Below are 57,671 nucleotides of genomic sequence, written 5' to 3'. Positions count from 1 at the left end.
GGCCTTCACTTTTATTTAAGTCAGTAATCAACTCCATGATTTCTAATTGATGAGCAATATCTAAGAAAGTCGTCGGTTCATCTAATACCAGTAAATCAGGTTTCTGCGCAAGTGCCATAGCAATCCAGGCTCTTTGTCTTTCACCACCAGATAAAGTCGATATCTTCCTGTCGGTTAAAGATTCTAAACCCGCCTTAGAAATGCATTCGCTTATGATCATTGAATCTTCACTGTTCTTACCTTTATACCATTCTTTATGCGAGAATCTCCCATAACCCACCAACTCTTTTACGGTTACATCATTCATCCCCGAATGCGTTTGAGTGAGTACTGCCATGGTTTGTGCAACTTTTTTTGAACTCATTTTATTGATCAAGTGATTATGCAATAACACTTGACCAGAGGATACTTTAACATTTCGCGTTAAGGCTCTTAACAGCGTTGTTTTACCAGAACCATTAGGACCTATAATCGCGTAAATTTTGCCTTCATTAATCTCTAAACTAACATCAGAAAGGATTTTATTAGTTCTTATCCTTACATCTATATTCTTTGCAACCAACATTAGACACTATCCCTTCTTAACAAATACAAGAAAAATGGTGCACCAAGTACCGCCATTACAACACCTACTGGAATCTCTGTCGGAGAAAAAGCCATTCTGGCAAAAGTATCTGACACCATAACAACAGTAGCACCTAAAAAAACCGATCCTGGAAACAAGTACTTATGATTATTGCCTATGATCAATCTAACTGAATGCGGTATTATTAACCCTACAAAACCGAGTAGACCAACTACTGAAACCGCACTTGCTGCCAGTAGCGCAGCTAAAGCTGTCAAACCTAGGCGTGTCACCTCAACATTAAGGCCTAGCCCCCTTGCAGTATCATCACCTAATACCAGAATATTGAGTCTTTCAGAAAAAATTAAGACACAGACAATACCAATAAGCGTATATGGCAAAATAGTAAATACTTCTGGCCATGACCGTGTAGACAATGAACCGTTCATAAATGTTAGGGCACCATGAACCCTATCAGAATAAAAGACCATCAACGCAGAAATGCCTGCGCCTAAAAAAGCTGAAACAGCTACGCCTGCTAGTATCACCCTAATAGGTTGTATACCGCCCTTCCAAGCCAATACATAAATAAGTATTGCAGCTCCCATAGCGCCAACAAAAGCACCGATTGGCACTAAAAATTGATATTGAGGAAATAAAATCAATATGACGATCCCTACTAAACCAGCACCACTTGAAATACCAATGATACCTGGATCAGCAAGCGGGTTTCCCATTACACCTTGAAGAATACAACCTGCTAAGGCTAAGTTGATACCAACCAGAGCAGCTGTTAACATCCGTGGTAAACGGATGTTCATAATGACTTTGGCTGCAGTTGAATCAGCTTGATTAAATATCGCATCTACAATAGTGTTCAGATCAACATTCATACTACCAATTAAAACACCTATAATGAATGCTGCTAGAGCCGCTAGAAAAAAGCAAAAGATAATGATTCGCTTAAAAGTCTTATTGTCTCTATTCATCTAGCTCACCATATATTTGAGGGTAGACCCCTTTTGCCATATACTCTATTGCATCTACATACTTATGACCCGCATTGTATAAGAAATACTCTTGTGGTAAATATAAGACACGATTTTCCTGTACTGCATCTATAGTTTGCCATACTGGGTTAGAATCAAATTGTTCTTGCATGGTCTTTTTTGCAGCTTCATTGGAAGAGATCATTGAAGTAACCAAGATCATGTCAGGATTCTTTTCTGCAATATACTCAACATCAAGAGGTGTGGTTTCACTTCCAATCGTATCTGGCATCAGGTCAGATGCAATATTCTTCATTTCAAGTATAGCTGCAACATCACCTGCTATGGAATTGTCTAGCTTTACTGATAAAGACGCTGAAGTAACATATAAAATGACGACACTCTTTGGTGTATCCGGTAATTTACTCGTAATAACTTCTTTTTTACTATCCATTTCACTTATAATTTTTTCTGCTTCTTCTTGGTTATCAAGTATTTTCCCAAAAGCTCTTATATGGTCTATAACATCACTGTAGCTTCTCATATGAAAAAGAGCAGTTTCCTTTTCAATTTTCTCTAAGCCACTTGCAAGTCCACTTTGAACACCCATCTGAGCTATTACAAAATCTGGATCAATTTCTGCAACTTTTTCGACATTGGTATTGTATACAGCACCAGCTGAAGGGAGGGACAAAATTTCATCACGATAAGCTTCATCCAACATAGCAGAATCTACATCCGTCGAACAGACGCTTTTTCCACCTAATCGATACCACAAATTTAGAAATGTTCCAGACATAACAGCATAGTTTTCGGGCTTTTCCTTGATAGTAAACTCATGATTCATATAATCCGTCAAAAGAAAAGGATATGAATCACCTTCCACCAATAAATTATGTTCTTCTTTTTCCCTCGTCTCCTTAACAGAAGCATTTACCATTCCACCCATTTTGGCCTGTCCGCTACCACAAGACCATAAGAGGCATGATAAAGTTAAACAAATTGTTATCAGCTTTTTCATCTCTACTCCTAACTCAGTTGTTGTATTGTTTTTAAGAGATCATCTTCTCTTAAGTCATCTAGTTTCATATAAACTGCATTTAAATTTTCAGCCATTTCTTTAGCCAGTCCTAAACTGATAAAACCTGACTCAGAATCAACAACTACAAAATTTATCTCTTCACTTTCAGCCTTTTTAGAAACCTCCATAATTTCTTCTATGAATTTTTTTTCAGAATAACTTACATTCCCTCTACCATCAGAGATTACAATCACTATTGGGACAAGATTGCAATACTTTGATCTCTGAGCTTTCAGGAAGTCAACCACATTTTTGACACCTAAACTCAAAGGCGTTTTACCACCTGTTTTTATATTTGTAAGCTTCTTGTAGGCCAAATCAATACTTCTCGTAGGATTCAGTACCAGTTCTGTCTTGTCTCCTCTAAAAGTCATTAAACCTACAGTATCTCTCTTTTGATATGCATCCTTTAACAAGGCGTAAATAGCACCCTTTGCAGTAGACATACGCTTGTTAACACCCATGGAACCACTTGCATCAACAAGAAACATGATTAAGTTTCCAACTCTGTCTTCCCTTATTTTTACACGTATATCTTCTTTGTGTATATTAACAAACAAACCATCTTTTTCTCTATACTTTTGATAAGGTGCAGCTTGCCTTAATGTAGCATCTAAGGCAATATCATTTAAGTTACCTTTTGGAAAACGAGATTTAATGTATCGACCCCTACTGGCATTTATGCGTGTTTTATGACGTCTGCCTGGCCCCATGACTTTAAGCCTTGTGTCAATATCCTTAAGAATTTCTTTTGCATTAAAAGTCTCATCAATTTCAAAGCATTCCTCATTTATTTGTTCTTTCATGGCCACTTGCGATACATCAACTTGTGTATGAGTTTGTTTGTTGTCTTCAGATTGATTGCCTGATTGCTCTTTGTTAGGTGGTATTTCTTGGTCACTTTTTTCTCTTAATCTGTGCCCCAAAACATAGTTGATGACCGCCTCGACATCACTTTTATCCACTGACCTTTTTCCCATGTATGCAGCGTGAGCTTTAGAAGCCAAAACCGTGACCAAATCTGCACGATGACCTGATACTAATGAAGTCAAACACAATTTACCAATCCAAGTGATGATCTCTTCAGATATAATGACCGACTTGTATCTTTCCTGAGCTTTAGTAATTGAAGTCTTCAAAGCCAATAAATCCTTCTTGAATGGTCTTAAAAATTCATCTGGATTTTCATCATATGCTAGACATCTTTTTATGATTTCCACTCTTTCATTAAGCATATCTGTACCTTCAACATGTACAAAAAAGCCAAATCGATCCATAAAATGTTGTTTTATTTGTCCTTCTTCTGGATTCATTGAACCAATTAAAATAAAGTTATTTTCATATGCTGAAGCTTCAATAATTAAATTTGTCAAGTTATCAGACAACAAGTTAATTTCATCTACATAAAGAATTTGATTTTTTGCAGATTCTAAAAGACCTACCTCATTTTTTATTTCACCCGTACTTAAAACATGTTCGATGTCTACAGAACCTACTAATCTATCCTCAGTCACATTTAATGGCACATTAACTACCCTTTTATCAGATAATGATTCAATTGATCTTACCAAAGTAGATTTTGCTGTGCCCTTTTGTCCAGAAAATAGAATGCCACCAATTGCAGGTTCTATTAAGTTTAAGATGAGCGCTTTCTTCACATGCTCAAGCCCGACTACTGCAGTGAAAGGATACAAATTACGCATCTTCTACACCATTCATGAAATCTTTTAAGACTTCAACGTTTAAACCGCTCTCATCAAATGGGTTCCGTCTCATTCTATGCGGTAACACGAGTTCTGCAGCTTCAAATATATCATCTCGTATGACATGATTTCTGCCATTATAGGCTGCTAAAGTTTTAGCTGTTTTTAGCATTGTTATATCTGCCCTATGACCATCAACACCTAACGACAATGCTATATGGGCAGTTAAAACAATTAAATCATCTTCCACTTCAACTTGACTAAGTAATTTCTGTGCTTCTTCTATACGACATGCTAGTGCTTGATTCTTTTCTTCATAACGACTTGCAAAACCTTCTTTGTTTTCATCAAACATCAAACGTCTTTTAATAACTTCTACACGATTGTCTAAAGCGACTTCACCTTTTACATCCACTGTTAAACCAAAACGATCTAAAAGTTGCGGACGTAAATCTCCTTCTTCTGGGTTCATGGTACCAATCAAAACAAATCGCGAAGGATGTGTATATGATACGCCTTCTCTTTCGATGATGTTTTCACCCATGGCTGCAGCATCTAGTAAAATATCTACAATATGGTCATCCAATAAGTTGATTTCATCAACATATAATAAGTTCCTATTGGCAGATGCCAAAATACCAGGCTCAAATTTCTTTTCACCATATTTAATGGCATGTTCAATATCTAATGTACCAACAACTCTGTCTTCTGTAGCCCCTATTGGTAAGTCAACTACCGTCATTTTCTTTCTTGTCATTTCTTTATCGTTATTATTTGAACATTCTGAACAAAGTGACTTTGATCTTGGTGAACAGTTGAATCGGCAGGACTGATAAACTTCTCTTTCAGGAAGTAAATTAACAAGAGATCTTACAGCCGTTGACTTTGCTGTACCTTTTTCACCACGAATCAGTACACCACCAATACTCGGATTAATGATATTCAATACAATGGATTTTTTCATTTTTTCTTGCCCTACTATAGCTGTAAATGGATATACAAATTTACACATCTTTAACCCCTATTCTCATTTCATTGATTCTATTTATAAAGAGCCGACCAATTGCTTCATTTTCACCTAGACCTTCAAGTAAGCATTTTACTTCAATACCTTCACCTTCTAGAATAGATTTATAAGACTCATCATCTTCACCAGCCATATCATTCATAGCGTGATCACCAGCTACAATCATTAATGGCATAAGTGAAACTTTTTCATATCTCTTCACCTTAAGCAAAATATGATCTATTTCAGGGTATCCCTCAACATTTGCAATAAACATATCATTTCTATTATCATTCAGTTTGGCCTGTAACATACTGTAACATGCATTTGCATGATGTTCAGTACCATGGCCCATTAAAACATAGGCATGATTGTCTTTACTTTTAAGACGCTTATCTAAAATATCAACCATCTGATCATAATGACCTTCTTCACATAATAGTGGCTTTCCAAGAGTAATATGAACTTGAGAATGATGATTGTACTTCTTTACGGCACTTTTAACTTTTTCATACTCATAGCCTGGAATTACATGAAGTGGTTGTACATGAATATCATGAATTCCCTCATCAACCATCCTAGAAATGGCCTCAGATGGGGTATCAATTATCAAACCATCTCTTTGTCTTAATTTCTTAATGATCATATTAGAAGTAAATGCTCTTCTTACTTCATACTTATCAAATGCTTCTGAGATCATATTTTCAATATGTTCTATCGATCTCTTTCTAACCTCAGTAAAACTTGTCCCAAAACTTGCAACTATAATCCCTTTCTTCATCTCTTACTCCTTATAATCATGTACCTATTATATGAACAAAAAAAATCTAAGCATAAGCTTAGATTATATCAACAGAAAAAAATCCTATTCTTATACTCTCCAAGCACCCGTGGAGTTTTAGCATCTTAAAAATAGGCAGGTCTTCTGACTCAAGCATCATCACACTTTTATCCTTCCCGTTTAAAACAGTGGTTATAAAAAGCATTCCTCTTTTACAGCGGCGGGCCCGTGTAGGATTTTCACCTAACTTCCCTCTTAGAATTTACAAAAGTAAATTAACCTATTCTAGTTATTTAATTCTCATAGGTATCGTACACTATCACATCTTTCGAGTCAACAGTATAAATAACTTTTATAATTATATTTTTATATTTCCAATCAAGCATATGCCATTTTACTTCTTATCAAATACTTCTAAAAGTTCCATGGCAGCTCTTGTAGGTGACACTTGTCCATTAGCCAATGATGTCTTCAGCTTAGGAATCATTCTTTTAACACCATCATGGTTATAAAATCTAGACGTCAACTGATGAATCACTGTATTAAAAACCCATTCAAGTGTTTGGGCCTGTCTTCTAGACTCGAAAACACCATTTTCTTTGGTGATGACTAAGAATTCCTGAATCATATCCCATATATCTGAAACACCTTCATTATACAATGCTGAGCATATTAGGACTCTCGATTGCCAGCCATCAGTAGCAGGTCTAAGATAAGTCAGGATTGTTTTAAACTCCCCTTGTGCTGCTTTAGCTCTGACAAGATTATCGCCGTCAGCTTTGTTGACAAGAATGGCATCACAAATTTCCATAACACCTTTTTTCATACCTTGTAGATCATCACCGCCACCGGTGATTAATACCAGCAAGAAAAAATCAACCATAGACCTTACAGTGACTTCATTTTGGCCTACACCGACTGTTTCAACCAAAATAACATCGTAACCTGCTGCTTCACAAAGTAATATTGTCTCTTTGCTTTTTCTTGTCACACCACCTAATGTACCGCCAGAAGGAGAAGGTCTTATAAAAGCGTTGTCATGACGAGAAAGTTGTTCCATTCTGGTTTTATCACCTAAAATGGATCCTCCTGTAATACTAGAACTCGGATCAACTGCCAATACTGCTACCTTTAAGCCTAAGTTACATAAGTACAATCCAAATGCTTCTATCAACGTACTTTTACCCGCTCCAGGCACACCAGATATGCCAATTCTAATGGCCTTGCCAGTATGGGGTAAGAGCTGTTGAAGTAAGGTCTGAGACATGTCAAAATGTCTCAGAGCATTACTTTCAATCAATGTTATTGATCTGGCAAGAATCATTCTATTACCTTCTAAAATTCCTGAATAATAATCATCAATAGATAATTCTTTTCTTTTTCTAACAAGTCGTTTCTTAGAGGTATGTCCTTTTTCTACCCCGTCCATTACCTTGGTTGCAAACTCACCATCAGCATGTTCTGGTACCCACTTTGGTTTTTTACTTGTCATAGCCTAGGTTCTCATTTAAAACATAGATGATTTTTCTAGCACAATCAGTTATGATAGATCCAGGACCAAAGATCAATGATGCACCATGTTCATAAAGAAAGTCATAATCTTGAGCTGGTATAACACCACCTGCAAAGACCATGATATCATCTCTACCAAGATCCTCTAGTGCTTTTACCAATTGCGGCAATAGAGTTTTATGACCTGCCGCTAAAGAACTCATCCCCACAGCATGTACATCATTTTCTACTGCATCTTTTGCAACTTCCTCTGGTGTTTGGAATAAAGGACCTACGTCAACATCAAATCCTAAATCTGCATACCCTGTTGCAACTACTTTTGCACCACGATCATGCCCATCTTGTCCCATTTTGGCAATATAGATTCTAGGTCGTCTACCATCATTTTCTTCAAACTCATCTGTCAATTCTTTAATTTCTTTAATATCATCTTTTTTAGCGTATTCAGAAGAATATACACCTGAGATTGATCTGATCACTGCCTTATGTCTTCCTTTCACTTTTTCTACAGCATAAGATATTTCACCGAGAGTCGCTCTGACTCTCGCTGCAGCAACAGCTAGTTCTAGTAAGTTTCCTTGACCTGTACGTGTCGCTTCCGTCAATTCTTCTAGTGCTTTTTTTACTTTATCGTTGTCTCTTTCGGCTTTTAGTTTCTCAAGTCTTTTAATCTGGGCCACCCTAACAGCTGAGTTGTCAATTTCTAATATTTCAATTGGATCTTCATGTTCTAAACGGTACTTGTTAACACCGATTATTGCCTCGTTTGCAGAATCGATTCTAGCTTGTCTTCTAGCAGCACCTTCTTCTATTCTCATCTTAGGTATACCTGTTTCTATAGCCTTGGCCATCCCCCCTAGAGATTCAATTTCTTGAATATGCCCCCAAGCTTTTCTTGCAATCTCATGTGTTAATCGTTCAACGTAATAAGAACCCGCCCAAGGATCAATGACTTTGCATATACTGGTCTCATCCTGCAAATACAATTGTGTGTTTCTAGCAATACGAGCTGAGAAATCTGTTGGTAGGGCAATGGCTTCGTCAAGGGCATTGGTATGTAGTGATTGCGTATGTCCTAAAGAAGCAGCCATAGCTTCAATAAGTGTCCTAGTTACATTGTTAAAAGGATCTTGCTCAGTCAAAGACCAACCTGAAGTCTGAGAATGTGTTCTAAGTGCTGTAGACTTTGGATTCTTTGGATCAAAGTCTTTTACAATTTTTGCCCATAACATTCTTCCAGCCCTCATTTTAGCAACTTCCATAAAATAGTTGGTCCCTTGTGCCCAGAAGAAAGAAAGTCTAGGCGCAAAAGCATCTATATCAATACCTGCTTTTACCCCTGCTCGTAAATACTCTAGGCCATCTGCAAGTGTGTAGGCAAGTTCTATATCATTTGTTGCACCAGCTTCTTGCATATGATAACCCGAAATAGAAATTGAGTTAAACTTAGGCATGTATTTAGATGTATATTCAAAAATATCAGCAATAATCTTCATAGAAATTTCAGGTGGATAAACATAGGTATTTCTAACCATATATTCCTTAAGAATATCATTCTGAATGGTACCAGCAAGTTGCTCCTTAGGTACGCCTTGTTCTTCTCCAGCCACAATATAAAAGGCTAGCACAGGTAAAACAGCACCGTTCATAGTCATAGATACTGACATTTTGTCTAGTGGAATACCATCAAACAAGATATTCATATCAAGCATCGAGTCTACAGCAACACCAGCTTTACCCACATCACCGACAACACGTTCATGATCGGAATCATACCCTCTATGTGTTGCCAAGTCAAAGGCAATTGAAAGTCCCTTTTGACCTGCTGCTAAGTTTCTTTTATAGAAGGCATTAGATTCTTCTGCTGTAGAAAAACCAGCGTACTGCCTTACTGTCCATGGTCTTGTAACGTACATGGTTGCATAAGGGCCTCTTAAATAAGGTTCTATACCAGCGGTAAAACCTAAGTGCTCAAAGTCGTCATATCCTTTACTGGTATAAAGAGGTCCTACCTCAATTTGCTCATTGGTCATCCAAGAAAAGTCTTCAATTTTCTTTGAAGTTTGGCTATATAACGACTGAATCCATTCTTCTTTATTCAGGTCAGGCTTATTTGTCCCTAAACTTATAGACGAAAAATCTGGGTTATGCATTTTCGACCTCCTTTTGTAATTCAGTTAAAAGCTCATAGCAATCTGCCCCCATATAAATAAAGTGATTGATACCAGCTTCTTTGTATATCTCTATCAGTTCCTTAGTTGGCCTGCCTGCTACAATAAGAATCATCTTAGAACCTTTAGTTCTAATCGACTTGGCAATAGCAGGTACAATTTCAGGATAAACATGATCTGTGGAACAAATAACACCAATTTGTGCACCTGATTCTAAACCAGCTTTAACAGCCTTTTCTGTATCTAAAAAACCGTCATTCGTTAATATTTCAAAACCACCGACTTCAAAGAAACCTCTTGAAAAATCTGCTCGAGGTTTATGCTTTGGAATTTTTCCATAATTAAACAAGAATACTTTCGGACATTTTCCTCCTGCTTTCATAAGTTTCGTTTTGTCTCTTAATGCCTCAAATCTTTCAGCTCCTCTTTCTAAAGAAACAGGTTCAATAGAAGCCTCTTCTTCTGTGCTTAAAAGCTCAGTTATAAGACCTAAACTTACTCCCTTTTGAAGCGCTTTTACAACTAGTGGCATAGAAATCTTATTATTTATATTTATATAGTCCCCTAACTCACTTAATGCATTTTCTACTTCAAACATATCATTACTTAAGTGATATGATTGTACTGCTTCAATACGTTCATCAACCATCTTATTGACGTCTTTTTCATGTTCTGCAAGTTTTTCTTCAGACATATTAGCATACATGTTTGTTCCAACCCAAACATGTTTACGTTTGGCCATATTCTTAAATTTTTCTTCATACTTATCTTTAACCTCAGCTTGGACTTCATGAGAAGTTAGTACTTCTTTCATACCACCTTTTTTCTCGATTGTCTGGAACTTTTTCCATGCATTTTCTGCAATTTCATGGGTCAATGACTCAATATACCAGGAACCACCTGCAGGATCTATAGGTTGTGTGAATCTACATTCATCTTGCAAAATTGACTGAACATTTCTAGAGACTCGTCTTGAAAAATCATCTGCTTCACGAATTGGTTCATCAAATGGCAATATCTCTAATGAATCTACACCACCAACGGCTCCAGAAAATGCTTCAGATGCATTTCTTAACATATTTACATATGGATCATATACCGTTTTAGTCCATGAAGAAGTCTTACCATGAATGTATATTTTTTGAGAATCCAGATTACCACCAAAAGATTCAACAATTTTTGACCACATCACTCTTGCTGCTCTAACTTTAGATAGCTCCATAAAGAAATTAGAACCTAGTGATAATGAAAATGCCATATGTGGCGCTATATCATCTACATGAACGCCACGTTTGATCATCTCCCTTAAGTATTCAGTGCCAGTAGCCATGGCATAAGAAAGCTCGGATACAGCATCTGCACCACCATTATGATACACATGACTTTCAACAAGTATGGTTCTTAAGTCAGAACCTAACATTAGAATGTGATTTAATACATCTCGCATACAATCGTAAGATTTTACAATACTTGATGTTGTGTAACCATATTTTGCAAACATACCAAGTGGGTCATAGCCCAAAACACCTTTTAAGTCTCTAGGATTTTGATTCGAGTTTTCAAGATAAGCATAAAACATACCTGTCATGCCTACAGGATTCATCCCTACATTGATATGTATCGGTAAAACACTAAAAACCAAATCATGAAGTGCTATGGTAAGGTCTTGAAGGGTAGATACTGAAACACCTCTATAACCTATGCCTGACACCTCTGGCGAATCAGCATCCAAACCTAGCAGTGTTGGCATATCAAGTGTCATGTTCATTGATGTCTGCCCCTTGTACAAGGCATCAATTAAAGCCTTATTGAAATCGGCTGGTTTTGCAGCGTAAATCTCCTGTGAAATTTTCCATGGCTCTACTAAATGACCTTCTGCTTTTGTCCCTCGCAAGTAAGGGTACTGACCTGGTAGTGTATTAGCGTAAGGTACTTGATCTAAATCTTCTTGATTATAAATAGGCTTTAGGGTAATAGCCTCTGGCGTATTAGTAAACATGGCCTTATTAAAATCTTTTCCCTTAAGAAGCTTTACGGCAGCTTCTTGCCATTCACTGTAACTTGGTTTCTTAAAATCTGAAAACAGCTTATCATCAGATGCTAAGTTATGATTACGGTTCTTCTTCTCCATCTTTTTCTCCTTTGTTAGTTTTACAGTCCTTGAAAAACCTTATCACAACAAAAAACACCTTATTCTACGAATAAGATGTCAAGATTAGAAACTTTTTCACCACCTATTCATCGTAGGGATCATGTGACTTATTTAAAGGCGGATGTCTGACTTACAGCTTGTGCTGATTCACAGTGGCGGGACCGTTCCGAACTTACATCGGATTCTCCATTAAAACTATTCGCTTAACAAATAGTTACCTAAAAACGGTTATTCAATTAACTTCAGTATATAGTTTTATATTTATCATGACAATAGTATCAAGATGACTTTATCAAATATACCAATACAAGTGTATACGATTATGGAATCTTAAGAGTGACTGCCCTTCACAACTTGAAATCCTTTATCCTCTAAAGTCAATTTTATCTCGTCATATCTATGACACTCAACTTCAATACATCTAGCCATATGAAGCGTATCGACCCCACTTCGTTTGAGTTGTTCAAACTTATAATCCATGCCTTCAAACAAAGGTTTGTTACAACCATTACAATGGAAAAAAGCAAGCAATTTAGCATCTTGATAGATCGAAAATGCATCTCTTCTATCTTCAAATGCCTTAAAGCATCCAATGCCTGTACAGTCGTAAGTCATCTTATTACACACAAGTACACCTATTTTCATGACACTACCTCCTTAAAGACTATGGCCGTTTCACCATCTTGCTTGATTACCTTAGCTTTAACGTCAAATATATCTGCTATTACAGCATCATTTATAATGTCTTGCGGTGGTCCATGATATTTAACTTTTCCCTGGCTCATAACATAAACATAATCACAATAATTCATGGCAATATTTAAATCATGTATAGCAGCCACAACAGAAACATCTAAAGATTTCACAACCTTTAACATCATCAATTGATGTTTCACATCTAAATGATTGGTTGGTTCATCAAGTATCAGACATTCTGGTTCTTGACATAAGGCTCTCGCCAATATGATTCTTTGCATTTCTCCACCGGATAAAGTAGAAAAGAGACGTTTTTTATAATCAAGCATATCTACAGCATTTAAAGACTTGTCTAATATGGTAAAATCGTCTTGATTATAGCCTTCCATAGTCTTTTTATAAGGACTTCTGCCCATTAGAACCATATCTTCTACGACAAAATCAAAGTGACTATGGTTATGCTGAGCGACCACAGACATAGATTTTGCACTTTCCTTAACCGATAAGTCCATTAAGCTTGTTCCATTAAGATAGACTGTCCCTAATTCAGGTTCAAGTACCCTGTAAATACACTTTAAAAGCGTGCTCTTACCACTGCCATTTGGTCCAATAATGCCAACAAACTTACCTTTTTTACAATGAATTGAGACATCATTTAATACTCTAAAATCTCCATAAGAAAAAGTTAAATTATTTGCTTTTATCATGAATGACCTCCAAAACCGTAATTTCGCTTAATTAAGAGCCACACAAAACATGGTGCACCAATTGCAGATATTAAAATACCAATCGGTAATTCCGAATGTGGAAGTATGGTTCTTGAAAAAATATCTGCCCATAAGATAAATACTGCTCCTAAAAGTGCTGAAGCAGGAATGAGTTTTTTATGGTCTGTTCCTAAAATCATCCTGCATATATGAGGTATGATCAAACCCACGAAACCAATCATACCAGAGGAATAAACAACAAGTCCCATCATAAGTGATGTGATTACAAGATAAAGCGTTCTGGAATGATCCAATTGTTTACCAAGTGTAATAGCGACATCATCACCTAATAACATTAAGTTCAAAGTACGGTATTGAGTCATAAAAAAAATAAATCCTATTATGATAACTGGAAACATCCACATGAGTTGAGACCATTTTGCACCTGCTAAAGATCCCATCAGCCAATATGTAATAGATTGAATACCATCTTTATCATGTGCTAGATAAATGATTAAACTAGATAAAGAGGAACATACAGCAGATAGGGCCATACCTGCTAGAAGTAATCTAATAGAATTTGACTTACCGTTTATATTAGAAATCATCATGACGCCGATGGATACTGAAAAAGCACCAAGAAAGGCCATGACACCAACAAAGTTACCTCCAAAAATAGCACCAATGCCTAGTAAAATGGCAAGAGTTGCTCCTAGAGAAGCACCTGATGAAATACCCAGGATATAGGGATCAGCGAGCGGATTTTTTACAATGGCTTGCATGACAACACCAACAACTGCAAGTGTTATTCCAACCATAATCGCTAGAAAAATTCTAGGCATTCTAATTAGAAATATAACATCATCCAATACACTTGGGCTATACGATTGACTCATTCTATTAGCGATTGTATCAATAACATCTTCAATCGGTATATCAACTGTACCAATTGTTATGGAAAAAATGGCTGTTAGTACAACAGCCACAAGTAGTACAGTTATTAAAAGTCCATAACTGATTTTATTCATAAATCCCCTTCGCAAATCTTTCGATTCCATCTATTGTTCTGATACCACTGGCATACATCTCACCTAATGGGATGGCAAACACTTTATTGTTCTTGACAGCATCCAGATTAGCAAACTTTGGATTATCTAATACATTAGCCATAGCTTGTGTCTCAGCTTCGATGTCTGTTTTATCACCACCGTTGTAATATACTACAAATATGGCATCAGGGTTATATGAAAGAACATCTTCAGCACCTAAGTCGTTGCCTTCTGGACTTAATAGTTCAGCACCTAACTTAATGACCATATCACCACCTAGAGATGTTTCACCGTAAGACCAGATTGTATCCTTTGAAAACTCAATAATGAGTGCTGACTTTTGCTCTTCTTCTTTAGCTTTTTCAGCCACTTCTTCAACACGAGTCTTAATTTGATCTACAATAGCTTCTGCCTTATCTTGTACATTAAAAATCTTGCCTAAGTTTAAAATATCATCACATTCATTTTGTAATGTTCTTGGTGATACCGGACCAGAGTTAAGTGCCATGTATGTACCAATCTTTCTATCATGGTAATAAGCTACATCTCCAATTCTTTTATCAGAGAAGTAAGAATACCAAGATAAGATAAAGTCAGGATTCTCCATAACAACCGTTTCTTTTGTAGGTTGCCATGCATCTAAGTACTTTACTTTTGAGAAAGCATCTTCTAACTCAGGTTTTACCTTATGGTCTAGACCTGCAGCTGCAACTATCTTATCTTCTAATCCAAGTGCTAAAAGCGTTTCAATAGAGTTTTGATAAACTGCAACAACACTTTCAGGCTCTTTTTCAATTGTTACCTCTACAGGCTCTTTTGCGTAATTGTAAGTTGTATAAGTAACTGGATAATAGGCATCTTCAGCTTCCTCTGTTTCATTTACTTGATCTGTAGTTACAACTTCCTCTTTTACTTCTTGTCCGGTGTTGCCACCGCCTGTTTCTTCTGATTGACATGCAATCATTAGCATTGATAAGGTTAATATCACCAACCAAACCGATAACTTCTTCATTTTTTCATCCTCCAATTCTCATTTTTTACATAAACTGATATTTTTGGACACAAAAATAACACCTTGAGAATATCGCTTTTTAACCCGAAAAGCCTCATGATAGTTTAATCCTAGTCGGTCTCCTGACTTATGTATCATCATAATCTTTCGCCTTCCCAAGTTACCTCAGTGGCATGATAAAAGATTACTCCTCAAATACAGTAGCGGTACTGTGCAAGATTCTCACTTGCTTCCCAATATTCCTAGCATCATTCAAATGTGTCGGAGTAATTGTATCATTTAGATAAATGAGAGTCAATATAACTTTCATAATGATTTATTAAACTTTTCTCAATAGACAAAAATAAATAGACTTGCACGCAAGTCTATTTTCTGTCTTATTCACTATAACTTGTTGTCACTGTCCACTCTCCATCTAAATACTTTAAAGAAGATGGATAAGACTCGTCTGCCTCTATTATAAATTCGATCAAGTTATCATCGATTACATCAAGAGATGAAATTGAAGCTGTTTCACTCTCATAAACAAAGACTTCTGAAAGTTCATTTCCTTCAATGTCATATAACTCTAATTTGAAATACGAGCCACCATAAGACCATTTCTCAAACAAGAGTTTATCTCCAGCTGGGAAAGAATGAATCACTGTATCACTAAAATCTTTAATGATTTCACCACTTTTTCTTGATAGAACTTGCGTATACGAACCTTCATAAGACGAGGTCACAGCATAGGCGTTCATAAGCACGAATGTATCAGTTAAGTCTCTTACCAAATAAAAATCATCATATGCACCTTCAAACTTAACAGTATCGCCATTTTCTAGTTTTAAATAAAAGTCTTTGGTGATTAAAATTGATTCTCTTTCATAAGCCCATCTTGGTCTATATGCATAGGCATAACCACCATCTGGAATGTAGACCTTGAACCACATAACAAGCTCGTTATCAATAATATCGTAGATATCAGTAGATTCAATTTTTACTACTTGTGATGGTTTGTAAGATCTTATGAAATTATCCTTGCTCATATCTGAATACAGATCAAATGGCTTATCTTCTTTAATGATTGGCGTAGAAATAACAGATAATTGCCAATTCCCATCTACATTGACCACATCTACTATTTCATGAGAAATAGCATGATTTGTAGAATACCAAGTATCATTAGAAATACGGCCACTTCTATAAGTACCATCTTCAAGTACTTCTAAATATGCAAATGAATCGTCGGTCTCATATAAGAGCTCAAATGCTTCACTTGACAGTTCGTAAAGCTTAAAAGACTCTGTTTCTTGTTTATTAACCTGATGGAAATGAAATGGCAACATATATAAAAGCAGTTGATTTTGATTTTTAAACTCATAAGCATAAGGCCAATCAACAATTTCACCACTCGGTATATGAATAAAAGTATGACCACCAAATCCGTTTTCTAAGTGTAAACAGTTTTCATTACCATCTGTTTGGAGTATATAGTCTTCTTGTAAAACTTTTTCAGCATCAGCAACAACCACTTCTGTAACTTCTGTAAGCGGATACAAGCCATGCTCAGGCTTTATATAGCCCTTGTATAATAATGATTCACATTCATACCAAATACCATCATAAACAATGATACTACCTGTAAACTCAAGTTCATCTAGTTTGACAACTCTGTCTTCAGCTACATCTTTTGTATAGTCCTTATAGATTCTGAATGTTAAATTATCAACGACTTGTATATGAATTTTTTCAGACTCAGTTGTTCTACCCAACTTATCTGAATACTGCAATTTGGCTTCGTACATGCCTGCTTCTGTAAAGACAAAGTTTTCATCAATAACTGCATCATTTAAAACAATTGCCATGCTTTCATCTTCAGGCAGGTCTAAAGGATCACCTACATTATAAAAATCTTTAAAATCATAAGATAAATCTTTTACTAAAAAATCTTTAGGTGTTTCCTCTGTTGAAACAGTATACCAACCGGCAATCCAACCGACTTCATCACCAACTTTTACAAGGTACCAGATTTCAGTTTTATCACCTTTTTCAACTTCTTTGGTCTTTAAAACCTCATAAACACAACCCTGATATACCTCACCTAGCTTATCAGAATCAGCTGAAGGCTGGCTTCTAAAATTCAATATCTCTATATCAACCTTAACTTTTTCTAATGCTTCTTCTACTTCTTCCTCTACAATAAGCTCTTCAACAACATTTTCTTCATTTACAGCTTCATTCACGCTTTCATTTACACCAGCATCATTACTCTCGCAAGCGACTAAGCTAAGAAATATGAAACATACTATCCAAATCTTTTTCATCAAAACCCCTCTTTGTTCTCTTTAAATACTAAAAACAGTATACTACAAATATGAATATGACTCCTTCAAAAAATAAAACTTTAATATAAAAAGATATACAGTTTAATTAAACTGTACATCTTTATCTGCAAACCTAAGTATTTCTATATTCTTAAGTGTATCTACACCATCACGACCTCTTAAGTCTTTTACCTGATTGTCAGAAATCTCGTATTCAAAACTTGAGCCTGAAAACTGAACGATATCCACGCCATCTTTGCCATCTATTACATTGTTGCCCTTATTCCCCATTAGGATGTTGTCCCTATCATTAGCAGACAAGTTTGAGTTCTTTTCACCAGTCAGGCGGGCCTTGTTCATGTACTGAGATTTAAAAGTATAGGCCAACTCTTCTTTGTAGGACATTTCAAAAGTCCCCTCGAAATCTGGTGAAATCCTGTCCATATAAGTTAAGTATTCAGGTAAAAATGATTCTAATGCCTCTAAGCCCATTGGATCTTTTTCTTTGATTTCATTTCTATCCTTGGCAATATAAATGCCCCACATGCCACCTTTTTCCTCAAAGGCAGACCATAAGCCATAATAAGAATCCAACACCGAAACAATGTACTCTTGTTCTAGAGACCCTTCTTTACTTAACTCTAGCAACCAATCTTTTGAGCCATAACCCCATAGACCTTTTTTGCCCCAATCAGACTTTGATTTTGGTAAGGCGTTTTCCATAGCACCTTTAATTGTGCTTGTAAGCTCAGGAAGTTTACCAGGATTAGATGATGTACCGATACCGTTATCATGAACCATATGAAGAATCTCTTCATAAGATGCATCCCTATGTTCATAATCATTATTGATGTACCACTTATCCCCTGTTACGGGTGTTTCTAATTGATAAAGTGGCTGACCGTACATAATGGACTCTTTGATGTTGGAATCACCATCGGCTCCGTTAGGCATCATTAAGATTGCTTGAGAATCTGCCATAGCATTGGCTACCCCAGTCATGTCATAGCCTTTATGACTGGTTAAATAAAAAGACAGAACATTGTATGCTTTGAGCACCTGCTCATCTGTTACTTGGTCCTGGGCTATGATTGTAATAGTCTTACCATTAGGTGCTTTATACTGAACATACTTAGAAAAAATACCCTTAAACTTCTTATTAATGCTTTCCACATCCGTCTTTATATCAGATGTATCAATATAATCTACATAGTTTTCATTTTCATAGACAATGACTTTTTCTACTGGTTCAGCTTCAGCCTGTTTTATTTTCGTATTCTGGCTGCAGCCCATTAATAAACCTAAAATTAATATACCGATTGTTATTTTTTTCATTGTGATCTCCCTTCTTGATACTTATATCATAAGGGCCTCTTGTATCCTCCATATATCCAAAGAAAAAAACTCTCAAAAGAGAGTTAATTTTTTTTAAGATCAAAGAAAAATACAACGGCATTTTCTTCGTTATAAACGCCATATTGGCTATGATGTGCCTGTAAAATGTTCTTTACAATAGCAAGGCCTATACCATTACCACCAAAAGCCTTGTTTCTTGATTTTTCTAATCTGTAATACTTATCCCAAATCTTATCAATCTCGGTTTCATCAATGGTAGTCCCCATATTTTTAACACTGATTCTAACATTATCCTTTAGGTCTTTTGTCCTAATAATAATGTCTTGATTTGGGTTTGAATACTTGATGGCATTAGACATAAAATTGTCCATGACTGTTTGAATTTTACTTATGTTACAAAGCAGTTCATAATCCTCTACATAAAGTATTAGATTAAGAGACTTGTCTTTCAACTGATTTTCAAACTTAGATACATCCAGTATATCCTTAGTAGCATGTACATCAAGTTGTAAATCACTGTAGTTTTCACTCTCACATAAGAGAAGGGTTTCTTTTGTTAAGTCGTTAAGTTTATCGATTTCATCGTTGATGGTTTCAATATAGTAAGTCTTATTATCATCACTGGATTCAAGCATTTCAACAAAACCCGATATGATACCTAAAGGTGTTTTATATTCATGAGAAAGATTGGCTAAAAGCTCTCTCATATTTTGTTCGCTTTCAGCTTTTTTTCTGGCATCCTCTTCAAGCTTGCTCATGTTATAAATCATACTTTCTGAAATACTTTTCAAACTTTTAGACAGTTCTTCTAACTCATCACCTGTATGAATATCACTTCGAAAGTTAAAATCTAAATCAGCAATATGTTTTGCCTCTTCATTAAGTGTCTTAAGAGGCTTTGTCAACCATTTAGTATATACAATAGAGATTCCCAGTAAAACAAGCACTTGAAAAATAAAAAGATAAATATAATAAGTATTTAAAACAGTAAAAGTATTGGATAAGTCTTCAATAGTATACATGGCTACGGCATAATAACCATCTATTTTTTGAATAACAAGATTTATAATAAGGCCTGTCTCAGACTCCATAAAAGCCACGTTTTCTTCTCTAAGCTGATGCTCATCAACAAGTATCCCCGCCTCTCTTATGAGTTTTTCTGGCTGGTAACCTAAAACGCCTTGATCTCTTTCAATGTAATGGGTATCTATAATGGTGCCCTCTAATACATCAATGCTTTCGAATAAAGGATTCGACAAATGGGCATCTAATACCAAAACATCTCTGTTGATAAGCTTGCCGCCTGTAAACTTAGTATGATTGCCGACTATAAGATCTTTGAAGCCATCCAAAAGAAGTCCACGTTCATCCACTCGTTCACCTAAAATCACCTTAAAAATACCTTTATCTGTTTCTAGTGAAAGATAAGAAAACAAATCAAAAAACGCATCATTCACGATATGTCCTTGATTATCGATTATAACCATAGGGATTTGATTATCCTCATAAAGGTCTAGGGTCATCTTATTATAATCACCAGAATTTTCTTCGATTGTTTCATCTAACTGTCTTGCCACTTCTACTCGTTTAAAGAATTCATAAACATGACCTATAAAGAACATTTGAAAGATCAGTTGAATTAAGAGGGTCACAAGAAGCAAGGACATGATGGATATGAATACTTTTTTTACAATACTTTTTCTCATCTTATACCTCTAACTTATAACCATGGCCGATAACGGTTTTGATCTTATCAGAAAATGGCTGCAATTTGTTTCTTAACTTCTTGATATGATTATCAACCACTCTTGTACCACCTTCAAAGTCAAAACCCCAGACACGGTCTAAAATCTGATCTCTTGTCAGGACTATGTTCTTATTTGAAATCAGATAATACAAAAGATCAAACTCTTTTGGCGCAAGTTCTATCATTTGATCTAAAACCATGACCTCCATAGAAGATGGATTGATTTTTAATGAATCATACTGTTCAAACCCCTGTAAGGATTTACCCAGTATTCTATTGATCTTTGCCATAAGTATCTTCATCTTAAAAGGTTTGGTAATGTAATCGTCCACACCCACATCATAGCCCCTTATATGGTCATTTTCTCCTTCTACTGCCGTCAACATGATAACAGGGATACTTGAAAACTTTCTTAACTCAAGACATGTTTCAAAACCATTCATAATAGGCATCATCAAGTCTAGAATGACCAAATCAAAGTTTTCATTTTTCATCAAGTCCAATGCTTCAGAACCGTTACTGGCTTCTACAGTTTCATAACCTTCTTTATTTAGAAAAAAGCATATAAACTCTCTTATCTTATTTTCATCATCTACAACTAATATTTTTCTCATAAAGCCTCCACTAGTCTATTATGTATCCAATATTTACACACTTCAAGCATATCTTTCAATTCTTTGGGTATCAATATAACGAGGTGATCCTATGGAGAAAAAAGATAAAAAGAAAGAACTTACAGAAAAAGAACAGCAATACAGAGATTACTGTGAAATGATTGAAGCCAAGCTTAGAAAAGCTGAAAGAAGAACCTGGATGATTAAAGACTATGATTATTTAGACTAACTCGGTCATTGGCCGAGTTAATATTTGCCATCCGGTAGTTTAGTCGGTAACTTATACTCAGTATCAGTAAGAAGCTTATAGATACCTGGATCGCTTGCCATGACCTTTTCTTTGGTGTTAAGCCTCCATTCGCCTGCTATACGCTCATATCTGCCTTCAAAGTCCTGACCGCCTAAAATTGAGGTCAAGGCCCAGTAAAAATACTCCGTTACCATGGTGCCGTAATCAGCAGTCTTATCATAATAAGTATACCAAGCTGTTTCAGGGTACTTTTTAGGTACTTGAATAAACTGTCCACCTCGTGCAATATCCATAAGCTTAGAAATATCTGTACCTGTTTTTTCACCAAAGACCTCTGGGTATGCTCCTGCATAACCAACATGAGTAATCACATGAAGAATCTCCTCTAGAGAACCATCAAACTCGCCATCATTTATATGAATTTCTGATGCATACAACTCTTGAGACTTGCTTGTTATATGACCTACACCTCTATTCAATAAAAGAATTTTCATCGAATCCATTTGATTTTTTGCGATCATAATGCTTGCTTTTTCTTTTCTTAAAACTTCAACAACCTTTGGGTTATCAGGGAAACCATCTTCATCATTGTCTAGATATTCACTTAAGATAGCCTTGGCATGTTTCATCTTTTCATCACTCACTGATTTTGTTCCATAGATCTTTACACCAAAGGCTTCTTCTTGCTTTGGAAATACAGAATCTACACCTCTGACCAGTTCATAACCTATAAAAATCATACCTATGAGTAATATAACAACAATTAATTTTTTCATAAAAAAACCTCCTACAATATATAGTAGAAGGTCTGTGTATCCATGATGTATCCTTATTAGATATTTAATGCAAAGGTTTCAATATCACCTAAATTGTCTTCAGGCATACCTGAGATTTTAAGTGGTTCTGTTACAAGATTAGCACCTACAGATTCTAACTTTTCAGTAATGATATTAACAGCTTCACAAAATACATCTGCAAAACCATCTGCATCACCGCAACCGAATACTGCTACATTTTTATCTCTATAAGTAGCCTCATCAATTTGATCCATATAATCTGCAAAATCATCTTGTAACTCACCATAACCCCAAGTTGAAGAACCTAATAAAATTGTATCAGCAGCTTTTACATCATCAGCCTTTAGATTTGAAATGTTCATAACCTGTGTTTCATGATTTAAGTGGTTTTTGATGATGCCTGCAACATTTTCAGTAGTACCTGTTGTTGATCCGTATGCAATTAAAACTTTCATATAGCCTCCTTTAAGTCAAAAGTCATTCTCATAACCTCGCTTGGTAAATAACCAGAATCAACGAATGATAGCAAATAAGTTCTTCTTTCATCATACCTATCAAAAGTCTCTAAAGCGACTTCTAAGTTTGAAAACACCTTCCAGTAACCGACAGCCAAACATTTTTTCGGTGAACAATCTGCAAAACATTTAACATCATGAAGTGGATATCCCAGAAAAATTCCAACCTCATGAGGGCATACTTCTTTAAAGCGTTTCTTTAAAAGTTCTAGGGCATAGCCAGTCTCAAAAGACTTATAGCCAAAGCGACTTAAAAAGTTACGATTCTTTTTACAAGCTAACACTGACGATAACATATCTTTATTATAGAAGAGTACTAGAGTTCTATTTCTCTCTACTTTTAGTTCTATGTAGTCCAAATGTATCTTATCCTTATATTCATGCCATAAGGTATGTAAAGGCTCTACATCATCTTTAAGATTTACCAGAGAAGCCGTCTTCTCTTTTGTCAGCGTTGGTGCTGTATAATAGATTAACTTATAGAAAAGATTCTCTTGATTCATTTTACCTCCTGAGAATGATTATCAAATACGAGTACAGTATAATCTAATTGAGAACGATTGTCAATAAAATAACAAAAAAATAAGTGATTAAAATCACCTATTCAATATCTTCAGATAAATGTTTCACTTCCTAGAACTTAGAGAATGTCTCGTATTTTTTAAAGTATCCTGTATTTCTTCTACTCTTTCTCTTGTTAAGGAATATTTCCTATAAGAGTTAAATGCCAAGATAAAGCTTAGCAAACTACCAACTGACAATACATAACCCAACTGAGATGCAGTAGACGACTTCTGAAATGTTAGAAGAGGATCAAACTTGATGATGTCAAGTAAGAAGCCAAGTAAAAGAATTGCAATGGATTGAGAAATCTTATAACCGAAGTTTAAGAGTCCAAAGAAAACACCTTCTCTTCTTGAGTCTGTTAACATTTCTTGATAGTCGACAGTATCCACAACCATAGATAATGGGATTGAAAATAGACCACTTGTACCAAAACCAATGGTTACTGCATATATAAAAAGTACCCTATACTCTAAGATGGCAAACCTTCTAAAAACAACAAATAGGAACAAAAGCATACAGCCAATGATAGAAATGAACAAGCCTATTAAAACAGTTTGTTTCTTTTCAATTTTCTTGGCAACTTTTAACCATATGAACTGTGACAAAACACATACGGTAAATTGGATACCAAATACCCAACTAATCTTAATATTGTTCATCTCAAAAGTATAAGTAAAAGTATGCAGACCTACCACACTAATGATTGCAGATGCAATATTGGTAAAAAGATAACCTAGAAACACTGAACGAAATTCTGTATTTTTTAAGCTGTCACTAATAGATAAGAAGAAATCTTTTAAGCCTGTGGAACTTGTTACTGTATTTAACTTGTATTTCTGTGTAGAAAAATAAGCCCAGAGTCCTGTGATGATTAAAACGAGTGATGCCGTATAGGCCATATTGATGTAGCCTTTTGGATTCATTTGACCGAGTGGGTATTCCGGTGTTGAGTTAAAAAAGACCAACATAGAAACAGCTGTAACAATCATCAGAGACAGTAGAAAGAATACGGTTTTACTCCCCTGAATGGAATTTCTTTCATCATAATCATCTGATAGTTCAGCACCTAAAGCGGCGTAAGGGGTAACAAAGACAGTAACACTTGTCTTAAATAGAAATACACTTGTAAATATCAATAGATAGAGAAGGCTTTTACTTAACTCATATTCTCGCCATATGAATAAATTAATTAGAGATGTTAAAACAACACCTATTAAGATATAAACATGTCTCTTTCCCAATTTAGACCTTGTTTGATCAGATATATATCCCATCAAAGGATCGCTAATGCCATCCCACACAATGCTCAAAGACACTACCAAACCAACAATTGAGCCAGGCATCTTGAGTATAACCGTTGCAAAAAATACAAAGTATGATGCAAACATTTGTGTCACAAAACCATAACCAAAATGTGCAGATCCATATCCAACCAGCACAGACCTTTTTAAAGGTGCTTGTTTACTTACTACTGTCATTAAGTCCTCCAAATCTATTACATCCATTTTATACCCTTTTGCAATCATATTTCACATTAATATTATGTGACAAACACCATTTGCCTATGTCCTATAGTAAACTATTTACAATAAACACCTTTAATTGTCTTAGAAGTGATTAGTTATTTTCCAACTATGGTACAATAAAAATAAGTGTAGACGAACGATTAATTTTCAGAATATTCAAATATCAATAAGGAGGGGCTATGACCAAGTACAATCTAATTGATTTATCCATCAATGAAGAAAAGAGAAACAACGCTTTAAAACGTGCCAAAGAAAGAAACATCATCATACCAACATTCGAGCAAATGAGGCATCCTGAATCCATACCTGATCAAGTGAAAGAACAACTTAATCAACTAGGCTTATGGGACATCGATCCTTTAAACTTATTTAGGATCACTTGGCATAACGAAGCCAAACTAGATGGTGGCGGTTTTTCAGGTGTGAATTACATAGAGATTCCTGAAGCCATTTCAGGCGTAAAAGCTAAGATTATTGCACTTTCTGGCAAATACTTCCCTACTGGTGCTCATAAGGTGGGCGCTGCTTTTGGATGTTTAGTACCTAGACTGGTAACTGGACAATTTGATCCAACTACTACAAAAGCTGTTTGGCCTTCTACAGGTAACTACTGCAGGGGTGGTGCTTACGATTCTACTTTACTTGCATGTGACTCCATAGCTATCTTACCTGAAGGTATGAGTAAAGAAAGATTTGAATGGCTAGAAAGTGTTGCTGGCGAGACTATAAAAACAGTTGGTACAGAATCTAACGTGAAAGAAATATTTGATAAATGTCATGAACTTAGAAATTCTGGTCAGGATTTGATGATATTTAATCAGTTTGATGAGTTTGGTAATTACCTATGGCATCATGAAGTCACAGGTCCAGCCATTGAAGAAGTTCTTAAACATGTAGACGGTAAACTTCATGGTTATATCTCCTGTACAGGTTCAGGCGGTACCATTGCCGCTGGTGACTATTTAAAGAAAAAATATCCAACAATGAAAATAGCTGCTTCAGAAGCCCTACAGTGCCCTACTATCTATCATAATGGTTTTGGTGACCACCGTATAGAAGGTATCGGTGACAAGCATATACCATGGATTCACAATGTAAAAAACACCGATGTAGCCATGGCTATTGACGACGAGGCAACTATGAACTGGATTCGCCTTCTTAACGATCCAAACGGTTTGGCACTCTTAAAAGAAAATGGTCTTGATCAAGAAACTCTAGACCGATTGGATTTAATCGGCATCTCAGGTGCTGCCAATATCATCGGAGCTATTAAGTATGCTAAATACTTTGAACTCACTGAAGACGATGTCGTTGTGACCATCTTGACAGATTCAATGGAAATGTATCAGTCTAGAGTGAAAGAACTTAATGATGAACGTGGTCCATTGAATGAGAAAACCACCTATGGTATTTACGAAAGATACTTCAAGGGACTGGACATTGATTTTATTAAAGAACTTTCTTATTATGACAGAAAGACCATCCACAACTTGAAATACTATACATGGGTAGAACAACAAGGTAAGACTTATGAAGAAATACAAGCTCAGTGGTATGATGATACCTACTGGACTTCTATACCAGATACAGTCTCAAAACTTGATGAGCTCATCAAGAAATTCAATGAAGATGTTAAAAAGCTCTAGTGGTCAAATTGACCGCTTTTTCTTATTTAAAGCAAGGTTTACAAATAGTTCAAGTGTTCTTTCACAACTCCTTCTTCTTATTTACATCTAAGAACGATTCCTGTAGAATGTTCATGGAGGTTACTTATGAAAAAAGACTTATATCTAGATTTTGATTCTACAATCGTTAATTCTGACAAATCATTTTGCAGAATTTATAACACTCATTATAAAGATTATGAAAACTTTGTACCAGCAGACTGGACAAAACACAGCAACTGGGCTTATAAAAATATCTGTCCACTGATTCACGAACATGAAGAGCATCCTATTAAGACCATTCAAGATTATTATGGATCTAAGGAGTTTTTTGATCATTTAGAGTTTTACGATCATGCTTATGATGTGCTTTCAAAACTCAAAGAGAAATACAAACTTATCATCTGTACATCTGCCTTTCCAATGAATGCCTCTAAGAAAGTTCTTTGGATTGAAGAACATATTCCCCAGGTTGATGAAATAATCATCTTAATCGATAAAAGTGGCAATGGCTATGGCAAAGCAAGAGTTGCCATGATGGAAGATGATGCAATCTTTATTGATGATCATCCTAAAAATTTACACTCAACAAATGCATCAAGAAAATACTTATTTAAGTTTAAAGAGACCGATTACAATGGTGATTGGGATGGAGAAATCGTTTCTTCATGGAAGGAAATAGAATCCTTACTACTTTAAAAGATCAAGCCGAGGCTTGATCTTCTTTTTTACTCACTTATATAAATCTTGAGATTTCTTCGACTGCCATTCTTGGTGTCTTAACTGGACTTTCGTCTGGATGGCCATAAACGATAAGTGCTGCTACCGTCTCTTCTTCTGGAAGACTAACGATCTCAGAGATCTTTTCATCATCAATCACACCCATAATGGTCGTACCAATGCCCTTTTCATGAGCTGCTAAACAGAATGTTTGACAAGCAAGTCCTGCATCAAACACTTCCCAGTCTTGGTCTTTTGAAGTGACATACTCATCTTTGTCCAGCTTTCCAGATTTACCTTTTACATATGAAAGAACCAAAACACCCTTGGCATTTTTAAGTGTATCTACATTGTATACAAAACCGTTTACACCTTCAGTTGATAATCGTTTAATTGTCGCTTCATCATCCACACATGTATACCTTGCTACTTGGAAGTTACCCCATGATGGTGCATAGCGGCTGACTGAGATGATTTCTTTCATCAATTCCCTGTCTACTTTCATGTCCTTAAACTTTCTAACACTTCTTCTTTCTTCAATCATTTTTATTGCGTCCATAATATTTTCTCCTTTTATTTTCTTACAAGATTATTATGGCATTCTTATGCATATAAAAACAGTATGTACTTTTATGTTATATACGTACAGAAAGTAGTGTATCAAGTGTTTCCAACATTTCTAGTCATAAACTTTTTCAATAAAATAGGTTCTTGACTGAAAATCACCTAGTGCATATGGCTTCATTTCCACGCCGTTAAATGACGGTTCAATCATGATACCTTGATGCATCAAAAGACTGCCACTCACGGGTTCTTCCATGCCCGTTACTCTATAGAGTGATTTTTCATCTAGTCCGCGCAGTTTAAAGTATTTAACAGGTTCATTGGGACGTGATAAAACTTGATACCATGTAACAAATGATTGATGGCCAGACTTTGAGACTACTTGCCAACCTGTGTTGTTGCCATCTCCATCAAAGGGACTTAAAAGCCTGTAGAAATCACCCTTGTGGATCAAGTCCCTTAAAGAAGTAAAAGTTTTAATTTGTTCTTTAATGGCCGCCTTATCTGCTTCGTTTAGTTTGGTAACATCCAGTTCATAACCGAATGTACCAAAGTTTGCCACATCACCTCTCATCTTTAACGAGGTCATTCTACCAACTTGATGATTTGGCACATCAGAAACATGTGAGGCCATGGTTACAAGCGGGAAAAACATAGATGTCGCATGTTGGATCTTTAATCTCTCTACACCATCTGTATTATCACTTGTCCAGCCTTGAGGTGCATAATACATCATGGCATAATCAAAACGTCCGCCACCACTCGCACACGATTCAATCATGATATTGGGGTACCTCTTTGTCAATCTTTCATACAAATCATAAACACCCAGTATATACCTATGGAACAACTCACCTTGTTTATTTTTACTTAGACCTCTGCTATAAGCTTCAGTGATGTTCTTGTTCATGTCCCACTTGATATAATCAACATGAGCGTCATCTAGAACTTTGGTCAGTTGATCAAAAATGTGATCTATAACCTCTTTTCTTGAAAAATCAAGTACGTATTGGTTTCTGCCGTGGGATATTTTCCTAGTCGGATCTCCAATTAACCAATCCGGATGTACATCATAGAGTTTGGTATTTTTATTAATCATTTCAGGCTCTATCCATAAACCGAACTTCATATCCAAATCATGAATACGTTTGGACAATCCCTTAATGCCATTAGGCAGCTTTTCCATATTGACAAACCAGTCACCTAAACCGGTTTGATCAGAGTTTCTATTACCAAACCAGCCATCATCTAAAACAAACATTTCCACACCTAATTGAGAAGCCTCTCTGGCAAGTTCTACTATTTTTTCTTCTGTAAAATCAAAGTAAGTCGCCTCCCAATTGTTTAGAACAATTGGCCTTAAAACGTTTTGCCACTTCTTAGCCACAACGTGTTTTCTGACAAAATCATGCAGTGTATGGCTTAAATATTCAAGACCATTATCTGTATAAGTCATGATCATTTCAGGCGTCTGAAATGATTCTTTCGGCTCTAAAGACCACTTAAAGTGATGTGGGCTGATGCCACCCATTATTCGAGTGATATTATTCGAGTCTACTTCACATTGAATCAAGTGGTTGCCTGAATACATAAGGGTCATGCCTATGGCTTCACCTTTTGTTTCACAAGTCTTTTTTCTTTTTAGAATAAGACTCGGATGATGATTTGAACTCGAAGCACCTCTATTACTGTATACAGATTGAATACCAGGTCTTAGAGGTGTTGTATATTGATGTCTTTCCTTGATCCAATCCCCTGAAAACTGGACCATTTGATAATCTGAATCCTTCAGGTCCAAACTGGCACTCATCAACTTTTGAATATAATGACTTTCGTCCCCTTCATTTGTTATTAAGGTATGTCTTGTAATAATATCTAAGTCTGTAAAGATTGTATAAGAAAGCATAAGCTCCAATCCAGACTCATCTTGTAAATAGACAATCAAAGTTTCAGCTTCATCATCATCCGCATAAGAAGCCGGCAAACTGATCTTGTTCTTACCTTGAATGATCTCATGTAGCTTATATTTAAAATCATAAATATGGCTGCCACCTGCATTTTCTAAATCAAACGCCGGGTCTCTAAAATCAGTTGTTCCATAAATGGGATACTCCAGTCTTTCATTGTTTAACGAAAAACTAGGATTACCATCAAAGACGTTTGAAGTCAGGCCTTTATTTTGCGGCGTCCTAAACATCTCCTGCTTCAAAGGACCATAAAGTTTTTTACCAAAATAAAAATGACCAAGGTGTCCATTTGTTAGGACACCTATTATATAAGATATGCGATTGTTGTTTAAATGAAATATGCCTTGTTCTTGGTCAAAATGTATCATAATTATCCTTTCACGCCACCTGCCATTGTAAGTGCTTTTTCTACTTGGTTACTAAATAAGATATAAACAAATACTGTTGGTATACTTGCTATTACCATTGTAGCACCCATGGCACCCCAATCGGTCGTAAATTGCCCTTGGAAGAACAAAATACCTAATGGTAATGTTTTTAAAGTTTCATCCACTACCAGCACATTGGCTAAGATGAACTCATTCCATGCATTTAAGAATGTAAAGACAGCAAGTGTAGCCGTCACAGGTTTTACACACGGCACAATGATTCTAAAGAATGCCTGAAAAATGTTGGCACCATCTATACAAGCTGCTTCTTCTAGCTCTACTGGAAGACTTAAGAAGAAACCGTAAAAGACCATTGTGGAAAAGGCCAAGTTAAAGGCGGAATATGGGAGTATCAATGCCCAGTGACTGCCAGTTAAATGAAGTCCTTGAACGACCTTTGCAACAGGAATTAATACAGCCTGTACTGGAATAAACATCCCCAGTGCCACATAGGTTCTTAAAAAACCTTTACCCTTAAATCTCATTCTTGATGTGGCATATGAAAACATAAGCGCTAGTGCAATTGTGATAACTACGGTTGCCGATGCCACAATCAGTGAATTTAAGAAATATGAAGGCACATTGTATTGAGACCATGCCTTGATATAGTTTTCTACTCTAAGAACTCTTGGTAGGCCAAATGGATTGGAAACAAAGATCTCATCGTTATTTTTAAATGAATACATCAACATCCAAATAAGTGGATACAGTGATATGACTGCATAGCCCCATAGAAAGAATCTAAAGAAAATATCTGATGCTGATAACTTTTTTGTTTTTTTCATACTTAATTTTCTCATTTTAAATCACCTGCAACTTTCTCTGACTTAAAGATAAAGTTGATAACCAAGATAGCCGCTAGACATTCTAGAACTAAGACTGCTGCAGCTGCTAAACCATAGCCGAACTCATTTGCTCTAAATGCCGCAGAATACATCACATATGTCAGTGTATAAGAAGATGTACCTGGACCACCTGCAGTCATGATAAACATCTCAGTAAAGGCTTTGATACCACCCGTTACCGATATAACCAAACAGAACTTGTATGTTTCTTTCAAAAGAGGAATGGTTACTTTAGTATGGGCTTTCATCGGTGTACATCCATCAATTTGAGCTGCCTCATAGTAGGATTGCGGTATTGATTTAATACCTGCTAATATAAGAGCAAACTGATAGCCCATCCACTGCCATGCGTTTACAAAGGCAATGGCATAAATAGCTTTACCGCTATCTGTTAACCAATTCTGACGATAATCTATACCAATTGCTTCAAAGAATTTATTCAAGAGTCCTGTATCGGCATTATAGATCGATAGCCACAATTGACATACCACCGTTACAGATAATACGACCGGAATAAAATAAGCAATTCTGAAGAAGTTACGTCCCTTAATTCTTGCATTTGATACTGCAAGTGCTAAAATAGTTGCCATTGTCATTTGAAAGATTGTGATTAAAGCTGCAAATTTTAAACCATTAATATTGGCAGTTTTAAATACTGTATCATCAAATAATCGAATAAAGTTATCAAATCCTATAAATATACCGTCACTTAGTCCGTTCCAGTTGAAGAAGCTCTTATAAAAAACTTGGACAATTGGGTAAAATACCATCACAGAGAAAAGGACTAATGCTGGTAATGTAAACATAGCTATGGCCCATTTATTGCCAAAATACTTTTTCACGTGCTACCTTCCTTCCTAAAAAATAGGAGCAATCTATGACTAGATTGCCCGTTTGTTTTATACTTATTGACCCATTCTCTCAATTACCTTGTTTAATTCCTCAACAAATTGTTCAGGCGTGTAATCAGGTGTCATTAAAAATTGTGATTGATCCTCTATGGCTACCTTAAATTGTGGATTTGTAAGGCCCCATGCAAATTTAGTAGTTGATGTAATGTTTTGCATTTCAGAAGCAAGTTTGTCCATCATAGCTGGGAATGGCTTTTCAGGCTGAATAGACTCATCCACTTGTAAAGCTAGGATAGGGTTAGATCTCTTCATATACTTAGCTTCACAGTACTTCATTGACATAAATGCAGCAACTTCTGCAGCTAAATCTTTGTGCTCTGAATTAGGATTAACAGCATAACCACCTGGCGCACCACCACCAGATAAAGCGTACTTGTTAGCTTCATAACCTGGCATTACTGGATACCACATCCAATCAGCATTTTCACCTAATTTTTCAGTAGAACCTTCAATTTCCCATTGACCGTTTAAGAACATAGCAGCCTTACCTTCATAGAATAAAGATGCCGCTTGGTCGTAGTTTAAGTTAGTAGCACCCTGTGGGAACATACCAGCTTCTACTAACTCTTGTAATGTCTCAGCAGCTTTAACATAAGCTTCTTCTGAAGCATTACCATTACCAAGGTCTAACTTAGTGATACCTTGAGGTGCAAATCTAGTAGCAAGTACATCGTACATAGCAGTTGTGATCCATTTTTCTTTAGCAAAGATTGACATTGGAATGATATCATTTTCATTAAATACCTTAATGGCTTCTAACAACTCTTCATAAGTTTCAGGTACTTTCACACCATACTCTTCAAAGATTGCCCTGTTGTAATACCACATAACAAGCTCATTACCCGCATATGGGAAAGCATAGATGTGACCATCTTCATTGTAAATAATGTTTTCAGCACTTGGATGTGCTTGATCTAAGAAACCTGTAGACTTAGCATAATCATCTAATACTAAGATGTTGCCAGACTCTTTAAAAGTTTCAATTTGTGTCGAACCTACTTGGAAGATATCCGGTAAGTTACCTGTAGCAGCATAAGTCTGTAGCTTTTGACCATCATCTTGTGCTTGAATATCAAGTTCTAACTTTACATTTGGATATTTCTTTGCAAGTTCAGCAACAGCATAATCGTAAGGCACTTTTGTATCTTCATCAGAATACTGTGCATAAATTCTTAATGTTACTGTTTCATCTGCTTCAGTAGCAGTTTCACTACTTGTTTCAGCTTCATTATTTGAAGCACAACCAGCAAATAGACCTAATGTTAATGCTAAGATTAACAATAATGATAATATTTTCTTCATATGTCCCCCTGTTGATATAAACGTTTTCCTATGCTTCACAGTATATCTTTATAAAGCTTTAAAAAGAATGTAATATTCAAAACAGATTTGTACTTTTCAAAATAGTTTTGAATTTTACAACGATTTATGAAATTCACTGGGAGAAACGCCATAGTATTTCTTAAAGGAACGTGAAAAATAGCCTGGATCCTTGTAACCAACCATTTCAGCTATGGCAGATAGCTTAAACTTATCTTCTATAATCAAGGCTTTAGCCCCTTCCATCCTTACCTTGACAAGGTATTCAGAGATGGTCATATGATAGACACTTTTAAACATCTTTCTAAGATATGTCTGGTTCATCAAGAGTTCATGTATCAAGGTATTCATAGAAAAATCTTCTAAATGATAGTTTTCATCAATACATTTTTTTATGTTACTCGCCACTAAGGAAGTTTGCGACAACCTGTTCTTTTCTAGGTAATCTATCACACTTACATAGTAAGCTTGTATGATCTCCTTCTGTTTAAGACCAGAGGACTCATCAAGAATACCATAAGGTTTGAACTCATCTGGGAATATGTCTCGAATATTTTTTCCCACCTTAACCACATAAGACATTAGAAGGCTTGCAAGTCCCATACATACCATTCTTCTATACTCATGGCTGTAATTGAGAGTGTCTGCCTCTAAAAAGATATCATCTAATACTTCTAAAACTTTCTCTTTATTAAGCTGATTCAAATGATTGATGATGACTTCGTTGACTTCTGCTGAATAAAAGCCATAACCCCTTTGATCATCACTAATGGCTTCATAAAAAAGCACTCGATTCTTGCCTTTTACAAATCGATTGTTTAGCGTATTTAAAGATGTCAAATAGGAAGATCTAAAACCAGACAAACCTTTAGAAAGTTTGCCCACACCGATGGTTACATCAAGACCTGTTTTTTCCTTTAACATTTCAATAAAGATTTCAAGTTCATGTTTGTCCATATCGTAATCATGGCCATCCGGCATACTCAGAACAACAATTCGACTTTCATAGTCTTTAAAAAGTAGTTGAAGACCATCAATATGGACATAATCACTGTATAAAGAACCAATCACACTCTTCCAATTAAGGGCGTACTCAGAATCCTCCATTTCAGTAAGCGAGGATTCTGTTTCTATAACAGTCATGTAGAAGGTATTATTGTCACTGATGTTAATATCAAGCCTTGTCAGTTCTTCATAGCTGATGTCCTTGATATCCTCAGAGTAAATCAGCCTTCTTAAAAGTTGGTCTCTTAGTTTAAGCTTTTCATCTTTTTTCTCAATTTACACTTCCATGGCTTTTGTGATGTTGTCTTTTAGCTTTAAAAGAGTTACAATTAACTCTTCTTTTTCAAAGGGCTTAACGATGTAATCAGCTACACCGAGTTTTACAGCTTTTTTAGCATACTCAAACTCGCTGTTGCCCGTAATTAAAACAACTTCTGTATTTTGATACTTGTCCTTTAAAAGTTCAGACAACTCCAAACCATCTATAAAAGGCATCGTAATATCAGATAAGACAATATCTGGTTCATGTACCTCTAGAAGGTCTAGCGCTTCCTTACCATTTTTTGCCTCACAGCATATTTCAAATCCATAATGCGCCCAATCTATGGCCTCTCTTAGATATTCTCTAAAGATGGGCATATCATCTACAATCATCACCTTAATCATATTTTTTATACCTCGGTAGTTTTATTCTAACTTCAGTGCCTACATTTATTTCACTTGTCATATCCAGCCCATACTTGATGCCGAAAAAGAGTTTCAACCTGTAGTTGACATTTCTCATACCAAAACTTTCTGAAATCTCCTTGTTGTAATCAAACTCATTTTCTTCTAGGTATAAATGCATGGCCGCTAGCCCCTCTTCAGAAATACCTACACCATCATCACTGACAATAATATAATAATCATCCTCTGTCATTTCATCTGAAATGATGATTTTTCCAGGTGATTCTTTGTATTTAAGACCATGATAAATGGCATTTTCAACAAGCGGCTGTAAGGTCAGCTTTGGTATGACACGGTCTGACATATCATTTTTAAGATCAATGTCATAATCCAAAATATCGGAATATCTGATTTTTTGGAGTTCCAGATAGTCACGAGTGATCTTAATCTCATTTTCTAAACTGACCACATCCGATCCTCCTGATAAAGAATGTTTGTAATAATCAGCCAAACGTTTGGTGACTTTCTGTGCTTTTCTAGACTGGCCCATTTCTGAAAGTTTTAAAATGATGTCTAAAGTATTATAGAGAAAATGTGGCTTGATCTGCTGTTGTATAAGAGCAAGCTCAAAGATTCGTTTCTGTTCCTCTTCTAACTCTACCTGACTTAAAAGATTTCTAATCTGTTCAGACATATGGTTAAAGGAAGAGGCAAATACACCTATCTCATCATTTGTTTTCATAGCAAACCTATAATCAAAATTACCTTTTGATATCTCCTCTAATCCTTCTCTAAGCCTTACAATTGGACTTGTAATCATCCTGTTTAGTACAACAGATATGAGTACATTCATTATTAAAATGGCTATTAAAATAAAGGACAGTATCAGCAGTAAATTATCTAAATCGGTGGTCACATCTTCTAAGTTTGTCTGGCTAATCAGAGTCCAGTCCACTCGATCAATATCTATTTTCGAAATCAAATATTTTCTAGGTGATTTTCTAATAACATTAGAAAGATTGGTATCAGCCAAAAGTTCTGCTACCTCATGCCTTTCAAGTCCTGTATCCTCATTGTCGACAAGGGACGTCAAGAGTTTATCCCCCTGATAGATATAATAGTCTGATATTTGACTTTCGAAGACGCTTTTAATGGTTTGGTCAGAAATATTGATATATAGATAGCCAATGGTCTCACCTGTATTAATGTTCCAAACCTTCTTACCCAAAGTCATTACAGGTTGATCTGGTGACTTGACTAAAAAATCTCTCCTGGTCATCTTACCCCATAGGTTATTACCGGCAGATGTAAGCAAAGACTTTGAAAGACTGTAGTCCTCTATCTTTTCTTTGCCTACACCTAAACGGTGGTCTGTATAATAAAGAGTCTGATTGACATCATAAAAGGCAATAGAGTCAATATGCTTGTTGATTAAAATGGCATAAGAAAGCTCATTTGAAATCAAGTTATACAACTGAATGTCGTCACTTAAGCGTCCCTGATAAGCTTGATTGTTGATCAAGGTATTGATAGAAATAGTCAAATAAGTGGCAGCACTCTCTGCCTCTGATAAGATATCATCAATTCTATCCGATATTAAAATGTTGCTGTCTTCCATGCTTTCCTGACTTCTCGTGATAATTGAAGCCTCATAAAGATTGGTTGAAAAAAAGAAAAACAAAAGCAGGGGTAAAACAACAAAAGGTAAATACAGATAAGTTATTTTCCGTTTTATAGATATATTGTTAAAGTTCATAAAAGGCCTTTCTCTACACTATCATTATACCTCAAACGACCAAAAACAAGCACTAGGCTTGTTTTTTATAAGAAACAGGTTTTAAACCACTTACTTCTTCAAATGAATGATTTAATTCAAATGTCTTATCGTTCAGCTGAATTCTCTCATTACTTGTTTCATAAAAAGCTATCTGACTATCTTTTAAGATGTCCTTGTAAAGTTCTTTCATGAGATCACAATCCAGTGAAGCGCCCATGTAGTAAACAGCTGACTTGTTATAGTTATTCTTAGTCACACATGACTTATTCTCAAAACCATAATCATTGTAACCCACAAGTTTCTCAGCAGTATTTAGTCGTAAAATATCTCTCCATACACTTAACGGATACTTTATAGACTTGTAATCAACAGCTAAATCACTCGATTCACCCATGGCTTCATACTGCTCAATGGTAGCCCCTATCATATCTTGTAAGATGTTCTTGCCTAGTCTCATATTGTTTTGTTTGTTTCTAATGCCTGAACGATAACCGAAAATTAGAGTTTTATTTTCATTTGTAAAGGCCTCAAGTCTTTGGTATAAATCATCCGAAACAATCTGCATGTTAGGCAGAATAACCATATCATAATGACTGAAATCCTTATCAGTCGAAATGACATCTACACCTAGACCAAGTTCATACAAGGGTCTGTAGTACTTCATAAATTCTTTTAAGAAGTTATATTCACTTGATTGTGGTTGAATTTTCCAAGACCAAATATTATCAAAATCATATAAAAGTGCCACTTTGTTGTTACTAGCTAAATCCTCTGTATTAAAGTCTTTAGAAACATCTTCAAAGAAATCCTTAACTTCATAGAACTTATCATTTAGTTCGTCGTCTACATCGTACACACCCTGGCAGAACTGTTCTTCCCCCTTATTTAGGCCCTTATACCTAAAGAAGAAAATATTTTCAGCACCTCTTAAATGAGCCTGCATAGCCCATAACTTGGCTTGACCCGGTCTTGGTAACCAACCCACATAATCATGGCCTTGAGCACCTATGAGTTCCTCGACTATCCAGAACTTCTTTTCTTTTAAACCACGAATCATATCCAGTTCCATAGCTACCTTGGCATCATCAGCATTGTTGATTTCACCACCCCAGATTGGGTAGTTGTCAAAAGATACAAAATCAATATTTTCAACCAGTTTATTGGCATCAAACCATTTGTTAAACAAACCTCCTGGAAGATTCGTTGTTACCTCTTGGTGATCTCCTTTAAACTTATGAACAACCTGAAGCATTTCATCACAGTAAGCTACTGTAGACTCAGATAGAAATCTTGCATAATCCAGTCTAAGAGATGGATTATGGCCTAAAAGATCACCAAATGGCACTTCCACATCTGAAAACTCAATAAAGTTTTGTCCCCAGAAAACATTGCCATATACTTGATTCATATGATCAACGCTATCATATTTTCTCTCTAAAAAGTCTGAAAAGCCCCTTCTACAGTTATCACACTGACAAAAGTCACTGCCCTCATGACCTATTTCATTGTCTATTTGAATGCCAATGATATTTTTGACATCAGCATATCTTTCAACCATCTTCCCTGTAATGATTCTAGATAGACGAAGATAATCTTTAGAATTGTAGCAGTATTGTCTTCTTGTACCGTATTTTCTTTGTCTACCCATTTCATCAACAGCCATTATGTTTGAGTAATTTTTTAGGGTCCAGACTGGAAAAGTAGCCGTTGGTGTTCCAAGCAAGATATCAAAACCATAAGAGGATATCTTTTCTATCATTTGATCTAGTAATGTAAAATCAAACTCACCTTCACGCGGCTCTAATAGAGACCACATAAACTCACCTATACGAATGGTATTGACACCCATTTCTTTTATTCTTTTTAAGTCCTTATCCCAGTTTGATTGCTCCCAATGCTCGGGATAATATGCTATGCCTTTAACTTTCATTTTTTCACTCAACTTTCTATTCTTGATGACATCATTATCTATTTTCAGCATGGACTTGTCAAGAAGTTTACTAAATCTTTAGTAAAAATCACTACAAAAAAATAGCAAGTATTACTTGCTATCACACTTTTCTCTATAAAAATCAGCACCCAGTCTCTCCAAGGTTTTGCTGATGACGCCAGCAGCTTTAAAAAACTCATCTCGTGATTCTTGGTCCAGTTGATCCATTAAAGAACCTATATAAGCCTTATGATCACTTGTAAACTTCTTGGCAAAGGCCATACCAGTTTCAGTCAAATTTATATGATAAACACGCCTATCACTTGTTGACCTTTCACTGACTGCATAACCAAGCTTTACAAGCTTATCTACAACCGTTGTAATAGAACCCTTTTCCATGTTTAAACCCTTGCTTAACTTAGACATGGATTCGTTTGGATGGAAATATAAAATAATCATAGTTATAGCATGCGATTGTTTAACACCTTTAGGTAAATCATATTCCTTAATGAAACCTCTGAAAAAAAGATGTTCCATTTGTGCTCGCATATACATAATATGTTCCATATCATGTTCAGAGAATTTTTTAACTTCTTTCATATACTACCTTCTTTCGTCACTTATTATAGCACAAATTGAGCTTAAGTGTCATGGTTAAGCTGCATCTAAAAGATTTATACCTTGTCTGCCCCTAGTATCACTGACTAATAAGACTAGTGTTGCCAGAATAGCCAGTCCATCTGAAAGCGGGACGGCAAGCCAAACACCACTTAAACCAAGAATCGATGGTAAGACAAGCAACATAGGTACTAAGATAACAAACTGTCTGAGCATGCCTAATACCATAGATGTTTTTCCTTTGGCTGTAGATTGGAAATAAGACACCCCCATGATGTTAATGCTAAGAAGAGGTAACATGGCTATATAAATTCTCAGACCATTGACGGCAATGTCTATGGTTTCTGATGAAGGATCTAAAAACATACCTATAAAGGTCGTTGGAAATGCTTGTAGTAACACAAATACGAGTATTGAAAATGACATCCCTACCCCTATACCGTATTTCAGGGTTTGATTGACCCTAGTCTTTAAGCCGGCACCGTGATTGTAGCCTATAATAGGCTGCATGCCTTGAGTGATGCCCATAATCGGCATTATAAAAAATGTATATAATGAGTTGATGGCACCCATGGCTGTAACAGCGCCTAAGCCGCCGTAAGAAGATAATGATACATTCATAAAGGCCATGGCTATGCTAGTGCCCATGGTTGAAACAAAAGATGCAAAACCTATAGAAACGATTTCTAAAATCAGTTTGACATCAGGTATCAAGTCTTTTATGTTAAGTCTAAGTTGGCTCTTGCCTCTTAAGTAAAAAGAAAGTAAAATACTTAGACCAGAAAATTGTCCAATGATGGTTGCTAAAGCAGCACCAGAAACGCCCATATCGAAGATGCCAATAAAGATATAGTCCAGGATGATATTTGTAACCGCTGATGCCATCATGGCAAACATCGATAAGACTGGTTTACCTTCAGTTCTTACAGACGAGTTTAAAATGAAAGACAGCATTTGAAAAATAAAGCCACCTATAATAATTGACATATATGATTTTGCATAGCCTAATGTTTCAGCGGATGCGCCAAAGAGACTTAACAAGCCATCTAAGTTTAGAAAAACACCTATTAAAGTGATACCTGTTACTATAAGACCAAATGAAATGGTGTTTGCAAAAACATGATTGGATTTTTTGAGATTATTCTGACCTAAACTGATAGATAAAAGTGCAGAACCACCTGTACCAATTAAAGATGCAAAGGCAAAAATAATCATCATGAGTGGAAAGGCAACCGTTAAAGCAGCCAATGCTTCTTCTCCAGCAAATTGGCCGATAAAAATTCTATCTACAACATTGTATATGGCATTAACTAACATAGCGATGACTGCTGGTACTGAATATTTTATCAGAAGTTTAACAACTGACTCCTGCCCCAGTTTTTTTATATTATCCATAAAACCTCCTATTTACTAAGTATTCTAATAGTTAGAAATCTAACTTTAATTGCATACTTATATTATCATGGTCAAAGCCATTTGTAAATAGTAAGAATTCTAATTATCTGTTAAAATTTCGTAAAAAAAAGTGATGTCTATGCATCACTTAACTTATGTTCTTGTTTGGATTCCATTCTTTCATTGGCCAGTAAAATCAAATCACCTAAACTTCTGGCATCAGAACCATAAATGGCTGTACCATATGAAAACTCAACAAATATATCCTCACCTTTGTGCTTGTAGGGATGGTCTTCAAACCACTTAACACACCTGTCCATAAAGCTTTCTAGAGAAGAATTCCTTCTTGTAAAAAGCATAACAAACTCATCTCCACCATATCTTGCAATCATTTCTTTGCCATAAATCTGGCTCTTTATACCTTTAACAAAATGAATAAGTATTTGATCGCCAACTTCAAATCCATAGTCTTTGTTGATAGATTTAAGTTTATCAATATCAAAATAAACAAGTTTCTTCTCTACTAAAGTTTCTTCTTTTAGAATCTCTTCTGCCTTTTCTTTAAAGCTGGCCCTAACAAATGCTTTTGTCAGAGGATCTTCCACATACTTAGCAGTCGTCTTATTCAGAAGTTCATGTAATTTGACTATTTTTGATATCTCTACTGCGAAGTCTTCTATGAGTTTTACATCCTCTTCAGAAAATACTTTACCAGAAGTATTATCAATATTGATCATACCAAAAATCTTTTTGTCTAAAGTAATGGGTACACAGACAGTCTTATCAATTGCACCAATGCCTACCCTTGACATAATTTCTTTGCTTTCTTCACTTAAAAGATTTTGATTCTTAAGCTCAATATCATCAATTATGATCGATTTGGGTATCTTATCTGTAATGGCATTAAACAAGAAGGATTCCTCAAACCTCATATTGAGTTCCTTTGCAGCTTCTAGATCAAATCCAACAACAGCTTCAAAGTTCATAAAGCCTAAGGCATCTATTGTTATCAACGAAGCCTTATCAGCTGATTCGATGGCATCTACCATTTCTTCTAATATGGTCCTGTATAAGTCTTCTTTTGAATCTGCATTCAAAGTCGCCTGAGACATTCTTAAGATGCTGTTTATGGTCATATCCTTGTTACGAAGCACCTTAACCCTATTTAATATCATATAAAAGGACATGAGAATCAATGCAGAAGAAAGACAGATCAAAAATAGAGTCCATTCTTTCTTAAGTAGTATCAAAATATTTATAACCAAAAGACTTGCCATGACAAGTTTTGCACCTATATCTCTATATGGTTTATAAGTTTTAATCATATGTTAACTCCTCTAAAACATTTATGCCCATTTTTCTCTTAATTACTCAACTTCTGAAGATATTATATCACTATATGCAAGATTTGTTTCACATATATATACAAAAAACTAAAATTAAGATTTAGGAATAAGAAAGGATACCTATCTCAAGGCATCCTCTCTATTTATTTAAACCAAATTTTATAATCTAAAGTTGAAGTGCTCTATATCATTTATCATCTTTTGCTATATATACCCAATACACTCATATTTACACGGCTAAATAGCTTAATCATACTTTAACTTCTGATATTCTTGTAGTTTTTTTTAATCATCACATTTGATTCAGAGTCAAAGATGATGACATATACATATATTTCTAAAATATTAGATCACCATTTAACTGCTTGTTTTTTTACCAATTGAATAAAATCATCAAATGCTTGAAAGCCCTCTTTAGATTTATGATGGACAAGTTGTGTATAGATGGTCGGTTTAAAGGGAATATCATAGATTTCTAATTTATCATCATCATTTATGGCTATCTTAGGGATTAAGGAATAACCCATACCAAGAGATACATACTGTTTGATCAAGTCAACAGAACCAGTTTCCATGACTTGCCTTGAGTTTACCTGGTGATCTTTTAAATAAGTTTCAAACAGCTTTCTGTATGAACACCCTTCTTCTGTTAAATATATGGTCTGATGTCCATTGTAGAGTTCATTGACAGCCTGACCGACAGGCATGATTAGAGAAAGGCTTTCAGGGCATAGTTTATGAGCCGTCAAGTCTTTAAAACTTTGAAGGGTTTCTAGTTGAAAAGCAAGGTCTAAGTCTCCTCTTCTAACCATGTCTCTTAAATCTTTACAAACGCCATGTGCAATTACAATATCCACATGAGGATTAGCCTGTTTAAACATTCTAAATATAGGCATCAACCTGTATTTAAGTAAAGACTCATACACACCAATCCTTAAGACTTGGCGCTGACCGCTTACATCAATGTTGATGAGTTTATTATAATCATAAACGACTTTCTTAGCCTCAGGATAGATAAGTTTGCCAAAGTGAGTAAGCTGAATTTTTTTACCCAATCTGTCAAATAGACTCGCCTTATAATGGTCTTCAAGTTCCTTAATATGTAGTGTTACTGTAGACTGGGCATAATTTAACTTTTCTGCAGCCTTTGTAAAGCCTTTCATTTCAACCACATGAACAAATGTGATGTAATTTCTAATATCCATATTTTCTCCCATCAGTAATTATGATGGATATCATCATAACTATTTATTATACAAATACCTAATTCTAATATATGATGGATTTAGTTAGATTACAAGGAGAATGATATGAACAAAAAGATTGGCCCATTACTCTTAAGCGGGCTTATGATTGGACCTATACTAGGCAGTGGTATTGTCTTATTACCACCTATTGCCTACAAAATGCTTGGAGATTGGTCATTAATTGCATGGATTTTCATTATGTTTTTAGGCGCATTATTTGCCTTATGCTTTTCAAAACTCTCTATTTTATTACCTGGAGACGGTGGTATGACATTAGCTATTGATCAAGTCATGGGGCCAAAATGGAAACTATATGCATCATTTTTGATGATCTCAGCTGTTTCAGTAGGACCAACAGCCGTCATGTTAACAGCTGGTGAATACCTCAATCAACTCGGTTTTTTATCCAATATAAGTCAACCTATAATTGCTATGGTTTTAATAGTGGTTTCTTTCTTTGTCTTATTAAGAGATCTTAAGGTCATGTCTACCATCAGTTTCATTGTCTCAACCTGTATCACTCTGATACTTTTGTTAAGTTCAGTGGCTACCATAGCGACTAATGGTATTCATTTTAATTCTGAGCCTGTGACTGTTATGAGCTTTGGAAAGACAAGCCTTCTTCTTTTTTGGGCTATTATCGGTTGGGAAATTGTAGGTAATTATTCAGGACAGGTTAAGGACGTTAAAACAACTGTTAAACGTGCAACCATCATCAGTATCATTGTTATCACTTTGACTTATATTTTGATTGCACTTTCTTTTAATTCTATAGGAAACGAAGGCATGACACTGACACAGATACTTTATCCGGTATTTAAGACTTTTAGTCCAAGTATCTTGGCCATACTGGTAACTGGTTTATGTATGTCTACTTATATATTAATTGTTGGTGCTCTATCAAGACTTGTATCCTCTATTGCCACGGAAGGCTATCTACCCAAATTACTTATGGCTAGAAACAAACACAATATACCAACAACACCTACCTACTACTTTATCATCATGCATCTTATTATACTGACACTTAATCAGTTGCATTTGATAGATATTGAAAGTGTTGTTTCTTTTGCCAATGGCTTTTTCGTCTTAAATGCCATTATCGGACTTGTATCAGTCTATAAAATATCAGGAGACGTTTTCTTAAAAGGAGCATCTATCCTCTTAATCATCGGGCTTTCTATTCTCTTGATATTTTCATCTTTAACATCCATTATTCTGATGCTGATTGTCTATTTAATAGCCTTATTTTTATATAGGAGCAAGTCATTGATATGACTTGCTTCAAGACTTATAACAGGCATATGCCAACTCATAAAAATCAAGTAATTTGATACTTCAAGTAACCACTATCAAAAGATTCTATAGGACCCAATTTTTCATTTGAAAGCTATCTATACTGTGTTAGTATGATTCGTGACAATATATAATTTCAAGGGGGTCAATTATGAAAAATCAAGTTAGTGTATCACAAATCAGAAATGATGCGGAAACAATGTTTAGAAATGGGGAGTATTATTGCTCAGAGGCTGTTATTGCATCTATCAGAAAAAACTTTGAACTGGACATGCCAGAAGAAATGATTGCCATGGCATCCGGTTTCCCAGTAGGTATCGGTAAATCCAAATGTGTTTGCGGGGCCGTATCTGGCGGTATTATGGCACTTGGATATTTCTTTGGGAGAACCAAAGGTACAACACCTGCAGATCCTAAATCCGTTAAAACGTTAGAACTGGCAAATGAATTACAAGGCGACTTTAAGAAAAATCACAAAGTCTTATGTTGTAAGGTGCTAACAAAGGGCATGGATATGGCATCTGGTGAACACAAGGCTCAGTGTATTTCTTTTACAGGAGAAATTGCTGAATCGGCTGCAAAGATAATTGTAAGAGAATTAGAAATAACGAATACAGACGAGGTATAAAATGAATATATTAAAGAAACTACCCTATCCAATTGCTGGTCTTATGCTAGGACTAGCTGCACTTGGCAATTTAATAGGGACATACAGCCAAACTTTAAGATATATGTTAGGCGCTGTGTCAGCATTAATTGGTATCTTACTCGTTTTAAAGATGGTCTTGGTAAAGGGTTCTTTAAAAACAGCATTTGAAAATCCTGTTGCAGGCTCAGTCATGGCTGCATTTCCCATGTCTTTGATCTTACTTTCAGTTTACATAAAGCCATTAACTAAGTATGCGGTCCTTCTATGGGGACTGGGCATTTTAATACACCTTACCTTTATGGGTATCTTTACTAAGAAGTATATTTTTAACTTTAATATAAAGAAAGTATTTCCTTCGTACTTTGTTATGTATGTCGGTATCATATGCGCCAGCGTTACGAGTCCAGCTTATCAAATGCAAACACTTGGTCAAATAATTTTTTGGTTTGGCCTTATCAACTACATAGTCTTGTTACCAGTCGTTACATATAGGGTCCTTATCATTAAGGAGATGCCTATGCCATCTTTACCAACAAAAGTAATATTTGCTGCACCAGCCTCTCTGTGTTTGGTAGGTTATATGAATGCTTTTGCAAACAAGAGTCCAGTGCTTGTGTATTTGTTATCAGCCTTATCGGCCATTATGCTGATATATGCTCTATTTCAAATGCCTAAACTTCTTAAACTGTCATTTATGCCAGCTTATTCGGCATTTACATTTCCACTGGTCATTTCAAGTATCGCACTGACAGTCAAAACAAAATACTTTGGTTTAAGCTTTTTACCAATTATAAGTTCTTTTATGAACCTTATTGCATTTACCATTGTAATCTATGTATTAATTAGATACACAGTATTTTTACTTTCAAATAATGAATCCAAACAAACACTCAAGAAGGCAATATAAAAACTGGAGATTACTCTCCAGTTTTTCTAATATGCTTTACTGCTATCTTCTTTAGTTTCTTGCCTTGGATTCTTTGACCTCTACTCTTATAGTCTTCATCTGTTCTTTTTTCTAGCAAGTCCTTACAAAAGTCATCTAAAATTGGAACATCACCTTTAATTTTGCCAATGACCTGATCTATCTCCATATCTGATCTAAGACCATGTCTTGAGTTTAATGGATCATTTAGAAGTAGTGCTGTTTTTGCCTCCCACTTCATAAGGGTAAAGAACTTATTTTCAAGCGTCACTTCTCCACCTTTTTTCTCCAATAAAGACCTAACGATTTTAGATTCCGAATAGCCATCACAGAAAATAAGACCATCCTCTGTTAAATTGTATTTGATATGAGTCATCAATCTTTGAATGTATTTCTTATATGAAGGTATTTCTTCCATTAAGTATTCAATGCCATTAAGATTGGTATCAAATGCGTGAGAATGAAATGGCATCAAATAAGCAAACATAAGACCATCTTCTGAAAAGTGTTTTAGCAAATCATCTTTAGATAGTAATAGCTTTCTTTGAATGTCTTCAATAGTAATCTTACCTTGCTCGTGTTCTTCATTTAATACGTAGAGTAGCTTAATGATATTCTTATCATCTAAGAGGTCATGACCACTCGTGTAGTAGTTAAAATACGATGACCATTTGTCTCCTGCTTCTTGTTTTTGAAGATGGATGTTCTTATTGTAAAGCGGTGACATACCAATGTGTACAAATGATGTTTTTTCATTTGAACCAGTACCCCAAAAGGCAAGTGGTGCAATAACCGTTTCCGATATATGTGTTGTTAAAAGTTGGTCCTTTGACCCCTTTCTTATGTCCAGTAGTCCATTGATTTTATTTGCATAAGCATCAATTTTTTCTGTATCACTGTAAATACTTTCAGATAAATCACCCAATAAAATATGTATAAGTTCTTCTAATTGTTTTTTCATGTTGCCTCCAATTTATAATAAAAAAGTTTACATTTAATCATACTACACCTGAACCATAAAAGCTAAACTTATTTTAAGAAATTTCTTTAATAATCCATAAAATTCTTAGAATAATCTAAAGACTAAGGAATTAAAACATGTTATTATAAACTGTAGGTTTGAAAATCAAGGGAGAATTATGAAAAGTATAGAATATTACAACACACACAGTAATCGATTTATCAATGATACAGTTCAAGCTGATATGACAGCACTTTATAAAAAATTTGAATCTTATGTAAACTCAGGACATATTCTAGACCTTGGATGCGGTTCAGGTCGTGACTCATTTTACTTCAGTTACAAGTACAAGGTTACCTCTGTAGATGGCTCTAAAAAAATGATTGAATATTGTGAGTCCGTCTTATCAAATCCTGTTGTACACAGCACCTTCGAAGACTACGAAACTCAAGAAAGATACAATGGTATTTGGGCCTGTGCTTCACTGATACATGTAGAAAGAAACAATCTTTTAGAGATCATAGAAAAATATTTATCTTACTTAAAAGATGACGGTATCTTTATGATGTCTTTTAAAGACCGAACTGAAGATTTTAATGAAGATGGCAGGTATTTCACCTGTTTTACAAGAGAAAGTTTGTCTGACTTCTTAAGTAAAAGTAGTCAATTAAATATACTTGAGATCATCGAGAACGTCGATGTTAGAGAAAATAAGAACGAAAACTGGATAAGCGTTATCATCAATAAAGCCTCATAGGCTTTTTCTTTTTTTGCGGACATTAGTCCTCTAGTGATGTGGCCATTTGATTTTATACTTTAGTTAATAGAGAAAGGATAAGATATGAAATCAATTATTGACAATCAAAGTTTAGAGAAAACAGGAATTGAAAGACTTCAGTGGTTTAGAGATATGATGCCTCTAGTCGATTCTATCAACGATTATCTTGACAATGAACAGATTTTTAAGGGTAAGATTATTGCCATCTGTATGCACATCGAACCTAAAACTGCAGTCTGGATAGAGGGGATATTAAGAGGTGGTGCAAAACACATCTACTTAGTTGGCTGCCTAGGTACAACCAAAGAAGATACAGCAGCCTATTTGGCCTCACTCGATAGAATGACCGTACTAGGAAAGAAAAACGACACTTATGAAGATCATCAAAATTACCTTACACAGGTTATGGATCATAAAATCGATCTATTTTTGGATAACGGCGCAAGCTTAATACTTGCTCATGACAGATTAAAGCCTGACTGGACGCCAATTGGTGCAAACGAAGAAACACGTTCAGGCAAACTTCTAATTGAAAAGGAAAAAGTATCACCTGACTACCCTGTTGTAGTGATTGATGATTCTCCTGTCAAACAACTCCTTGAAAATGCCATTGGCGTTGGGCAATCTGTAGTAGATGGCTTTATGAGGGCAACCAGTCTTTTACTGGGTGGTAAGCAGGTGCTTGTTATCGGTTACGGCTTTTGCGGGTCTGGTGTAGCAAAGAAGTTTAAAGGACAAGGTGCCAATGTCATGGTCTATGATTTAAATCCAACCATAAGACTAAAAGCAAAAGCAGATGGATACTATGTAGATGATTTGCCAGAAGTCATAAAAAAGGCAGATGTTATTATAACAGTAACAGGCTCTTTTGATGTGATTAGACCTGACCATATAAAGTATTTCAAGCCAAATGTCATTTTAGCCAACAGTGGTCACTACAGCTTTGAAATTGATGTTAAAGGACTTAAAGAAAAGGCGTCTGTGACTAGGGTAAAAAAAGACATAGAGAAACTCACTTTTACAGACAAATCATGTTATTTGATAGCTGATGCAAGTCCAGTCAACTTAGCCTGTGGTGATGGCAATCCAATTGAAATAATGGATTTAGGCCTAGGTCTCCAGTCTGCTTCAGCCATCAGAATACTAGAGACAGACAATCAACTAAAAAAAGGTCTGCAAGCAGTGCCTGTAGACATAGATAAAAAGATTTCTATAGATATGATGGCTATACTAAAATAATGCAGTAGATTCTACTGCATTAGCTTTGCTTCTTTTTTTAGGGCATCTAAATCATGAACAACAATGGCCCCTACTTTTCTTTCCAAGATCCCTCTTGTTTCAAAGTCCAGCATTACCCTTCTCAAATGACGAGCAGTGATACCAAAGTAATCAGCAACTTCTTTGAACTTAACGGTTATCACTTGGTTGAGTTCATCTTCATAATGCTCCAACAAGTATGAGGCAAAGCGTACATTCAACGGATACATCATGGCTCTTGAAAACTTAAGAGATGTGTTCATTATTTTTCTAGCCATCACAGATGAAACAAACCTGTGAAAATGAACATTGTCATGCAAGTATTTGTCTACATAATCTAAAGGTATGGCTATTAAAACGGTCCTTTTTAAAGCCAAAACATCGTGATAATTCTCTCTTTCATTCACATACTCAATATCACCTATCAGGTCTATAGGTGTCATAAAATCTAAAAGAACCACCTGGCCTTCTACAGACGATGGACAAACCTTGGCTTTTCCTTCAACGAGAAAATAATAGAAGGCTTGCATATTACCTTCTCTAATGATGAGTTCTCCCACTTCAAATTCATGAACTTCAATCAAGCCTCTTAAATGATCTTCAAAGATACCTTGAAGCTGGTATTTTTTTATGTACTTGTTTAATAAAGATTTCGATTTAACTTTACGCATGCTTATCACCTAAGTCTATCATAACACAGACTTATAGAAATTTATCTAATAAAGCCATATGGATAGAATCAGATGCCCTTGATTCTCTAAGTAAAACACCTATAAAATCTAACATATAATCATGTCTTTTTTTCGCAATAACCTTAGCCTTTTCGGTATTCATAAGTGAAACTAGATTAAAGAGTTTCTCATAAAAATGATTCACAGTCGTTGACTTAACAGACTTATCTTTATAAGCGCTTGCATCAATGACTATTCTAGGTTCAATTTCAGGATTAAATATCTCATTACCATAAGTTGCACCGAAAGCGAAAGTTCTTGCTATACCTATGGCACCTAATGCATCCAAACGATCCGCATCTTGTACAATCATTCCCTCTATAGTCTTCATAGATGCTTTCTTTTCAGTCCCCTTATAAGATAAGTCATAAATGATCTGAACGACATGATCACTGATGTCTTGATCTACACCTAAACTATCCATAAAGGCTTTCGCCGCTTTTGGACCAGCAGTTTCATCGCCTCCATTAAACTTCCAGTCTTCTATGTCATGAAGAAGTGAAGCAAGAGATACGACTAAAAGATCACAAGCTTGATCTTCAGCTAAATCAAGAGCCATCTCATAGACTCTTTTAGTATGAAACCAGTCATGACCAGTTACTTCTCCTGTTTGTTTTTCTCTTATATACTCAATTGTCTTATCGATAGTATTATTCATCAAAAACTCCTTTTACTTTAGGATATACCATCAGTACAAAATCAAAGCGGACATATGACCGCTTTTACAAGCTTTTTATCTTTGATTTATATGCCTTGGGTGTCATATCATAGGCCTTAACAAAGTGCCTATAAAACAAGGAATAATCAGTAAAACCAGATGAAAAAGCGATCTCTGTGATAGATAGAGACTCATCTACCAATAAGTCTTTGACCATTCTTAATCTATAGTCTATAAGGTATTCCTGAACAGATACGCCAAGTGTTTTTTTTAAGAGTCTAAACAAGTAAGTTCTATCTAAGCCTACTGCATCAGTAATATCTTTTACTTGAATATCATAGGCATAATTACTCTTGATAAAGTCTATTGCCCTATCCACATAAACTTCATGGGTAACTTTTTCATCACTCTCTTGTCTAAGAAGCTCAAAGAACTCGTAAGCAAGGGAAAGATTTTTAAACGAAAACCCAGTTGATGACATGGCATGATCTATGATTCTATGCATAAGATCACAGATGGCCTTGTGATCGCCTCCATTAAAAATAGGATGACTTCTCGATAAGCCACAAGCTTTCAGTATTTCCTCTGCATCTGTACCATCAAAACATAACCAAAGATAGGTCCATGGTTTATCATGATCAGCCTGATAAGTCGTCACTTCTCCAGGTGTAATTAAAAAACCTTGTCCTTCACTTAAGTCATAGCTATGCGTCTTTTTCATGAACTTGCCCCGACCAGATACAATGTAATGGAATAAATAATGCGGTCTTTTAGACGGTCCAAACCTATGACTAGGAAGGCATGCTTCTTTGCCACAAAAAACTAAGTTAATGCCGAAGGAGGTCTTACCGGCATAAAAATTTTGATTAAAAGTTCTCATAATCCACCTCAAGCAACATAATGCAATGTTTTTACAACATCAATTATAGAGTATAAAAAGATTTTATTCTAGTATATATGTAAAGGTATATATTAAAGGAGGCATGAAATGACTAAAATAACTTTTATGGGTGCAGGATCGACGATATTTGCAAAAAATGTTTTAGGTGATGTCCTTACATCGGACATACTAAATACCAGTGACATCAGATTATACGACATAGATGAAACAAGACTAGAAGAATCCTACATCCTATTAACAACGCTCAATAAAAACATCAACAATGGAAGAGCAAGAATTACAAAACATATTGGTATTGCCAATCGTAAAGAAGCACTAAAAGAGGCTGATTTTGTTGTTAATGCCATCCAGGTTGGCGGATACGATCCAGCTACAATCATCGATTTTGAAATTCCTAAAAAATATGGATTAAAACAAACGATAGCAGATACGCTAGGTATTGGTGGCATCATGAGAGGCTTACGAACCATACCAGTCATGGAAGCATTCGCCAATGATATGGAAGAGGTTTGCCCGAATGCATGGCTTTTAAACTATACCAACCCAATGGCTATACTCACAGGCTATATGCAACGTTATACAAAGATAAAAACCATCGGTTTATGCCACAGTGTTCAAACTTGTTCACGTGACCTATTAAAAGATCTTGACTTAGAAGACAAATTAGAAGGTAGAAAAGAAGTCATTGCAGGCATCAACCATATGGCGTGGTTACTGTCTATTAAGGAGAAAGAAGGCAATGATTTGTACCCTGAAATAAAAAAACGGGCTTTTGAAAAGAACAAAGAAAAACACCATGATATGGTCAGATATGACTATATAGATAAGTTTGGTTATTACTGTACTGAATCAAGCGAACATAATGCTGAATACAATCCATATTACATCAAATCAAACTATCCTCAGCTTATTGATAAGTTTAATATCCCCCTTGATGAATATCCAAGAAGATGTGTGGATCAAATAGAAAGATGGGATGCTCAGAAAAAAGAGATTATGGCAGGTGGTCAAGTAAGTCACGAAAGATCTGAAGAATACGCTTGTCATATCATGGAATCTATCGTAACAGACACGCCGTATCAAATTGGTGCCAGTGTCATCAATAATGGTCTTATCTCTAATTTACCAGATGATGCGTGTGTTGAAGTACCATGTTTGGTTAATGGTAGCGGCATTCACCCATGTCATGTAGGCAAACTACCGACTCAACTTGCAGCACTTAACATGACCAATATCAATCCACAACTTTTAACCATTGAAGCAGCACTTACAAGAGACAGACAGAAAATCTATCAAGCGGCCATGCTAGATCCTCATACTGCTGCTGAACTTTCACTTGACGATATTGTAAAACTCTGTGATGAACTTATTCAAGCACATGGAGACTATATGAAGATGTATTAAAAAAAGGCTTATAGCCTTTTTTTAGAATAACCCTTCAGATGTAAAATATTCATTTGGCAGGTCATATGTATCATCAAAATTAAGATCTACATACATTGAAATGACATCATCTGTACCAACTTTCTTCACTTCATATTTAACAGGCATAAAGTGTTTAGTAGAATACCAAAACTTATTTTCGTGTCCTGCTATCAAGACTTTAATTGCAATGGTCTCCATATCATCAATGGTTTCTAGTTTGACTTCAAAGCCATCCATAGATTTATAGGTTTCATATAAATCAGGATTTAGGACCTTGATTGGTAACATGTTGCCTTCATATGTTTCTTCAGATTTATCACCAGTATACTTCTTAACCAAGGTTGTATGAGGTGTGTCTTTAAAAACATAAGAAGCACTAACACTTGGGCCTATATACTCATCTACCCTATACTTGCTGTCCTTGTGATATATAGAATATTGCAGTGCTTTTGTTGTGCCATTATCCGTCATCTTCCCTGAAAGTGTTAACAAATAATCGTTTGGATATGGTTTAAATGAAATCATGTCCTCTATCGCTTGATCTGATGAAGCTTCATCTTCTACTGTATTAGATTCTGTTGACTCATTATGAGCATCTTCAGTCTTTTTTACAACTTCATTAGCATCAGCCTTATCAGTACTTTTTGCGATTTCATTAGTATCGTTTGTTTTCGCACTTTCAACCTCAACATTATCTGTATTAACTGAGTCTATAGCCAGCCAAATTTTATACATGGTAATAAAAGCTTGTTGTCTCTGATATGGCATCAATGGACCAAAGTTGTTGTTACCAACACCCCTCATAACATCTATGTCATAGACATAACCTGTAAATGGCTTTGCCCAATCTGCTATAGAAGATACATCCGCATAATTAGGTGTCGAAAACTCAACGCTTCTACCACAAGCAAGCGCTGTATTTGTTAGGAAAGTGGCGGCTTCTTGACGTGTTAGAGTCCTGTCTGGATCAAAGGTTGTTTCAGAAGTACCTTTTGTAATCTTAAGAGATTTTGCAGCTCTAACTTCAAAGGTATCACAATCTTCAAAAGTGCCTGATGGTGCAGCTTCAGTACCGACTTCTTTTAGATAATCTTCAATGTCCATACCAGAACGCACTTCAATCATCCTAATAGCAAGAATACAAAATTCTTCTCTTGTAATAGCCTTGGTATAATTGTTTTGCATATCATTTGGAATCAACTGCTCACCAATAGCTTTTTCTACATATTGTACAGCCCAAGATGCAGGTGCATCTTGCACGTTTTCAAACACCTTGGTTAGTGGTGTATACCAAGTTTCATTGGCTTCATAACCTAGACCACCTCTATAATCACCACCCATGGTCCATAGGGTATTATCTTTCATGACAACGGCTGCATGACGCTCACCAAGTGTAATTGATTTCACGCCTTCCGCAACTTTGTAAGGTACTTGTTCATTAGTGACACTTTTGCCTTCATAAGAGTAACCCCAAGCCCAAAGAGAATCATCTGTTTTTATTATAAAAGCACTATCACCATCAACCGTAGCAGTCTTTACATTATCCATAACCTTATAAGGTTTACCTGCATCTTCTACCCAACCAAATTCTTCTGTATAAAAACCACTAGACCCCCATGCATACAAGGAATTATCAAGCCTTACTGCAAAAACAACACCTGTAGATGCTTGGATGCTACGTACATCATCTAGTATTTTAATAGGCTTCAAAACATCTTCTTTTTGAGATTCCATATTACCGAGTTCTGCGTAGTTATTGTCACCGTATCCCCATAAGGTATTATCATCTTTTATAAAGTACACTGTGCTATTACCTGCATACATATCGATAACATCATCAGCTACCTTTACATAGCCGTCTTCTACCATGGCATTATCTAAAGTACCATTACCAGTATGCATTTTCCCCATGATCCAAAGAGTATTATCATTTTTTAGAACCAATGAATAATATTGACTCGCTGAAACTGATTTTACATTGTCTATGTTAATCTTAGTTGGGTAAAGAAGTGTAGGACTTAATCCTTCACCTTTAACTGGATAACCATAAATATCACCCCAGCCCCATAGCGTATCATCTTTTTTTACGGCAAAAAAACTAGAAGAACCACCAGCAGATACACTTCTTACGTCATCTAGGATTTTGACAAATTCTACTTGTTCATCCTTGTACCCTTTTCCATTACCAACATACTGAGCACCACAACCCCATAAAGTGCCATCGTTCTTGATGACATAGGTGCTACCATATGATGCACTTATAATAGAATCTGTTTCTCCTTCACCAAAAACCAAGGTACTTGTAAGCATACACAATATCATTATCCATACAAATATTTTTTTCATAAATCCCCCTATCTTGTAGAACTATTGGTAAACATTGATTTTGTATCACCAGTATCTAAATCCTTATAGGCACTAGCGGTAATTGTTACACCATCAATACTTGCTTCAAAATTCAAATCATTATTATCTAATGAACCATACTCCTTAAAATCATCGTATTTCTTAAATTCCTTTCTATAGTGACTTGCCAAATCTTCAACAGATGCATATGATGTGTAAATCAATGTTAAGCCACCATCGTTCCAATGGTCTTCCAAGATCACTTGTTTCAAAGAATAAATAGCCCATTTCATCAAGTCTTCTGAATTAACATCTGTCTTTTTTGCTTCAGGAACACGATCAAAGTATCTATTAACTTGGACATATGAAACACCAGCATCACTGGCAATACTCACTGTGACCTTTTCTCCGTTTACTAGACCAGTTAAGACCAATTCATCACTGACATTTGCTTCAGAGTAGTTCTCTGAATCTTCTAACATGGACTTATAATAATCTATTACAGATTCCTCACCTGACATAGTCATAAACACCACATATTCTATACCTTCTGAGGTGTTTTCGCCTGAATCTATCATGTCTTCCATTTGGAACAAGGCCCATTCTAAAAAACTTTTACCATCAACAGGTTCATATGTTTTTTCTGAAGTTTCTTCTAAATTATCAACATCACCTGTAAAAGTATAAACAACCCTGATCATATCATTGTTAACTTCTTCTGACATAATGACATTTACAAATCCACCTCTAAAGGTACCAAATATAGTTACACTAACACCTGAGTCCATAAATGAATAACCATCAGTAAACTTAAGTAGTTCATCATAATGGTCCATCATGACTTGTAATGATGTATCTGATAAGTATTCCACAATAAACATGCCTTCCATCTGCATGCTTTCTTCTACTTGTTTGATGTCTAAAAGTTGCAGTTCTTCAATATATTCTTCTATATCTCCACCAAGATCTACATCTGCAATTGCTGAGTTCATAGCAGCAACTGTTGCTTGATCTTCTTCAGAAAGAGCAGGCTTTGACATTTCCATTTCATGATATTCTTTGATAGTGAGACCCATGAAATCTGCAGCTGTCTGAAATTCCTCAAAGGCTGTTTTACCTTCTTTTTCTAAATCACTAAGATAAGCTTCATATGTCGTTTGATATGTTTCTGCAGTTTTTTCAGCCAGTTCTTTGATCATGCTTTCCATTTCCTTTACAGAAACCCCTTCTTTTTTTGCTCTTTCTTTCAATGCACTTGAACTACTATTTGACTCAGACTCATTAGCTGAATCACCACTACCTGTGGTTTGACTACTCGTAAGATTCTCTTTAACAGATAAACTTTCGTCTATATCAGCATTACTACCGCATGATAACAAGAGCAAAATTATACTTACAATAAGTAAGTTATAGATAAGTCTTTTCATGATATCTCCTTAATCTCCGAATAAATTTGCCAATCCTGATAACTCTTCTAAAGGATTAGCAGTTGCCTTTTTAGTTTCACCTTTACTTGAACCTGCAGCTGTCATAACACGGTCAGCCATTCTAGAAAACGGGAGTGACTGAAGCCAAACTTCACCTTGACCTGTGAGTGTTCCAAAGAAAATACCTTCACCACCAAATACAGCACTCTTTATATCTGAGGCAAACTGTACATCAAAATCTATTCCAGGAGTCATGGCGACTAGACAACCAGTGTCTATCCTTAAAGCATCACCATGATTCAAGGTCTTTTTGATAATCGTTCCGCCAGCATGCAAAAACACCAGTCCATCTCCTTCAAGTTTTTGCATGATAAAACCTTCACCACCAAAGAAACCAGACATTTTTTTCTGAAAATGCAAGCCTACTGATACACCCTTGGCTGCACATAAGAATGCGTCCTTTTGGCAGATAAGTGCGCCATCCATAGTATCTAAATCTACTGGAATAATAGTCCCTGGATATGGTGCTCCAAAAGCCACATGTGCTTTTCCCGACATATCATTTGTAAAGGTTGTCATAAACAAACCTTCACCTGTTAACAGTCTTTTTCCAGCACTTTTAAGTTTCCCAAACAAACCTTTTTCTTGTTTTGCTGATCCGTCTCCAAATATAGTTTCCATTTTAATTTTCTTGTCCATGTACATCATGGCACCAGCTTCAGCTAAGACCGTTTCCCCACCGTCTAACTCAATCTCAACAAACTGCATATCATCGCCATAAAGTTTGTAGTCTACCTCGTGTGCTATTCCCA

50 protein-coding genes and 3 riboswitches (2 of these 53 only partly in view) are annotated in these 57,671 nt (G+C 35.7%); of the genes, 9 read left to right on the top strand and 41 right to left on the bottom strand.

Features of this window, described 5'->3' with window-relative positions; genetic code table 11:
* The 17 genes from EZV73_RS03235 to EZV73_RS03155 form a co-directional block, all read right to left on the bottom strand.
* On the bottom strand, positions 1-565 hold the 5' portion of the coding sequence (locus EZV73_RS03235) for an ABC transporter ATP-binding protein (RefSeq protein WP_240838245.1). The gene continues 230 nt to the left of window position 1, outside the view; the window shows 565 of its 795 coding nt (coding positions 1-565); its start codon is at positions 563-565; its stop codon lies off the left edge, out of view.
* A complete protein-coding gene (locus EZV73_RS03230; protein ID WP_240838244.1) occupies positions 565-1,554 on the bottom strand; it encodes an iron ABC transporter permease in 990 nt (329 codons plus the stop codon). The genes EZV73_RS03235 and EZV73_RS03230 overlap by 1 nt, the downstream gene beginning before the upstream one ends.
* Positions 1,547-2,575: an ABC transporter substrate-binding protein gene (locus EZV73_RS03225; protein ID WP_240838243.1), complete on the bottom strand. Its 1,029-nt coding sequence runs from the start codon at positions 2,573-2,575 to the stop codon at positions 1,547-1,549. The genes EZV73_RS03230 and EZV73_RS03225 overlap by 8 nt, the downstream gene beginning before the upstream one ends.
* 8 nt (positions 2,576-2,583) lie before the next feature.
* Positions 2,584-4,338: a VWA domain-containing protein gene (locus EZV73_RS03220; protein ID WP_240838242.1), complete on the bottom strand. Its 1,755-nt coding sequence runs from the start codon at positions 4,336-4,338 to the stop codon at positions 2,584-2,586.
* A complete protein-coding gene (locus EZV73_RS03215; RefSeq protein WP_240838241.1) occupies positions 4,331-5,350 on the bottom strand; it encodes an ATP-binding protein in 1,020 nt (339 codons plus the stop codon). Before EZV73_RS03215 ends, EZV73_RS03220 begins: the two co-directional genes overlap by 8 nt.
* Positions 5,343-6,125 carry a sirohydrochlorin cobaltochelatase gene (locus tag EZV73_RS03210; RefSeq protein WP_240838240.1) on the bottom strand — a complete coding sequence of 261 codons (783 nt, stop codon included), beginning with the start codon at positions 6,123-6,125 and terminating at the stop codon, positions 5,343-5,345. The genes EZV73_RS03215 and EZV73_RS03210 overlap by 8 nt, the downstream gene beginning before the upstream one ends.
* A gap of 116 nt (positions 6,126-6,241) precedes the next feature.
* A riboswitch (cobalamin riboswitch) is annotated at positions 6,242-6,424 on the bottom strand.
* A gap of 95 nt (positions 6,425-6,519) precedes the next feature.
* Positions 6,520-7,617: a methylmalonyl Co-A mutase-associated GTPase MeaB gene (gene meaB / locus EZV73_RS03205; protein ID WP_240838238.1), complete on the bottom strand. Its 1,098-nt coding sequence runs from the start codon at positions 7,615-7,617 to the stop codon at positions 6,520-6,522.
* Entirely contained in the window at positions 7,607-9,790 is a 2,184-nt protein-coding gene (scpA, locus tag EZV73_RS03200; protein ID WP_240838236.1) for a methylmalonyl-CoA mutase, read from the bottom strand. The genes meaB and scpA overlap by 11 nt, the downstream gene beginning before the upstream one ends.
* Positions 9,783-11,939, bottom strand: coding sequence for a methylmalonyl-CoA mutase family protein (locus EZV73_RS03195; RefSeq protein ID WP_240838234.1), 2,157 nt, complete (start codon positions 11,937-11,939; stop codon positions 9,783-9,785). The genes scpA and EZV73_RS03195 overlap by 8 nt, the downstream gene beginning before the upstream one ends.
* 119 nt (positions 11,940-12,058) lie before the next feature.
* Positions 12,059-12,197: riboswitch (cobalamin riboswitch) on the bottom strand.
* Between the two features lie 93 nt (positions 12,198-12,290).
* Positions 12,291-12,605: a CGGC domain-containing protein gene (locus EZV73_RS03190; protein WP_240838232.1), complete on the bottom strand. Its 315-nt coding sequence runs from the start codon at positions 12,603-12,605 to the stop codon at positions 12,291-12,293.
* Complete coding sequence (locus EZV73_RS03185; protein WP_240838231.1) at positions 12,602-13,363, bottom strand: ABC transporter ATP-binding protein; 762 nt, start codon at positions 13,361-13,363, stop codon at positions 12,602-12,604. Before EZV73_RS03185 ends, EZV73_RS03190 begins: the two co-directional genes overlap by 4 nt.
* On the bottom strand, positions 13,360-14,391 hold the full coding sequence (locus tag EZV73_RS03180; protein WP_240838229.1) for an iron ABC transporter permease: 1,032 nt from the start codon (positions 14,389-14,391) through the stop codon (positions 13,360-13,362). The genes EZV73_RS03185 and EZV73_RS03180 overlap by 4 nt, the downstream gene beginning before the upstream one ends.
* Entirely contained in the window at positions 14,384-15,424 is a 1,041-nt protein-coding gene (locus tag EZV73_RS03175) for an ABC transporter substrate-binding protein (protein WP_240838228.1), read from the bottom strand. Before EZV73_RS03175 ends, EZV73_RS03180 begins: the two co-directional genes overlap by 8 nt.
* Before the next feature lie 94 nt (positions 15,425-15,518).
* Positions 15,519-15,713: riboswitch (cobalamin riboswitch) on the bottom strand.
* 88 nt (positions 15,714-15,801) lie between these two features.
* Positions 15,802-17,730, bottom strand: coding sequence for an SH3 domain-containing protein (locus tag EZV73_RS03170; RefSeq protein WP_240838226.1), 1,929 nt, complete (start codon positions 17,728-17,730; stop codon positions 15,802-15,804).
* A 102-nt stretch (positions 17,731-17,832) separates the two neighbouring features.
* Entirely contained in the window at positions 17,833-19,065 is a 1,233-nt protein-coding gene (locus EZV73_RS03165) for a hypothetical protein (RefSeq protein WP_240838224.1), read from the bottom strand.
* An 83-nt stretch (positions 19,066-19,148) separates the two neighbouring features.
* Positions 19,149-20,792: a cell wall metabolism sensor histidine kinase WalK gene (locus EZV73_RS03160; RefSeq protein ID WP_240838222.1), complete on the bottom strand. Its 1,644-nt coding sequence runs from the start codon at positions 20,790-20,792 to the stop codon at positions 19,149-19,151.
* Between the two features lies 1 nt (position 20,793).
* Complete coding sequence (locus EZV73_RS03155; RefSeq protein WP_240838221.1) at positions 20,794-21,447, bottom strand: response regulator transcription factor; 654 nt, start codon at positions 21,445-21,447, stop codon at positions 20,794-20,796.
* Between the two features lie 91 nt (positions 21,448-21,538).
* Between EZV73_RS03155 and EZV73_RS03150 the strand changes: the two genes are divergently transcribed.
* Positions 21,539-21,676 (top strand): hypothetical protein, encoded by a 138-nt coding sequence (locus EZV73_RS03150; protein ID WP_240838220.1) that lies wholly within the window; start codon positions 21,539-21,541, stop codon positions 21,674-21,676.
* Between the two features lie 17 nt (positions 21,677-21,693).
* Here EZV73_RS03150 and EZV73_RS03145 read toward each other — a convergent pair whose 3' ends face one another.
* The 4 genes from EZV73_RS03145 to EZV73_RS03130 form a co-directional block, all read right to left on the bottom strand.
* Positions 21,694-22,473, bottom strand: coding sequence for a hypothetical protein (locus tag EZV73_RS03145; protein WP_240838219.1), 780 nt, complete (start codon positions 22,471-22,473; stop codon positions 21,694-21,696).
* 56 nt (positions 22,474-22,529) lie between these two features.
* The gene (locus tag EZV73_RS03140) at positions 22,530-22,949 is read right to left on the bottom strand and encodes a flavodoxin domain-containing protein (RefSeq protein ID WP_240838218.1); all 420 of its coding nucleotides are present in this window, start codon (positions 22,947-22,949) and stop codon (positions 22,530-22,532) included.
* Complete coding sequence (locus tag EZV73_RS03135) at positions 22,946-23,512, bottom strand: DUF3793 family protein (RefSeq protein WP_240838217.1); 567 nt, start codon at positions 23,510-23,512, stop codon at positions 22,946-22,948. Before EZV73_RS03135 ends, EZV73_RS03140 begins: the two co-directional genes overlap by 4 nt.
* Before the next feature lie 123 nt (positions 23,513-23,635).
* Entirely contained in the window at positions 23,636-25,054 is a 1,419-nt protein-coding gene (locus EZV73_RS03130) for an MFS transporter (RefSeq protein ID WP_240838216.1), read from the bottom strand.
* Positions 25,055-25,281: 227 nt separating this feature from the next.
* On the opposite strand from EZV73_RS03130, the gene EZV73_RS03125 reads away from it, so the two are divergent.
* On the top strand, positions 25,282-26,748 hold the full coding sequence (locus EZV73_RS03125) for a pyridoxal-phosphate dependent enzyme (protein WP_240838215.1): 1,467 nt from the start codon (positions 25,282-25,284) through the stop codon (positions 26,746-26,748).
* Between the two features lie 126 nt (positions 26,749-26,874).
* Positions 26,875-27,465 carry an HAD hydrolase-like protein gene (locus EZV73_RS03120; RefSeq protein ID WP_240838214.1) on the top strand — a complete coding sequence of 197 codons (591 nt, stop codon included), beginning with the start codon at positions 26,875-26,877 and terminating at the stop codon, positions 27,463-27,465.
* Between the two features lie 37 nt (positions 27,466-27,502).
* Here the strand turns inward: EZV73_RS03120 and EZV73_RS03115 are convergent, their stop codons facing one another.
* The 13 genes from EZV73_RS03115 to EZV73_RS03055 form a co-directional block, all read right to left on the bottom strand.
* Positions 27,503-28,045, bottom strand: coding sequence for a nitroreductase family protein (locus EZV73_RS03115; protein WP_240838212.1), 543 nt, complete (start codon positions 28,043-28,045; stop codon positions 27,503-27,505).
* Positions 28,046-28,165: 120 nt separating this feature from the next.
* Positions 28,166-30,385 (bottom strand): alpha-galactosidase, encoded by a 2,220-nt coding sequence (locus EZV73_RS03110; RefSeq protein ID WP_240838210.1) that lies wholly within the window; start codon positions 30,383-30,385, stop codon positions 28,166-28,168.
* A gap of 2 nt (positions 30,386-30,387) precedes the next feature.
* Entirely contained in the window at positions 30,388-31,245 is an 858-nt protein-coding gene (locus EZV73_RS03105) for a carbohydrate ABC transporter permease (protein WP_240838208.1), read from the bottom strand.
* On the bottom strand, positions 31,242-32,132 hold the full coding sequence (locus EZV73_RS03100; protein ID WP_240838206.1) for a carbohydrate ABC transporter permease: 891 nt from the start codon (positions 32,130-32,132) through the stop codon (positions 31,242-31,244). The genes EZV73_RS03105 and EZV73_RS03100 overlap by 4 nt, the downstream gene beginning before the upstream one ends.
* A gap of 63 nt (positions 32,133-32,195) precedes the next feature.
* Positions 32,196-33,503, bottom strand: a complete 1,308-nt coding sequence (locus EZV73_RS03095) for an ABC transporter substrate-binding protein (RefSeq protein WP_240838204.1) — start codon at positions 33,501-33,503, stop codon at positions 32,196-32,198.
* Between the two features lie 114 nt (positions 33,504-33,617).
* Positions 33,618-34,592: a helix-turn-helix domain-containing protein gene (locus tag EZV73_RS28840; protein WP_240838203.1), complete on the bottom strand. Its 975-nt coding sequence runs from the start codon at positions 34,590-34,592 to the stop codon at positions 33,618-33,620.
* A 210-nt stretch (positions 34,593-34,802) separates the two neighbouring features.
* Positions 34,803-35,192 (bottom strand): response regulator, encoded by a 390-nt coding sequence (locus EZV73_RS03085; protein ID WP_240838202.1) that lies wholly within the window; start codon positions 35,190-35,192, stop codon positions 34,803-34,805.
* Complete coding sequence (locus tag EZV73_RS03080) at positions 35,185-36,948, bottom strand: histidine kinase (RefSeq protein ID WP_240838201.1); 1,764 nt, start codon at positions 36,946-36,948, stop codon at positions 35,185-35,187. Before EZV73_RS03080 ends, EZV73_RS03085 begins: the two co-directional genes overlap by 8 nt.
* 52 nt (positions 36,949-37,000) lie before the next feature.
* Complete coding sequence (locus EZV73_RS03075; RefSeq protein ID WP_240838200.1) at positions 37,001-38,950, bottom strand: beta-galactosidase; 1,950 nt, start codon at positions 38,948-38,950, stop codon at positions 37,001-37,003.
* Positions 38,951-39,010: 60 nt separating this feature from the next.
* Positions 39,011-39,499 (bottom strand): MarR family winged helix-turn-helix transcriptional regulator, encoded by a 489-nt coding sequence (locus EZV73_RS03070; protein WP_240838199.1) that lies wholly within the window; start codon positions 39,497-39,499, stop codon positions 39,011-39,013.
* A 54-nt stretch (positions 39,500-39,553) separates the two neighbouring features.
* Positions 39,554-40,912: an MATE family efflux transporter gene (locus tag EZV73_RS03065; RefSeq protein ID WP_240838197.1), complete on the bottom strand. Its 1,359-nt coding sequence runs from the start codon at positions 40,910-40,912 to the stop codon at positions 39,554-39,556.
* A gap of 137 nt (positions 40,913-41,049) precedes the next feature.
* Complete coding sequence (locus EZV73_RS03060) at positions 41,050-42,237, bottom strand: sensor domain-containing diguanylate cyclase (protein ID WP_240838195.1); 1,188 nt, start codon at positions 42,235-42,237, stop codon at positions 41,050-41,052.
* A gap of 371 nt (positions 42,238-42,608) precedes the next feature.
* Entirely contained in the window at positions 42,609-43,463 is an 855-nt protein-coding gene (locus EZV73_RS03055; protein WP_240838193.1) for a LysR family transcriptional regulator, read from the bottom strand.
* Between the two features lie 105 nt (positions 43,464-43,568).
* Between EZV73_RS03055 and EZV73_RS03050 the strand changes: the two genes are divergently transcribed.
* From EZV73_RS03050 to EZV73_RS03040, 3 genes are all read left to right on the top strand, one after another.
* Positions 43,569-44,783 (top strand): APC family permease, encoded by a 1,215-nt coding sequence (locus EZV73_RS03050; protein ID WP_240838191.1) that lies wholly within the window; start codon positions 43,569-43,571, stop codon positions 44,781-44,783.
* A gap of 169 nt (positions 44,784-44,952) precedes the next feature.
* Positions 44,953-45,429 carry a C-GCAxxG-C-C family (seleno)protein gene (locus EZV73_RS03045; RefSeq protein WP_240838189.1) on the top strand — a complete coding sequence of 159 codons (477 nt, stop codon included), beginning with the start codon at positions 44,953-44,955 and terminating at the stop codon, positions 45,427-45,429.
* A gap of 1 nt (position 45,430) precedes the next feature.
* Positions 45,431-46,357, top strand: a complete 927-nt coding sequence (locus EZV73_RS03040) for a TDT family transporter (RefSeq protein ID WP_240838187.1) — start codon at positions 45,431-45,433, stop codon at positions 46,355-46,357.
* Positions 46,358-46,367: 10 nt separating this feature from the next.
* On the opposite strand, the gene EZV73_RS03035 is transcribed toward EZV73_RS03040, so the two are convergent.
* Positions 46,368-47,336 carry a hypothetical protein gene (locus EZV73_RS03035; protein WP_240838185.1) on the bottom strand — a complete coding sequence of 323 codons (969 nt, stop codon included), beginning with the start codon at positions 47,334-47,336 and terminating at the stop codon, positions 46,368-46,370.
* Between the two features lie 178 nt (positions 47,337-47,514).
* Between EZV73_RS03035 and EZV73_RS03030 the strand changes: the two genes are divergently transcribed.
* Together EZV73_RS03030 and EZV73_RS03025 are read left to right on the top strand one after the other, a co-directional pair.
* The gene (locus tag EZV73_RS03030) at positions 47,515-48,093 is read left to right on the top strand and encodes a trans-aconitate 2-methyltransferase (RefSeq protein ID WP_240838183.1); all 579 of its coding nucleotides are present in this window, start codon (positions 47,515-47,517) and stop codon (positions 48,091-48,093) included.
* Between the two features lie 84 nt (positions 48,094-48,177).
* Positions 48,178-49,353, top strand: a complete 1,176-nt coding sequence (locus EZV73_RS03025; RefSeq protein ID WP_240838181.1) for an adenosylhomocysteinase — start codon at positions 48,178-48,180, stop codon at positions 49,351-49,353.
* A gap of 11 nt (positions 49,354-49,364) precedes the next feature.
* Here the strand turns inward: EZV73_RS03025 and EZV73_RS03020 are convergent, their stop codons facing one another.
* From EZV73_RS03020 to EZV73_RS03010, 3 genes are all read right to left on the bottom strand, one after another.
* Positions 49,365-50,042, bottom strand: a complete 678-nt coding sequence (locus EZV73_RS03020; protein WP_240838179.1) for a cyclic nucleotide-binding domain-containing protein — start codon at positions 50,040-50,042, stop codon at positions 49,365-49,367.
* 31 nt (positions 50,043-50,073) lie between these two features.
* Positions 50,074-50,760, bottom strand: coding sequence for an HD domain-containing protein (locus EZV73_RS03015; protein WP_240838177.1), 687 nt, complete (start codon positions 50,758-50,760; stop codon positions 50,074-50,076).
* Between the two features lie 64 nt (positions 50,761-50,824).
* Positions 50,825-51,640, bottom strand: a complete 816-nt coding sequence (locus tag EZV73_RS03010) for an AraC family transcriptional regulator (RefSeq protein ID WP_240838175.1) — start codon at positions 51,638-51,640, stop codon at positions 50,825-50,827.
* 108 nt (positions 51,641-51,748) lie between these two features.
* On the opposite strand from EZV73_RS03010, the gene EZV73_RS03005 reads away from it, so the two are divergent.
* Positions 51,749-53,065: an alpha-glucosidase/alpha-galactosidase gene (locus EZV73_RS03005; RefSeq protein WP_240838173.1), complete on the top strand. Its 1,317-nt coding sequence runs from the start codon at positions 51,749-51,751 to the stop codon at positions 53,063-53,065.
* Between the two features lie 21 nt (positions 53,066-53,086).
* Here the strand turns inward: EZV73_RS03005 and EZV73_RS03000 are convergent, their stop codons facing one another.
* The 3 genes in view from EZV73_RS03000 to EZV73_RS02990 are tightly spaced (at most 9 nt apart) and all read right to left on the bottom strand, a layout consistent with a single transcriptional unit that may run on beyond the window.
* On the bottom strand, positions 53,087-55,432 hold the full coding sequence (locus tag EZV73_RS03000) for an S-layer homology domain-containing protein (protein ID WP_240838171.1): 2,346 nt from the start codon (positions 55,430-55,432) through the stop codon (positions 53,087-53,089).
* An 8-nt stretch (positions 55,433-55,440) separates the two neighbouring features.
* Entirely contained in the window at positions 55,441-56,859 is a 1,419-nt protein-coding gene (locus EZV73_RS02995) for a hypothetical protein (RefSeq protein WP_240838169.1), read from the bottom strand.
* A gap of 9 nt (positions 56,860-56,868) precedes the next feature.
* Positions 56,869-57,671 carry the 3' portion of a TIGR00266 family protein gene (locus EZV73_RS02990; protein WP_240838168.1) on the bottom strand. It continues 1 nt past the right edge of the window, so 803 of the gene's 804 nt are visible here — the last part of the coding sequence; only part of the start codon is in view: it crosses the right edge, with 2 bases visible at positions 57,670-57,671; it ends in the stop codon at positions 56,869-56,871.

Source organism: Acidaminobacter sp. JC074, from assembly GCF_022496765.1.
GTDB lineage: Bacteria > Bacillota > Clostridia > Peptostreptococcales > Acidaminobacteraceae > JABXKX01.
Note: the sequence above shows the minus strand (reverse complement) of the source record. Positions and strands in the feature narration are given on the sequence as shown.

Coding starts and splice junctions, on each gene's coding strand:
- EZV73_RS03230 (WP_240838244.1), bottom strand. CDS start 1,554: ATGAATAGAGACAATAAGACTTTTAAGCGAATCATTATCTTTTGCTTT.
- EZV73_RS03225 (WP_240838243.1), bottom strand. CDS start 2,575: ATGAAAAAGCTGATAACAATTTGTTTAACTTTATCATGCCTCTTATGG.
- EZV73_RS03220 (WP_240838242.1), bottom strand. CDS start 4,338: ATGCGTAATTTGTATCCTTTCACTGCAGTAGTCGGGCTTGAGCATGTG.
- EZV73_RS03215 (WP_240838241.1), bottom strand. CDS start 5,350: ATGTGTAAATTTGTATATCCATTTACAGCTATAGTAGGGCAAGAAAAA.
- EZV73_RS03210 (WP_240838240.1), bottom strand. CDS start 6,125: ATGAAGAAAGGGATTATAGTTGCAAGTTTTGGGACAAGTTTTACTGAG.
- meaB (WP_240838238.1), bottom strand. CDS start 7,617: ATGACAAGTAAAAAACCAAAGTGGGTACCAGAACATGCTGATGGTGAG.
- scpA (WP_240838236.1), bottom strand. CDS start 9,790: ATGCATAACCCAGATTTTTCGTCTATAAGTTTAGGGACAAATAAGCCT.
- EZV73_RS03195 (WP_240838234.1), bottom strand. CDS start 11,939: ATGGAGAAGAAGAACCGTAATCATAACTTAGCATCTGATGATAAGCTG.
- EZV73_RS03190 (WP_240838232.1), bottom strand. CDS start 12,605: ATGAAAATAGGTGTACTTGTGTGTAATAAGATGACTTACGACTGTACA.
- EZV73_RS03185 (WP_240838231.1), bottom strand. CDS start 13,363: ATGATAAAAGCAAATAATTTAACTTTTTCTTATGGAGATTTTAGAGTA.
- EZV73_RS03180 (WP_240838229.1), bottom strand. CDS start 14,391: ATGAATAAAATCAGTTATGGACTTTTAATAACTGTACTACTTGTGGCT.
- EZV73_RS03175 (WP_240838228.1), bottom strand. CDS start 15,424: ATGAAGAAGTTATCGGTTTGGTTGGTGATATTAACCTTATCAATGCTA.
- EZV73_RS03170 (WP_240838226.1), bottom strand. CDS start 17,730: ATGAAAAAGATTTGGATAGTATGTTTCATATTTCTTAGCTTAGTCGCT.
- EZV73_RS03165 (WP_240838224.1), bottom strand. CDS start 19,065: ATGAAAAAAATAACAATCGGTATATTAATTTTAGGTTTATTAATGGGC.
- EZV73_RS03160 (WP_240838222.1), bottom strand. CDS start 20,792: ATGAGAAAAAGTATTGTAAAAAAAGTATTCATATCCATCATGTCCTTG.
- EZV73_RS03155 (WP_240838221.1), bottom strand. CDS start 21,447: ATGAGAAAAATATTAGTTGTAGATGATGAAAATAAGATAAGAGAGTTT.
- EZV73_RS03150 (WP_240838220.1), top strand. CDS start 21,539: ATGGAGAAAAAAGATAAAAAGAAAGAACTTACAGAAAAAGAACAGCAA.
- EZV73_RS03145 (WP_240838219.1), bottom strand. CDS start 22,473: ATGAAAAAATTAATTGTTGTTATATTACTCATAGGTATGATTTTTATA.
- EZV73_RS03140 (WP_240838218.1), bottom strand. CDS start 22,949: ATGAAAGTTTTAATTGCATACGGATCAACAACAGGTACTACTGAAAAT.
- EZV73_RS03135 (WP_240838217.1), bottom strand. CDS start 23,512: ATGAATCAAGAGAATCTTTTCTATAAGTTAATCTATTATACAGCACCA.
- EZV73_RS03130 (WP_240838216.1), bottom strand. CDS start 25,054: ATGACAGTAGTAAGTAAACAAGCACCTTTAAAAAGGTCTGTGCTGGTT.
- EZV73_RS03125 (WP_240838215.1), top strand. CDS start 25,282: ATGACCAAGTACAATCTAATTGATTTATCCATCAATGAAGAAAAGAGA.
- EZV73_RS03120 (WP_240838214.1), top strand. CDS start 26,875: ATGAAAAAAGACTTATATCTAGATTTTGATTCTACAATCGTTAATTCT.
- EZV73_RS03115 (WP_240838212.1), bottom strand. CDS start 28,045: ATGGACGCAATAAAAATGATTGAAGAAAGAAGAAGTGTTAGAAAGTTT.
- EZV73_RS03110 (WP_240838210.1), bottom strand. CDS start 30,385: ATGATACATTTTGACCAAGAACAAGGCATATTTCATTTAAACAACAAT.
- EZV73_RS03105 (WP_240838208.1), bottom strand. CDS start 31,245: ATGAGAAAATTAAGTATGAAAAAAACAAAAAAGTTATCAGCATCAGAT.
- EZV73_RS03095 (WP_240838204.1), bottom strand. CDS start 33,503: ATGAAGAAAATATTATCATTATTGTTAATCTTAGCATTAACATTAGGT.
- EZV73_RS03085 (WP_240838202.1), bottom strand. CDS start 35,192: ATGATTAAGGTGATGATTGTAGATGATATGCCCATCTTTAGAGAATAT.
- EZV73_RS03080 (WP_240838201.1), bottom strand. CDS start 36,948: ATGAACTTTAACAATATATCTATAAAACGGAAAATAACTTATCTGTAT.
- EZV73_RS03075 (WP_240838200.1), bottom strand. CDS start 38,950: ATGCTGAAAATAGATAATGATGTCATCAAGAATAGAAAGTTGAGTGAA.
- EZV73_RS03070 (WP_240838199.1), bottom strand. CDS start 39,499: ATGAAAGAAGTTAAAAAATTCTCTGAACATGATATGGAACATATTATG.
- EZV73_RS03065 (WP_240838197.1), bottom strand. CDS start 40,912: ATGGATAATATAAAAAAACTGGGGCAGGAGTCAGTTGTTAAACTTCTG.
- EZV73_RS03060 (WP_240838195.1), bottom strand. CDS start 42,237: ATGATTAAAACTTATAAACCATATAGAGATATAGGTGCAAAACTTGTC.
- EZV73_RS03055 (WP_240838193.1), bottom strand. CDS start 43,463: ATGGATATTAGAAATTACATCACATTTGTTCATGTGGTTGAAATGAAA.
- EZV73_RS03050 (WP_240838191.1), top strand. CDS start 43,569: ATGAACAAAAAGATTGGCCCATTACTCTTAAGCGGGCTTATGATTGGA.
- EZV73_RS03045 (WP_240838189.1), top strand. CDS start 44,953: ATGAAAAATCAAGTTAGTGTATCACAAATCAGAAATGATGCGGAAACA.
- EZV73_RS03040 (WP_240838187.1), top strand. CDS start 45,431: ATGAATATATTAAAGAAACTACCCTATCCAATTGCTGGTCTTATGCTA.
- EZV73_RS03035 (WP_240838185.1), bottom strand. CDS start 47,336: ATGAAAAAACAATTAGAAGAACTTATACATATTTTATTGGGTGATTTA.
- EZV73_RS03030 (WP_240838183.1), top strand. CDS start 47,515: ATGAAAAGTATAGAATATTACAACACACACAGTAATCGATTTATCAAT.
- EZV73_RS03025 (WP_240838181.1), top strand. CDS start 48,178: ATGAAATCAATTATTGACAATCAAAGTTTAGAGAAAACAGGAATTGAA.
- EZV73_RS03020 (WP_240838179.1), bottom strand. CDS start 50,042: ATGCGTAAAGTTAAATCGAAATCTTTATTAAACAAGTACATAAAAAAA.
- EZV73_RS03015 (WP_240838177.1), bottom strand. CDS start 50,760: ATGAATAATACTATCGATAAGACAATTGAGTATATAAGAGAAAAACAA.
- EZV73_RS03010 (WP_240838175.1), bottom strand. CDS start 51,640: ATGAGAACTTTTAATCAAAATTTTTATGCCGGTAAGACCTCCTTCGGC.
- EZV73_RS03005 (WP_240838173.1), top strand. CDS start 51,749: ATGACTAAAATAACTTTTATGGGTGCAGGATCGACGATATTTGCAAAA.
- EZV73_RS03000 (WP_240838171.1), bottom strand. CDS start 55,432: ATGAAAAAAATATTTGTATGGATAATGATATTGTGTATGCTTACAAGT.
- EZV73_RS02995 (WP_240838169.1), bottom strand. CDS start 56,859: ATGAAAAGACTTATCTATAACTTACTTATTGTAAGTATAATTTTGCTC.